A 57,671-nucleotide genomic window follows, 5' to 3' on the forward strand; every position below is an offset into this window, starting at 1 on the left:
TGTGCTGGCCTTCGCCGTGGTGTTGATCCACCGGGCCTATGAAGTCATCGGCGCCGATGACATGAACGAAATGAAGAGCACCGACTCGTGAATATAGCCGTTATCCTACCCATTTTTATTCCCATGCTGGCCGGTGCCCTGACGCTCACCTGTTGGCGCTGGCGACTGGTGCAGCGCTGGATTTCGGTGCTGTCCGGCACCGGCCTCTTGCTGGCCGCCCTCTATCTGTTCAGCCAGGTGCGCCAGCAAGGCATTCTGGTGGCCTACGTCGGTAACTGGTCGGCACCTTACGGCATCACCCTGGTTGCAGATTTGCTCAGCGCCATCATGGTGCTGGTCACCGGCATCATAGGCCTGGCGGTGGCGATTTATTCGCTGGCCACCATGAGCCGCAACCACGAGGCCTTCGGTTATTACCCCTTGCTGCACCTGATGCTGGCCGGGGTGGTGGGCGCCTTTCTGACCGGCGACATCTTCAACCTCTATGTCTGGTTCGAGATCATGCTGGTGGCCTCGTTCGGACTGATGATTCTGGGCGGCGAGCGGGCCCAGATGGAGGGGGCGCTCAAGTACGTGACCCTGAACCTGCTCTCGTCGGCGCTGTTTCTGACCGCCGTGGGCCTGCTGTACGGCTATGCCGGCACCCTGAACATGGCGGATCTGGCGCTGAAGCTGGGCAATGGCGAACAGCCAGGGCTGGTGACGGTGATCGCCATGCTGTTTCTGGTGGCCTTCGGCATCAAGGCGGCGGCCTTTCCGCTGTTCTTCTGGCTGCCGGCCTCCTATCACACGCCGCCGGTGGCAATTTCGGCGGTGTTCGCCGGTCTGCTGACCAAGGTCGGGGTCTATGCCCTGTATCGGGTGTTCAGCCTGATCTTCGTACAGGATGTGGAGCTGACTCACCATACGGTATTGATGGGCATGGGCATCTTCACCATGCTGACCGGGGTGCTGGGGGCGGCGGCCCAGTTCGAGGTGCGTCGCATCCTCTCTTTCCATATTGTCAGCCAGATTGGCTACATGCTGGTGGGGCTGGCGCTCTTTACCCCGCTGGCCATCGCCGGCGGCGTCTTCTACATCTTCCATCACATCATAGTGAAGACCAATCTGTTCCTGATCAGCGGCATCATGTACCGCTATCATGGCAGCTATGATCTGGCGCGACTGGGGGGCCTGTATCGCTCCGCTCCCTGGCTGGCGCTGCTGTTCCTGATCCCGGCCATGTCGCTGGCGGGGCTGCCGCCCTTGTCGGGCTTTTTCGCCAAATACACTGTGATCAAGGCCGGTATAGCAGCCGAGTCCTGGTTTATGGTGGCCATCGCCCTGATCGTGGGTCTGCTGACCCTGTATTCCATGGTCAAGATCTGGGCCGAGGCCTTCTGGAAGCCCTTGCCGGAAGAGGCCAAGCCTCTGCGCGGTGACACAGACCCGCACCTTTATGTCTTGTATCTGCCGGTGTTGATGCTGGCCCTGCTGACGCTGACCATCGGCTTCGGTGCCGAGTGGTTTGTGCAGCTGGCGCTGGAAACGGCGGATCAGCTGCTGACGCCGGCCGGTTATATCGAGGCGGTACTGGGAGTAAGCCGATGAAAGCCTTTGGTTGGAATATGTTGCTGGCCCTGTTCTGGGTCATTTTGTCCGGCAGCTACAGTATCAGCAACCTGGTGGCCGGCATGCTGCTGAGCTATCTGGTGCTGGCTTTTGTGGCGCGGGACAAGCCGATGTTTGCCAGTTACTTCGGCAAACTGCCGCAAATTTTCAGTTTCATCCTGTTTTTTATCTGGGATCTGATCAAGGCCAACGCCCGGGTGGCTTACGATGTGCTGACGCCCACTCACCTGATGCGACCCGGGGTGATCGCCATTCCGCTGGATCTCAAGGATGACGCCGGTATCACCCTGTATGCCAACCTGATCACCGTCACCCCGGGCTCGCTGGCGCTGGATGTGTCCAGCGATCGCAAGGTGCTTTATGTGCACATGATGTATCTGGATGACGAGTCCCGCCAGCTGGCGGAATTGAAGGCCCTGGAGGCCCGTGTACTGAACTTGTTGAGGTAAGCCGATGCTTGATATTGCGATTACGTTATCCTTTGTTTTTTTGAGTATCGGGCTGGTGCTGGCGGCAGCGCGGCTGCTGCGTGGCCCGACCCTGCCGGACCGGGTGGTGGCGCTGGAGGTGATCGCCTCGTTGACGGTGGGGTTTATTCTGCTCTACAGCGTTAGTTACAAGGTGCCCCAGTTTATCGATGTAGCCATAGTGCTGGCGCTGACCTCCTTCATGGCAGCCGTGGGTTTTGCCCGCTACCTGGAACGGGGAGGCGAGCGCCATGATGACTGAAATCATCACCAGCCTGTTGCTGCTGCTCGGCTCTTTTCTGATGCTGTTGTCCGGCATCGGTATCATGCGCATGCCGGATCTGCTGACCCGGATGCACGCCACCAGCAAGGCGGGTGCCCTGGGAATTGGTCTGATGGCCTGTGGTTTTGCGGTGTTTTACGGCGACGATACCAGCGTGGTGGTCCGGGCCCTGGCGATGGTGCTGTTTGTGATCGTCACGGCGCCGGTGGCGGCCCACGTGCTGGCTCGGGCCGGTTATTTTGTCGGTATCAAGCTGTGGGAAGGCACGGTCAAGGACGTGATCAAGGAACGTTACGACCTCAAGACCCACCGGCTGGGCAGCTCGGCGCGCAAGCGGGAAGAAGACTGAAGGGCACCGTTAAGCAGTCAGCCACAAGGTTGGAATTCGTACCTTACCCCCGTAACGGCCCATGTGATCGGCATCGACGATATTCCGGACTCGGGAGGCAGAACAATCGGGGCTATCCAGCAACGGTTTGATACGCTGTTCCAGTTTACCCGCCTGTTGCTCCAGTTCGATAAAACCAAAGGTGCCGGAGGATTCGGCCAGCCGATCGAGTAACTGATAAAGGGCCATCAGGTTGCCATGGGAGAAGGTCTCGTGCTGCCCGCCTTGTAGCTCCCTGAGCATGGTGTCCAGCTGACTGGCCGTTCTGTCGGCAAACCGGGTTTTCAGCAGGGTTAGTCGATGGTCAATAGCGGTCAAGTCAGACGATATCTGGTTCTCCATGTTAATCCTGAATTAAATCATCTCATGTGGGCGAAGATAGTCAGGCCAGTATATGCTGATGAGGAATCATATGAATCTTATTCTGGTGTGCAAGGACTTGCGACACCATATCTGCTGCTTCATGTCATCACAAGGAAGAGAACACTCATGCGGTTATCGCTGAAGGGACGCATCGCACTCATTATTCTGGCCGGGGCCTTGCTCACGGTCATGGCGGTGCTGGCCACCGCCTATCACTCTCTGGTAGATGATTTCGAGCAGCAGCTTAGCCAGCGTCAGACCGAGGAAACGGTCAGGGCGGCGGAACAGGTAGAGCAGGCGCTGACATTGCGCATGAACGCCCTGGAAAGCGTCAGCGCCCAGCTCTCTGACGGACTGACTCTGAATACCACGACCAGGCTTACCACGAAGATGGAACGGCAACGCAATCTGCGGCGATTTTTTCCGGACGGGCTGGTGGTGCTGGACAGCGACGGTACCGCCATCGCCGAAAGCATCTTGGTGCCGGGGCGGCTGGGCACCAATTATGCGGACAGAGCCCACTTCCGGCAGCTGTTTGAAACCAGACAGTCGGTGATCAGTCATCCCGTTATCGGCCGCACCACGGGGGCGCCGCTGATTTCCTTCCTGAGTCCGATTCTGTCGGATGACGGCGACTTGCTGGGTGTTCTGAGTGGGGTAATCAATCTGGCGCAAACCTCCATTCTGCCGGAGCAGCGGCTCGCCGAAGCGCTGCGCGACGGAGTTATCTTCAAGATTCTGGATACCGACAATCTGGTCTATGTCTACAACGGCGCCGACTTGTCTACCGAACTGCAACCTCTGCCTTCCCCCCGAGAAAACCCGCTGGTCGATGCGGCCCTGTCCGGCTTCGGTGCCGGTGTGACGGAACAGGGTGCCGGGCAACGGCTGGTGTTTGCCAGCACGCACCTGCAACAACTGGGCTGGATCTTTGTACGCGCCGTGCCTTATGAGCAGGCGATAGCGCCGGCCAAGGCTTTTTTTCTGCATTTTGCGGGCATCAGCGTGCTGATTGGTGGTGCTCTGGCGCTGGTGGCCTTCTGGCTGGCCTGGACGGCGATGCGACCACTCGAGTCCATGACCCGGCAAATTCGGGTCATGGCGACCCAGGCGCGAAACAATCAGCCGTTGCCGGAAACTGGAGTGAGCGAGGTGGCGCGACTGGCCCGGGCCTTCAATCGGCTGACGGCGGAGCGAAAGGCACTGAGCGAGATCAAGGATGACTTTGTCGCCGTGGTCAGTCACGAGCTGCGTACGCCGCTGACCTCCATCAATGGCGCCTTGAAATTGATACAGTCGGGGGCGACCGGGGCGTTGCCGGAAAAAACCGGCCAGCTGACGACGCTGGCATTACGTAACGGCGAGCGATTGCAGATCATCATCAACGACCTGCTGGACTTCAACAAACTGAGTACCGGCAAGATGGCGCTGACCCCGGTGCTCAGTAGTGTGGCCGAGCTGGTGGATGATGCTGTATCCGGCAACGAGCCCATGGCGGCTGCATATCGGGTGCAGCTGCGCCGGCAGGTAGCCTCTTCGCTGCGAGCCAGGGTCGACCCGCTGCGCCTGCGGCAAATACTGAATAATCTGATCAGCAATGCCATCAAGTATTCTCCCTCCGGTGGCTGGGTGACGGTCCGGGCCGACCGAGTCAAACAGGACAGGCTGCGGATTACCGTCAGCGATCAGGGACTGGGCATTCCCGGCGAGTTCAGGAACCGTCTGTTCGAACGTTTCGCGCAGGCCGAAAATGGCACCATGCGGGCGAGCCAGGGCACCGGCCTGGGGCTGACCATCTGCAAGGAGCTGGTGGATCTGATGCAGGGTCAAATTGGTTATTACAACAGTGACGGTGCCCATCTGTGGGTGGAATTACCGCTAATGGCACCCGGCGGCGCCCTGACCACACTGGCAAGATAATCCATTTTGCTGATCGGAAAGGATCCCATCGTCATGGGATCCTTTCCGGTTTTTATTACTTCACTTCAAAGCCGTAGGCGTAGGGATCTTCACTGTCTACCCAGATGGTATTGTGTCCGGTGACCCGGGCCCAGCCCTGAACACTGGGCATGATGGCGGGATAATCTCCGACACTGGCCTCGCTTTCCACCCGGCCGACGAACAGGCTGCCGATAATGCTCTCGTGTACAAACTCTTCACCAACCCCAAGCCGGCCTCTGGCTACCCATTGCGCCATGCGGGCGCTGGTGCCGGTACCGCAGGGAGAGCGGTCGATAGCGCGATCGCCATAGAACACCGCATTGCGGGCATGGGCACCCGGCTGAGTCGGCTGGCCGGTCCACATTACATGACTGGCTCCGCGTACCGTTGGATCCAGCGGGTGCACGCAATCTACCACCTTGTTTATCGCTTCCCGCACCTTGGGTGAGTAATGCAACACCTGATCGGCACTGAATGACTCTAACCCCGGAAAGTTGGCCTGGGGATCGACAATGGTGTAGTAATTTCCGCCATAAGAGACATCCACGGTCAGCTCTCCCAACCCTTCCACCTCTATGGTGACATCCTTGTGTGCCAGGTAGCTGGCCACGTTATAGATACGCACCTTTTCTACCTTGCTACCGCTCTGCTCATAGTCGATACGGATCTGCCCGGCAGGCACGTCCAGGATCAGTTTACCCGGTGTTTTCGGCCTGATCAGGCCATGCTCGATGGCGCTGGTGACGGTGCCTATGGTGCCGTGACCACACATGGGCAGGCAGCCGCTGGTCTCGATAAACAGGATGGAAGCATCGGCCTGGTCGCTGCACGGGGGGTAAAGAACAGAGCCGGACATCATTGAATGTCCACGAGGCTCGAACATCAGTGCCTGGCGAATCCAGTCGTGATGAGCCAGAAAATCCTGCCGCTTTTCGCTCATGTTGCTGCCTTGTAAAGCAGGATAACCTCCTGCTACCAACCTTACCGGGTTGCCGCATGTGTGGGCATCTATACAGAAAAAAGTTCCTTCACGCATCTAGTGTCTCTCCTGTTAATGATATCGACTTGTGAGATCTGGATCATGATTTTACAAATGTTTAACCAGTATCTCTGGCATCTAGGTATAAGTTGTATATTTTATACAATCAAGGAATTTGGTGAAGGGATACTCAGATGCAAGACCTGAATCACGATTTAGTGGTCATCGGTGGTGGAATTATCGGCGTTACCTGCGCCTGGCAGCTGACCCAGGCGGGTTACAAGGTATTGCTGCTGGAAAAGGATGAAGTCGGACAGGGAGCTTCATTCGGAAATGCCGGTCATATCGCCACAGAGCAGGTATTGCCGCTCGCCTCGCCTGCCGTGCTGAAGCAGTTGCCGCGCATGTTGCTGGATCCGCTGGGACCTCTGCGCCTGGACTGGCGTTATCTGCCCCGTATCGCCCCCTGGTTGCTGAAACTGGTGGCCAATATGCGCCCTCAGGCCCAGCGCAACAGCAGCGCCGGGTTGCGCCTGCTCAATGAGGCCAGTCTTCCGGCCTGGCAGCAATTGTTACAACAGGCGGGTCTAAGCCGGTTGCTGAAGGAAGATGGCTCTTTGCTGGTGTGTGAAAGCGAGTCTGCCTTCGCCGAGTTGCAGCGGCATTCGCAAGTGCTGGGCGAGTTGGGTGTGTCAAGTGACCCCTGGTCCGCACAGACATTACATCGGCAGGTTAACGGTTTGGCACCTGCGGTCAGTGGTGGTCTGTTTTTCCCCGCGACCGGCCATGTGACCGACCCTTATCAACTGGTGGCGCAGCTTTTTGCACAGGCGCAAGCCGCAGGTATGGAACGACAGCAGGCCGAAGTTTACGGCGGGCGCTGCCAGGACAACGGCATCGAGCTTAATACCAGCAAAGGCAAGCTGTTCGCCAAACGGGTGCTGGTTGCCGCCGGTGCCTGGTCCGCGCCTCTGGTCAGGGAGCTGGCCGGTATCAAGATCCCTATGGATACCGAGCGGGGCTATCACCTGATGCTACCGGCCGAACCCGCTCGCCTGCCGATGGCGGTCAGCTCCCTGGAGCGAAAATTCATCATGACGCCAATGACGGGCGGGCTGCGCCTGGCCGGCACGGTGGAATTTGCCGGCCTGCATAAGGCGCCGGATTACCGTCGGGCCGAGGGGCTGGTACGTCACGCGGATGCGCTGTTCGAGCGGCAGCTGGATACCCAGAGTGCGACCCCCTGGATGGGCTGCCGTCCTTCTTTACCCGATTCATTGCCGGTGATTGACCGGGTTGGCCCGCAGGGCCGCCTGCTGTTGGCCCTGGGTCATCATCATCTGGGCCTGACACAAGCCGCAGTCACCGCCCAACTCATTTTGAGCCTGTTGTCGGGAAAACCGTCCGGGCTCGATATAGCTCCTTTCCGCCTGGCGCGGTTTGGGCAACTACCACCCACGCATACCTTTAATAACAGTGTTTGTCTGCCCGGTTCAGAAGGCTGACCGGACTCGCGTCACAACAGGGAGAATGTATATGGATATCAATCAGTCAACTCCGGCGAATAGGATTCGCTTACCCAGCAGCTTTGAAGTGCTGGGCCTGCTGGCGGCCTTTGTCGGCGTCATGTATTTGTTTTTGAATGTGTGGGCCCTCCCCATACAACTGGCACTGTTCGTGTCCTGGTTTCTGGTGATCGTCTTGGGTGTTCGCTTGGGACTAGGGTATGAAACCATCCAGAAAGGTTTGCTGAACGGGATTAACAACGGTATGGAAGCCGTGCTGGTGCTGATCACCGTCGGTGCCCTGATCGGTACCTGGATTGCCGGCGGCATAGTGCCCAGCATCATCTATTACGGCCTGTCGGTGATGAGCCCCAGTATCTTCCTGTTTGCGGCCTTTATCATCTGTGCCCTGACATCGCTGGCGACCGGAACCTCGTTCGGTACCGCAGGCACCGCTGGTATCGCCATGATGGGGATCGGCCACAGCTTCGGCATCCCGATGCCGCTGGTGGCCGGGGCTGTTATTTCCGGTGCCTATGTGGGTGACAAGCTGTCACCTTTGTCCGACACCACCGTGATGACGGCTTCCCTTTGCCGGGTCGACCTGATCGATCATATCAAGTCCATGCTCTACGTCAGCGCGCCTTCCGCCCTGATTGCCGGCCTGTTATTCCTGGGAGTGGGGTATTTCTATGTTGACGGTGCCGCCGACACCAGTCGGGCTGATGCGGCCATGGTAGCCCTGGCCGAGCAGTTCAACATCAGCTGGTATCTGCTGCTGCCGACGCTGATGGTGATCATCCTGCTGGCCATGCGCAAGCCATCCATTCCGGTGATCAGCTTCGGCGCCGTAATGGGCATCGTTTGTGCCGTGTTGTTCCAGGACATGGCGGCGCTGGATGCGGTCAACACTGCCTACTTCGGTAACGCCATGAGTTCAGAGGTGGACTTCCTCAATACCCTGCTGAATCGGGGCGGTATCGAGTCCATGTTCGGCGTCATCGCCCTGGTGTTGTTCGCCCTCGGATTGGGTGGGCTGATGGACCGCATCGGCGTCCTGACGGTTATCTGTAATGGCTTCCTGTCTTGGGCAAACAACGCCGGTCGGTTGACCTTGTCGACCCTGTTGGGCGGTTTCTTCGGCAACTTCTTCGGTGGTGCGGCCTATGTGTCGTTGATCACCGCCAGCACCATCACCGAGAAAAACTACGACAAGCAGGGTATCGACCGTCGGGTGTTGTCCCGCAACGCCGAGGCCGGCGGTACCATCACCACGCCCATGGTGCCCTGGTCCGATGGTGGTGTCTTCATGGCCGCCACTCTGGGGGTCAGCACCCTCAGCTATCTGCCTTTCCTCTGGTTCCATTTTCTGGTGCTGATCATCTCGCTGATTTACGGCTACTGCAATATTGCTATCTGGCGCACCGGTACCGGCAGCACCCTGCCTGTCGACGAATCCGAAGATAGCCTGGCTCTGGCTAAGACTTCTTCATAACTCACTCTTATAACTTACTTTTCCGGGCCTGTGCTCAGGCCCTTTATCACGATAAGGATATACATAATGAAAATTCAAGGTGTAATGGTTCCGGTAGTCACCCCGTTTGCTCAAGACGGCCATATCGATTACCCGGCATTGGCGGCCCTGCTGGCCCATCAGCTGGAAGCGGGCGTAAGCGGCATCGTCGCTTGTGGTACCACAGGAGAGTATTACGCACTGAGCCAGACCGAGCGCCGCGAGCTGATGGCCTTTATTGCAAAGGAAGTGGGAGACAAGGCGTTACTGATAGCAGGTGTTAACGACACTCATTCTGCAGGGTCCATCGTCAAGGCGCTGGAGGCAAAGGAGTTGGGCTATCAGGCACTGATGCTGGCTCCACCCATCTATTGTTTGCCAGAGCAGGACGAAATTATCGCCCATTATCAGACCGTGAGTCGCGAAGCAGACATGCCGATCATCATGTACAACTTCCCGGCTCGCTCCGGGGTGGAGATCGGCATCGAGGTCATCAAGGTACTGGCCAGGGATCCCAACATCGTCGGCATCAAGGAAAGCAGCGGCGATTTTACCCGCGCCGTGACCCTGCTCAATCTGGGTCTGGAAGACTTTGAAGTGGTGTGTGGCTCCGATGATCAGGCCGCTGACTACTTGTTCTGGGGGGCTCGCTCCTGGATTGGCGGCGGCGCCAATTACCTGGCCGGCGATCACGTCAACATGATCGAAGCGGCCAAGGCCGACGACTGGCAGCAGGTCAGGAGCATCATGGCTCGTATTCTGCCGGTGCTGCAGAACATGGAGTCCGGTGGTTATAACCAGAAAGCCAAGCTGGGTTGCGGCCATATCGGTTATCCGGTGGGCCCGGTCAGAGCGCCTCTGTATCCGGTGAGCAAGCAGGATGAAGAAGACTTCCTGGCTCTGCTGACCCAGGCACTGAAATAAGGAGATTCGGCATGTCAGTACAAGTGGAAAATGTTTTTGCCAGGGCAAAGCAGGGTGAATTACGGGCCGATGCCATTATCGTCGGCTATACGCCTGGTAATCAGACACTGGAATCTCGAGATCCCTTTGATGAATCCGTTATCGGTCAGGTTGAAGCCTGTACCGAAGAACAAGTTAACCTGGCGGTGGCTGCCGCTCGTGAGAGCTTCGAGCAAGGCGAATGGCGCAAACTGGCCCCGGCCGAGCGCAAGCAACGCATGCAAGCCTGGGTTTCGCTGCTAGAACAAAACCGGGAAGAGCTGGCGGCGCTGGATTGTGTGGATGGCGGTAAGCCGATCACCGAGTGCCTGAACACCGATATTCCGGAAACCATCAACACCCTGGCCTGGTATGCGGAAGCGGTAGACAAGGTGTTTGGCAAGGTGGCGCCAACCGGGGATGACACTCTGGGCCTGGTCGTCAATGAGCCCATAGGTGTGGTTGCCGCCGTATTGCCCTGGAACTTTCCGGCGCAGATGTTTGCCTGGAAGGTGGGTCCGGCGCTGGTAACCGGTAACTCGGTGATTGTTAAGCCGGCCGAGCAAACCTCACTGAGCGCCTGGCGCATGGTGCAGCTGGCTCATCAGGCAGGGATCCCGGAGGGTGCTCTGCAGCTGGTAACGGGTCTGGGGGAGCAAACCGGTATGCCGCTGGGGCTACATTCTGATGTGGACATGGTGTCTTTCACCGGCTCGACCGAGGTCGGCCGTCTGTTCCTGCAGTATTCGGCTCAAAGTAATCTGAAAGAAATAGTGCTGGAATGTGGCGGCAAGAGTCCGCAGCTGGTATTCGATGATGTAGAAGACCTGGACTCTATCGTCGACGATGTGCTGGCGGCAGCATTCTGGAACATGGGTGAAAACTGCAGCTGTGGATCCCGTTTGCTGGTGCAGAAGGGCATCAAGGAACCGCTGCTGGACAAGCTGTGTTCCCGTCTGTCCGGCTGGAAGCTGGGAGACCCCAAGGAAGCGGCCACCATGATCGGCCCTATGGTGGAGCCGGCTCACTTCAATAAGGTAAAAGCTATGGTCGAACAGGCCAGGGAACAGGGTGCCCGGCTGCGTTATGGCGGCAATATGCCGGCCTTAGGCGCAGGCCTCTTTGTGGAGCCCACCATCTTCGATGACGTCAGTTCCGACATGACACTGTTCCGAGACGAGGTGTTTGGCCCGGTACTGGCTGTCACCGAGTTTTCCACTGAAGAAGAGGCGGTATCTCTGGCCAACCAGACTCAGTACGGCCTGGCCGCTTCCCTCTATACCAGCCATATGGGGCGAGCCCATCGTGTCTCCCGGGCATTGAAAGCGGGTACCGTTTCCATCAACTGTTTCAGCGAAGGAGATATCTCCACTCCCTTCGGTGGTTATGGTCAGTCCGGTTTTGGTGGCAGAGACAACGGCCTTGAAGCCATGGATCAATATCTGCAAAAGAAAACCATCTGGTATAACCAAGCCTGAGTAATGAGTTAATAGCATGGCGTCAGACAAATGGATGACGCCATTATTACAGCTTGTGTTCTTCTTTCCGCACCGGCTGTAGCGGCCAAGGAAGAGATCTGAAAGGTTCCAACTTCTGTGCCGGCTTTGATTTTATCAACAACGGCCCGTTTCGGTGGCGCTATCGTTGTATTGGAAACTTCGGCCTCGATGGCCATGGCGCTCATGGCAATGCCATTGCTTGATGGCCTGTTCATCGACCCAGAAGGTGAGCGAACCGCGATTAATCAGTGCTCGATTGCACTGCCGCCAGTTACTGATTTCGTGCTTTGCCTATCGCTCTGCTCCTGAGTCCGTTTGTCAGGAGATCGGATCACGGGAGAAGCAGATAGTTCCCTGATTTAGGAAACAACGCCGGTATTGCGGATAAAAATGGCGCCAACAGGCGCCATTTTTATGGGTTGATACTTATATACTGGCGACTTCTTCCGGTGTCAGATGTCGCCACTCGGCCGGAGCCAGACTGTCATCCAGCACTATGCCCCCTATTTGCAGCCGGTGCAGGCCCGAGACGTGGTTGCCGACGGCGGCAAACATCCGTTTCACCTGGTGGTATTTGCCTTCCTGTATGGTCAGCAGTACCCGGGTAGGGGTGATAACCTCCAGAGTGGCAGGCAGAGTAGCCTTGTCTTCACCGTGTAAGTCTATCCCTTGTGCGAAGCGCTCGGCGACATCTTCCGCCAGCGGTTCGGCCAGGTCGACCTGATAGACCTTGTTGCAGGCTTTTTTCGGGGAGCGCAGACGGTGCGACCACTTGCCGTCGTCAGTCAGTAACAGTAGGCCTGTGGTGTCCACATCCAGGCGACCGGCGCATTGCATGCTGCGGCGTAGCTCCGGTGGTAGCAGTTGCAGCACACAGGGGTGATCTTCATCCTGGGTGGAGCTGATATAACCGGCGGGCTTGTGCAGCAGCAGATAGCGCGGCCCCGGCGCAGCAAGCAGGCGACCTTCGAGGCGTACTTCCTGGCCATCGATCTGCTCATCGCTCTTTTTGACTACGATGCCGTCGACGGTGACGTCACCCCGATGCAGGGCTTTTTTGGCCACAGAGCGGGTCAGGCCGGTGCTTTCAGATAAAAAACGATCGAGGCGCATTAGGTTTCCAATATTGTCAGCAATCCTGTTGCTGCTGTTGATGTAGTAGGGCGACGATATCATCGGCCGCAACCAGAATATGGCGTCGCAGCAGATCACAGGCCGAAGTAATATCGCCGCGGCGGCACAGTTCCAACAGTTCTCCGTGTTCAGCCTCGGCTTTTTTGACCCCGGCGGCATGCAATAAGTGAATCCGGATATAACGGTCGGACTGGGTATTCAGCTGGGTGATCAACGCCATGGTTTCTGGTTTGTCGGCAGCCTCGTACAGAGCTCGGTGAAATGCGAAGTTATGATCGCTCCAGTGATCGATCTGGCTGGAGGTTTCCAGTAGATGATCCAGCTCTATGAGCAGGGCTTCGGCATCATCCAGCTTTTCTTTGGTCAACCTGGGGATAGCCGCTGCCAGGATGTGGCACTCCAGCAATACCCGCAGTTCGAACAGCTCCAGGATTTTGGGGGCCGACAGTTCGGTGGCGTAAGCGCCCTTGTGGGCTTCGAATTCCACCAGACCTTCTGCTTCCAGGATGAGTAGCGCCTCGCGCACCGGGATCCGGCTGACATTAAACTCTTTTGCCAAGGCGTCCTGGCGCAGGGCTGACCCACCTTTTATCTCACCTTTTAGAAGTTTGCTTCTGATGGCGTCGGCCACAAATTGAGTTCTAGTAATATGCATATTATCGCCTGAGAAAGGTGGGTAGGTTGAACAGATATTACTTTGCGTCTGCCGCCGGCTCATCATCCTGCAGCAACCATTCGCTCAGGATTTCCCTGGCTCTGTCCAGGCCCAGGCCCTTGAGTGAACTGAAAGACTCGACTCTGATGTCGCCACCGAAGACGGTAACGGCTTCGCGTACCCGCAGCACTTCGGACTTGCGCGGGCCCGGCTTGAGCTTGTCGCACTTGGTCAGCAGTGCCAGCACCGGCAGATTGCTTTCGCTGGCCCACTGCAGCAGTTGCTGATCGATGTCCTTGAGCGGATGACGGATATCCATCAGTACCACCAGCCCCTTGAGGCTTTCGCGCTGTTGCAGATAGACCGACAGCGCTTGCTGCCATTTCAGCTTCATTTCTTCCGGCACCTTGGCATAGCCGTAGCCGGGCAGATCGATCAGCCGCTTGCCTTCGCTCAGTTCGAACACGTTGATCAGCTGGGTACGGCCCGGAGTTTTACTGGTCCGTGCCAGGCTTTTCTGCTGAGTGATGGTGTTCAAAGCGGATGATTTACCGGCGTTTGAGCGCCCGGCAAAGGCTATCTCTATTCCGCTGTCTGCCGGCATCTGGTTGATATCGGGCGCGCTGGTAATAAAGCGGGCGGTGTTAAAATTTATCTGCTTGTTATTCAATATGAATTCCCCTGGGTTCTGGACCCGCTTTGCTTACTTTCTCGCAAAATCATTGTAGAATGGTGCCGTTTTTTGAATCGCATTGTAACATGCCCTCGCAGGTATGTGATCTGGAAGCTCTTATCAACGAGAACGCGGAACGTCATGAAAAAAATTATTTTCACGCTAGCCTTAATGCTCGGAGTGGTCGGTGTTGCCCAGGCCCAGGGCGACGTCGAAGCAGGTAAGGCCAAAGCCGCCACCTGCGTGGCCTGTCACGGTGCCGATGGTAACAGCCCGACCGATATGTATCCCAAACTGGCCGGTCAGCATGCCTCTTATCTGACCAAGCAGCTGGTCGAATTCAAGGCTGCTGCCACCGGTGGTGAAGGTCGTGCCAACGCCATCATGGGCGGCATGTCCATGGCCTTGTCCGAACAGGATATGGCCGATGTAGCTGCCTATTTCGCCAGCCAGGCGATTACGCCCATCGCCACCCCGGAAGAGGTGATCGAGCAGGGCGCAGCTCTGTATCAGGGCGGCGACATGGAGCGTGGCGTTACCGCCTGCATGGCCTGTCACGGTCCTCGAGGCGAGGGTCTGGAATCGGCCAAGTTCCCGAGCCTGTCCGGCCAGCATCCGGCCTATATTGCGGCTCAGTTGAAGATGTTCCGCAGTGGCGAACGTAACAATGATCAAAACGGCATGATGCGTGGCGTCGCGGCCAAGCTGACCGACAACGATATCGACGTACTGTCTCAGTACGTAGCTGGTCTGCGTTAATACTATCACTCCGGGGGCCTGGTGCCCCCTGCTTTATCTGGTTTCCCCCATGTCTGCCCTGTCGCACGACCTCAGTTGCCCCCTCTGTGATCATATCGAGACTCCCCTGTTCTGGCAGGATGAGCGGCGTCGCTACCATCGCTGTGACCGATGCCGGCTGATATTTGTCGATCCCGGATGTCGGCTGGATGCAACGGCGGAGAAGGCGGAATATGATCTGCATGAGAATCAGACAGACGATGAGGGTTATCGGCGTTTTCTGGCGCGGCTGGCGGACCCGCTGATGGCCCGCCTGCCCGCCGGTAGCCAGGGGCTGGATTTCGGCTGTGGGCCTGGCCCGGCGCTGGCGGCCATGCTGAACGAAGCAGGCTTTGCCACCACCACCTATGATCCTTACTATGCGCACTATCCGGCCCGGCTACAGCAGAAATACGACTTCGTCTGCTGCACCGAAGCGATAGAACATTTTTACCGGCCGGGCAGGGAATGGCAGCAGTTGCTGACCCTGCTCCGACCGGGAGGCTGGCTGGCCATCATGACCAAGCTGGCCCGAGACCAGGCGGCTTTTGCCAACTGGCATTACAAACAGGATCCCACCCATGTCAGCTTTTTCAGCCGGGAAACCTTTCTCTGGCTGGCGGCACGGGACGGGCTCGGCATCGAATTCATCGGTGCCGATGTGATACTTCTGCAAATACCGGAGTCTCTATGACACGCATAAAAAAGGCCCGTTCCCCGGGTCAAATCGGAACCCGCAAGGACAGTCGGGAAACTGCCGAGCAGAGCAAGGATCGCAAGCGCAAGGCTAAACGCAAGGGGCTGGCGCCCGGCTCCCGGCACAACACCGGTGAGTCAGGTCAGCACAATACCGGCGGCAAGGCACCTCAGGATCCGCGTCTGGGTTCGAAAAAGCCGATAGCTCTGGTGCCTGAAGCCGCCGCTCCCAAAACGGCCAAGCCAGCCAAGACGGCAAAACCGGCAAAACTGGCCAAGGCGGAGCCGGTGATAGCGGCCAATGTTCAGACGCTGACGCCGGAACAGGAGCTGGAACAGCTGGAAAACAACGAACGACTCAACACCCTGCTGGACAGAGTGGATGCGGACGAGAAGCTGGGCAAAGACGATGCCGCCTGGCTGGACAAGACCCTGGCTCGCCATCAGCAGCTGCTGGAAGAGCTTGGCCTGCTGGAAGAAGATGAAGAAGAGCCGGCAGAAGGCGACGATCTCTGGACCCGCTTTATGGACGCAGATCTTGATCCTGCGCAATACGAGGACAAGGAAGATAAGTCATGATCTCACCTTGGTTGATAGCCGTCCTTGTGGGCGGCGTCATCATAGTGGGGCTGGCGGTTTACGCGGGTAAATTGCTGGCCCGGCTGAAGCTGCAAACCCAGCGGCAACAACAGGCCGTTACCCGGCGTAACGAGCGTATTCTGGACAGCATTCGCACCATCGCCATGGCGATGCGCGAAGACCAGTGCAACCTGTCGGAAGGCGCCATTCGTCTGACCAACCTGCTCAACGCCCTGCAGTTTGCACAGCCGAAAGAATTTTCCGGCGAATATCCGGGCCTGTACGAGCTGTATGAACGGGTCAGGGAAATGCCGACCCACGATGCCCGCAAGCAATTCAAGCGCAACGAAATCATGCGTATGGATTTGCAACGAGCCGGTTTCGAACAGGAACTGGAAGCACAAATAAAAATTGAGGTAACGCGGCTGGCCAGCCTGGAACTGCCCGGTCGCTGACCGGGGAGAGGTAATGTCAGCACAGATTGAATGGGATCAGGCCCTGATCGAAAAGTACAACTATTCGGGGCCGCGTTATACGTCTTACCCCACGGCGCTGGAGTTTAATAACGGCTTTGGCATGGCGGAACTCGAAGCCGCCGCCGGCCGTTATCCCGGGCGACCGCTGTCGCTCTATGTCCATATCCCCTTCTGCCACAAGCTGTGCTACTACTGCGGCTGCAACAAGGTCATCACCCGTCATCAGGGCAAGGCCGACATTTATCTGGATTATCTGGAGCGGGAAATCGCGCGCCTGGCGCCGCTCTTCGCCGATAGAACCGTGACCCAGTTGCACTGGGGCGGCGGTACCCCCACCTTTTTGACCGACCCCCAAATCCGTCGACTGAACGGTCTGCTGCGCAGTCACTTCTGTTTTTCCGAACAGGGCGAGTTCAGCATCGAAATCGATCCGCGCAGAATCGAATTGAGTCTGCTGGACGTGCTGAAAGAAGAAGGCTTCAATCGCATCAGCCTGGGCGTACAGGACTTCAATAAAGACGTGCAACGGGTGGTCAACCGGGAGCAGGACAACGATTTCATCAAGGCGCTGGTCAGCCGGGCCGCCGAACTGGACTTTGGCTCCACCAACCTGGATCTTATCTACGGCCTGCCGTTGCAGACCCCGGAAAGCTTTCACCATACTCTGGAGCAAGTCGTTGCCATGGCGCCGGCCCGCTTATCGGTGTTCAACTATGCCCACCTGCCGAGCCGCTTTTCCGCCCAGCGCAAGCTGAACGAAGCCGATATGCCGGCACCGGCGAAGAAGCTGGCGATGCTGCAGAACAGCATCGCCTACCTTACCGGGCAGGGGTATCAGTTCATCGGCATGGATCACTTCGCGCTGCCGGACGACAGCCTGGCGGTGGCCCAGCGGGAAGGCGAACTGCACCGTAACTTTCAGGGCTATACCACCCAGGGCGACTGTGATCTGCTGGGCTTGGGCGTGTCGGCCATCAGCATGATTGGCGACGCCTATTCCCAGAATCACAAAGAGCTGAAGCGCTATTACGGCCAGCTGGACGAACTGGGTCATGCCCAGACCGTCGGCTATGCGCTGAACGAAGACGACTGTTTGCGCCGGGATCTGATCAAGACCCTGATATGCAACTTCGAGCTGCCCTTCGCACCGCTGGAGCGGCAATACGGTATCCGCTTCGCCGATTATTTCGCCGAAGATCTCAAGCTGCTGCAGACCTTCGTCGACGATGGTCTGGTGACCCTGACTGACGACGCCATCAAGGTTGCGCCCAAGGGCCAGCTGCTGATCCGTAACATTTGCATGTGCTTCGACGTGCACCTGCGCCGTCAGGCCCGGATGCAGCAATTTTCGCGGGTGATCTGATTAACTGCAGGGATTGGGGAATAGGGATTCGGGATTAATCATTCCCTATTCCCTATTCCCTATTCCCTATTCCCCATAATGGTCATTCCCGCTCGGCGCTGGCCAGCAGCAGGGCGGCCTTTTCCTCGGCGCTGATAAAGGCCATTTTCAGGGCGTTTTCCTGACACTGGCGGGTCTGAGCCTTTGTCAGGCCGGCGGCAAGGGAGGCATCGGTGTATTCATGGCGCAGCTCTATGCCTTCTACCGCCGGATCGTCGGTATTCAGGCACACAGGTATGCCGTGGGCCAAAAAGCGGTGAATGGGATGGCTGCTCAACTCGGCCACCGTGCTGGTTTGCAGGTTGGAGGTCAGGCAGGTTTCGATGCCGATGCGATGCTCGGCCAGATAGTCGAGCAGGGATTCGTCCTGCACCGCCTTGACCCCGTGGCCGATGCGCTCGGCGCCCAGCTCCCGAATGGCCTGCCAGATGCTGTCACTGCCTGCTGCTTCACCTGCATGTACCGTGATATGCAAACAGGCGTCGCGCACCCGCCTGAAATGCCCCTCGAACAAATCACCGGGAAAGCCCAGTTCGTCGCCGGCCAGATCCATGGCGATGAGGCGGTCTTTATGAGCCAGACAGGCGGCCAGTTCCCGTTCGCAGGCCTGCTGGCCGAAGGTGCGGCTCATGATGCCGATGAGTTTGGCCGGAATGCCGAAGTCTCGGCTGCCGGCGGCCACGCCATCGATGACCGCTTCCACTACACCCTCTGGTTCAAGCCGGTGGCTCATCGCCATATAACCCGGGCTGAAGCGCAGCTCGGCATAATCGATACCGGCGCGTTGCAGATCCTCGATGTTTTCATAGGCGACCCGGCGACAGGCGTCGTAACTGCCCAGTACCTTGACACCCCAGTCCAGCTTGGCGAGAAAAGACATCAGATCCGGGGCGTTATCCAGTACCTTTACATGAGGGAGCAGCCCCTCCAGGGTGGTGGCGGGCAGCGTCATGTTAAAAGACCGACCCAGCTCCAGTATGGTGGCGGGGCGAATATTGCCATCCAGATGACGGTGCAGGTCGAGTAGGGGCAGGCTGGGATCGATCATGGCGTTTTCCTCGTGATATTGAATCAGGATGGGGTGCACCCCGATACTGTGCATGAGCAGTATCGGGGCGCACCCTAGTCTTTATCCTCGGCCAGATGGTCTTCACCATGCAACTCTTTCAGCTTGCGGGTCAGGGTGTTGCGGCCCCAGCCGAGCAGTCGGGCCGCATCCTGCTTGTGACCCTGAGTATGGTCCAGGGCGCAGTCGAGCAGGATGCGCTCGAAGTCGGGCTGGGCATCGGCCAATAAATTCTGCTGGCCGCGGGCCAGTTCCTGCCGTGCCCAGTCTTGCAGCGCCTGGCGCCAGTCTTGCCCGATGCCGCTTTTTTCTTTCTCCCGTTCTTTCTGCATCAGCTCGGGAGGCAGGTCGGCGACCAGCACTTCCTGGCCCGAGGCCATCACCGTTAGCCAGCGGCAGACGTTTTCGAGCTGGCGTACGTTACCGGGCCAGGACAGAGACTGCAGATAGGTCTGGGCATCCGGGTGCAGACCCTTGGCATCCACGCTCAGCTCTCTGGCAGCCTTGGCCAGAAAGTGACGGGCCAGCTTGGGAATGTCTTCTCTTCGGTCTTTCAGCGACGGCATATGGATGCGAATGACGTTGAGCCGGTGGAACAGATCCTCACGAAAGTCGCCATCCTCTACCTTTAGCTCCAGATCCTGGTGGGTGGCGGCGATGATGCGCACATCCACTTTGATCGGCTGATGACCGCCCACCCGGTAAAACTGGCCGTCCGACAGCACCCGTAACAGCCGGGTCTGAATATCCAGCGGCATGTCGCCGATTTCGTCGAGGAAGAGGGTGCCGCCATTGGCCTGCTCGAAGCGACCCTGGCGAATGCTGTTGGCGCCGGTGAAGGCGCCCTTTTCATGGCCGAATAATTCGGATTCAATCAAATCTTTCGGGATGGCGGCCATGTTCAGGGCGATAAAGGGGCTCTTGGCGCGGGGGCTGTGCTTGTGCAGTGCATGGGCCACCAGCTCTTTGCCGGTGCCGCTCTGGCCGTTGATCAGTACCGAGATGGAAGAGCGGGCCAGGCGACCGATGGCGCGGAACACCTCCTGCATGGCCGGGGCTTCGCCGATGATCTCCGGGGCATTGATGCTCTCCTGCTCGGCGACCCGGCCTTTTGATTTGCTTTCCCGCAGGTGGGCCATGGCCCTTTGTACCAGGGCGACGGCGTCGTCGATATCGAAGGGCTTGGGCAGATATTCGAAGGCGCCGTGCTGATAGGCACTGACAGCGCTGTCCAGATCAGAATGGGCGGTCATGATGATCACGGGCAACTGGGGAACCTGTTCATGAATGGCACCCAGCAGGGTCAGGCCATCCATGCCACCCATGCGAATGTCGGACACCACCACGCTGGGCTGGCTTTGGGACAGTGCCGTCAGCACGCTTTCGCCGTCGGCGAAGCTCTTGCAGTCGAAGCCGGCCTGACCCAGGGCGCGTTCCAGTACCCAGCGAATCGAGCTGTCGTCATCGACTATCCATACCTGTTCGGTCATAAAGTTCTCCTATCGTCGTAACGGCAGATAGATAATAAATTCGGTGCGTCCGGGGCGGCTCTGGCTCTCGATACGGCCCTGATGCTGATGGATCAGATCCTGAGCGATAGACAGCCCCAGGCCGGTGCCGCCATCACGTCCGGTTACCATGGGGTAGAACAGGGTATCGCGCAGGGGCTCGGGAATACCGGGGCCGTCGTCGATAATGCGGATTTCGGCGGCCAGCCGGTAGCGGCGGCCCTGCAGCATCACCTGAAAGGCGGTACGGGTTTTTAGTTGAATATGGCCGTGTTCGCTCAGCGCCTCGACGGCGTTGCGTACTATGTTGAGCAGGGCCTGCTGCAGTTGCTCCGAATCCATCTCGAAATCGGGGATGCTGGGATCGTAGTCCCGCTCGAGGGTAATGCCGGGCGGAATTTCCATCGCCACCAGCCGGCGTACCTGCTCCAGTACCGAATGCAGGTTGGTGACCTTGCGTTGGCCGGGCCGCTGGGGACCCAGTAGCCGGTCCACCAGGTTACGCAGCCTGTCCGCCTGGGCGATGATCAGCTGGGTGAATTCCTTCAGCTCTTCCCGAGGCAGTTCCCGTTCCAGCAGCTGGGCCGCACCGCGCAGGCCACCTAGGGGGTTCTTGATTTCGTGGGCCAGGCCGCGCACCAGCTCCCGGGCCGCCTGCTGCTGAGTGCGTTGCTGCAGCTCCTGGCTGATCCTCTTCTGCTGATCGATAAGCCGAAGCTCTATCAGCGCCTGGGTCTGCCCCCGGCCAGAAGAGGGTAACGACAAGGGCAGGGGGGTGACGCTGACCTCGACCCAGCGCGGCACCCCGTCGATCATCAACTGCACCTCGCTGTCGGTAAAACTCTGCTCGTTGTCGATGCAGTGTCTGATACGGGCCAGATCCAGTGAAATATCTTCTTCCACCAGGTTGAGCGGCATCGCCTGCAGCCGGCGCTTGCTCAGGGGCAGCAACTGCTCGGCCGCGGTATTGGCAAACAGCACCTGCAGCTCGGCGTCTACCACCAGCACCGCCGTGAGCAGGTTATCGATAATCGCTTGTACGTCTGGTTGGGATCCCGACACCGTTTTGTCCTCTCGTCTGCATTTGCACCACCATGGTGCATGCATTCTAACCCGAATTCGGCGTCGTTGCCGCTCGGGGGCACTGTGGCTCTGGTATGCCCCGTACTGGTGCCGGTACTTGTATCGGAATGATGCAATAAACCTGCCGGTTTGCCAGAAAGCACAAAGGGTGTGAATGATGTCGTCAGGAATTTGAATAATATAGTTAGCAAGAGCATAATTAGCATGCTAACTAATTCGGAGGTGGCAATGAAAACCCTGGGAATGTCTCTGTCCTGTCTGGTTCGGCAATGGCGCTGGCTCAACGATGAACGACTCAAACCGCTGGGGCTGACCCAAAGCCGTTGGATAACCCTGACGCATCTGAAATACGAAGATGGCATTCAGCAGCATCAGCTGGCGCGCCGGGTCGGGGTGGAAAGCCCGTCACTGGTACGCACCCTGGACGGGCTGGAGCAGCTCGGCCTGGTGGAGCGTCGGCCCTGTATCAACGACAGGCGAGGCAAGACGGTTCACCTGACTGCACAAGTCAGTCCGCTGATGAACGAAATGGATACTATTCTGGAAAGTACACGTAATCAGGTGCTGGCCGGTCTGAGCGAGCAGGAAATCCGGGAATTCAGCCGCGTGGCAGAACACATCAATCAGAACCTGCACGGGCTCTGTGGACACAAAGAATAACCCCTTACCGAGGTAACAATGACGCCAGAACAGAGTTTTAGTCGCTGGATAAAAATAGCGCTGAGCGCCTTTTTTCTGTTTTTTGTCTATTTCGTGATTGCCGATAACTACATGCCGATGACTCCGGAAGCCCGTATCCAGCGCTATGTGGTGCCGGTCTCGGCCCGGGTGTCCGGCCAGGTCAGCCGGGTGCATGTCACCAACAATCAGTTGGTGGAGCCGGGGCAGCTGCTGTTTGAGCTGGACGACAGCGATTACCGTTTGGCGGTGCAGCGGGCCGAGCTGGCGCTGAGTCAGGCAAGAGTGGAACAACAAAGAGCGCAATCCGGTCTGGCGGAAGTGAAGGCCGAAGTCCACAAGGCCGAATTGCAGGTGAATGAACAGGAGCGGGAGGCGGCGCGGATAGCCCGCTTGCATCGACAGGGTCATATGTCACAGCAACAGCTGGAGCAGGCCAACACCAGCACCAGCCTGGCGCGTGATGCGCTCACCGTGGCCAACGCCCGACAGCAGGAAGTCGGTCAGGCGGTGACGGCGGCGGGTATCGCCGTCGAACAGGCCGAGGTGGCCTTGCGCCAGGCCCGACTCGAGCTGGCCCGCACCCGGGTTCAGGCGGAAAGTCGTGGCCGCATCGGCAATCTGCAGTTGCGCCAGGGTCAGCATGCCACCGCCGGCCAGCCCCTGCTGGCGCTGATTTCGGATCAGGCTTGGGTGAGTGCGGACCTGCGCGAGAAAAGTCTGCGCCATGTGCAATCCGGCACCCCGGTAGAGATCATCTTCGATGCCCTGCCGGGACAGGTTTTTGCCGGCCACGTCACCAGCATCGACAGCGGGGTAAGGGAAGGCCAGCAGGCGGCCGACGGGCTGCTGGCCCAGCCGGTCAATTCCGATCGCTGGGTACGTGACGCCCAGCGCCTGCGTACTCATATTACGCTGGATGAAGCGTGGCCGCCGTTGGCCACCGGTGCCAAGGCCACGGTGCAGCTGTATCCGGTGGACAACCCTGTGCTCCATGGCCTGGCTGCCATGCAGGCCCGAGTGGTCAGCCTGCTGCGTTACCTGTACTGAGGAATAAACCATGGAACTGACTCCGGATCGGCTGCGAGTCTGCCTGCGTATCGCCTTCGGCAGCGCCGCCGGCATGCTGATTGCCAAGATGATGAACTGGAACTTCGGGGTATTCTTCACCGTCTACCCCATGTTGTTGCTGGGTATGGTGCCGGTGCTGAACCGCTTCGTCAGCCTTCAGTTTATCGGCTCGTCGCTGCTGACTTCGCTCGAGATCATGGTGCTGCCCGGCCTGCTCAATCATTGGCCCCCCGCCTTTACTGTGGTGGTATTTTGCTTGTTTTTGTGGCGCTTCCTGCTGATGGCCAGGGGGCCGCTGCTGCTGTTTGGTGCCTCGGGTTGCGTCAGCCTCAGCATCATGCTGCATTTTTCCAGCTACGCGCATTTCGACCTGGCCGACATGGCGATGAGCAATATCACCGCCTCGGTGTTATCGGTGGCGATGGCCTATATCGCCTATTGGGTATTTCCTGCTCGTGAGCCGCCGGTGGTAAGGGCGCTGCCGGCCAAGAGCGACAATCTTGTTCGCCATCAGGTGTTGCTGGGGGCCATAGTGGCTACGTTCAGTTTTGTGGTGTTTCAGACGGTCGATCTGGTGGACTCGCTTTCGGCCCAAGTGGCGACGGTGTTGGTGTTGTTCCCCATGAGTTTTGTCGGGGCGGTACAATCGGGCCGCCAGCGTTGCATGGGAACCCTGCTCGGTTGCGCCCTGGGCTTGCTGAGCCAGCTGTTTCTATATAGCCACTATCACAACCTGTTGCTGCTGATGCTGTCATTCTGGGTGTGTGTCATGGTATTTGCGCGCTGGCACGTCAAGGAGGGCATGCCGGGAGTGGGTTTTGCCGGCCTGACCACGGTCGGCATACTGTTCGGCCAGTATGTGTCACCGGAGCACGATCTGGTGTACAGCGCCCTGTACCGGATGAGCTCGATGACGGTGGCCATACTGCTGACCCTGTGCTGTGTGTACCTGGTGCACAAGGTGCTCAACCTGTTTCCCTCCACCCGGCACGAGATTCTGGGGTAATTCTGTGTGAGGGGGGAGGCGTGAGCCATAGTCCAGAGGCAACCTTGTTGCCTCTGGACTATGGCTCCAAAATGCGACCAGATAACAAACAAAAAAGGCCCGGTTTCCCGGGCCTTTTCACTTTTCAGCCTATAGCTGTCCGCCTGACTTAAACCAAGATGCTTGCGTCTGTATTTAGACGGAAGCGCCTGTGGCTGTCCTTATACGGAGTAGTACAGGTCGTATTCCAGCGGGTGCGTCGCCATGTTGATGGTTTCGGTTTCAACACGCTTGTACTTGATGTAGGCGTCGATGAACTCGTCGCTGAACACGCCACCACGGGTCAGGAACTCGCGATCTTCATTCAGGCAATCCAACGCATTATCGAGAGACACGGCCACGGTCGGGATACCGGCGGCTTCTTCGGCTGGCAGATCGTACAAGTCCTTGTCCATGGCATCGCCCGGGTGGATCTTGTTCTGAATACCGTCCAGACCGGCCATCAGCAGTGCGGCGAAGCACAGGTAAGGGTTGGCAGCCGGATCCGGGAAGCGAGTCTCGATACGGCGGGCCTTGGGCGAGCTGACCAGAGGGATACGGATGGACGCGGAACGGTTACGGGCAGAGTAGGCCAGCATTACCGGGGCTTCGAAGCCGGGCACCAGACGCTTGTAGGAGTTGGTGGCCGGGTTGGTGATGGCGTTCAGGGCGCGGGCGTGCTTGATGATACCGCCGATGTAGAACAGTGCTATTTCGGACAGGCCACCGTACAGGTCGCCGGCGAACAGGTTTTCGCCGTTCTTGGCCAGAGACTGGTGCACATGCATGCCGGAACCGTTATCACCTACCAGCGGCTTGGGCATGAAGGTGGCGGTTTTGTTGAAGGCGTGGGCGACGTTGTGAACTACATACTTGTAGATCTGGATTTCGTCGGCCTTCAGGGTCAGGGTGTTGAACTTGCAGGCGATTTCGTTCTGGCCCGCGGTCGCCACTTCGTGGTGATGGGCTTCAACCACCAGGCCCATCTCTTCCATGATCAGACACATGGCGGAGCGGATGTCCTGAGAGGAGTCGATAGGGGCAACCGGGAAGTAGCCGCCCTTCACGCCCGGACGGTGGCCCTTGTTACCTTCGGCATATTCGCTGCCGGAGTTCCACTTGGCTTCTTGATCATCAATCTTGAAGAAGCTGCCGGCCATGTCGGTGTGGAAACGCACGTCGTCGAACATGAAGAATTCGGGCTCGGGGCCGATCAGCACGGTGTCGGCGATGCCGGTAGACACCAGGTATTCTTCTGCGCGGCGCGCGATGGAGCGCGGATCACGGTCGTAGCCCTGCATGGTGGCTGGCTCGAGCACGTCACAGCGAATATTCATGGTGGCGTCTTCGGTGAAGGGGTCCATCACCGCGGAGGCCGGGTCGGGCATCAGTACCATGTCGGACTCATGAATGGTCTTCCAGGCGGTCATGGAAGAGCCATCGAACATCTTGCCTTCTTCGAAGAAGTCGTCGTTTATCTGATTGACCGGAATGCTGATATGCTGCTCTTTACCCTTGATATCGGTAAAACGCAGATCGATGAATTTGACATCGTGTTCCTTGATCATGTCCATTACGTTTTCTACTGACATGGATTTCGACCTCCAAAAATAATCATCCTAGGGTTTGATGAACAAATTCATCATATACAACGAAGTATAAAGCGAAAACTGTGCCACATTGCCAAATGCTTGTCATACTAGTGTTTTACCCTGATGTTCGGGAACCAGTAACGACTACGCCGCACTGATTTGCACTACATTGGTGCATTGGTGGATCTTTTTGGTGCATTTGGATCTGGCGCAGATCATCATGGTGCATTCGATGCCACTTGGGAAGTTGTCGAGCAGTAATTTTCAATTATGCTAGGCAGATCCGTGGTGGCCGAGTAAAATGACCGACGATTTTTTATCCACCCCCGGTATTTTGAGGCAGGAATGTTAGAAAACTTACGTAATATCGCTATCATCGCTCACGTTGACCATGGCAAGACCACCCTGGTGGACAAGCTGCTGCAACAGTCCGGCACCCTGGAAAGCCGTGGCGAAGCGGAAGAGCGGGTCATGGACTCCAACGATATAGAGCGGGAGCGCGGCATTACCATTCTTGCCAAGAACACCGCTCTTCGCTGGAAGGCTCCCGACGCACAAGAATACCGCATCAACATCGTAGACACCCCAGGACACGCCGATTTCGGTGGTGAAGTGGAACGTGTTATGTCTATGGTTGACTCAGTGTTGCTGCTGGTTGATGCCCAGGAAGGCCCTATGCCGCAGACTCGCTTTGTAACACAGAAAGCGTTTGCCCAAGGCCTTAAGCCTATCGTTGTCATCAACAAGGTCGACAAGCCAGGCGCGCGCCCTGACTGGGTATTGGACCAGATTTTTGACTTGTTCGATAACCTGGGTGCTACCGACGACCAGCTCGATTTCCAGGTCATTTATGCTTCTGGCATCAACGGTTGGGCATCCTTGGATGTGGATGCGCCAGAGCCAGACATGACAGCACTGTTCCAGACCATAGTCGATCAAGTACCGGTACCTGATGCGAACCAGGATGGTCCGTTACAGATGCAGATTTCTCAGATAGATTACTCCTCTTATGTAGGTGTAATCGGCATTGGTCGTATCAAGCGCGGTACCGTTAGAACTAACCAGCAGGTCACCATAGTGGGTGCCGATGGTAAGACTCGTAACGGTAAAGTTGGCATGGTAATGGGCTACCTGGGCTTGCAGCGTACCGAAGCGAGCGAAGGTAACGCCGGTGACATCGTGGCCATTACCGGCCTGGGCGAACTGAAAATCTCTGACACCGTGTGTGCCCAGGGCGAAGTAGAAGCACTGCCGCCGTTGTCTGTAGACGAACCGACCGTGACCATGACCTTCCAGGTTAACAACTCACCGTTTGCCGGCAAAGACGGCAAGTATGTTACCTCGCGTAACATCATGGAGCGTCTGACGTCTGAGCTGGTGCACAACGTAGCATTGCGTGTTGAGCAAGGCGCGGATCCGGATAAATTCCGCGTATCTGGTCGTGGTGAACTGCACCTGGGCATCCTGATCGAAAACATGCGTCGTGAAGGCTACGAACTGGCGGTATCTCGCCCGGAAGTTATCTTGAAAACAGAAGACGGCGTCAAGCTGGAACCTTTCGAGAACCTGACCGTAGACGTGGAAGAAGAGCACCAGGGCTCCATCATGGAGAAGCTGGGTGAGCGTAAAGGCGAAATGACCGATATGGTGCCAGATGGTAAAGGCCGTGTACGTATCGACTTTATTATCCCGGCCCGTGGTTTGATCGGTTTCCAGACCGAATTTATGACGCTGACGTCAGGCTCTGGTCTGATGAACCACAGCTTCGACCATTACGGTCCTCATAAAGGCGGCACTATCGGTGCTCGTACCAACGGCGTACTGATTTCCAACGGCAAGGGCAAGGCTTCTGCCTATTCGCTGTTTAACATACAGGAACGTGGCCGTCTGTTTATCGATCACGCCACCGAAGTGTACGAAGGCATGGTAATTGGTATTCATAGCCGTGCTAACGACCTGACTGTTAACTGCATTAAAGGTAAGCAGCTGACCAACGTTCGTGCTTCAGGTACCGATGAAGCGCTGACTCTGGTAACGCCTATCAAGATGACGCTGGAGCAGTCACTGGAGTTTATCGGTGACGATGAGCTGGTTGAAGTGACGCCAAACCACCTGCGTATTCGTAAGCGTGGTTTGACTGAAAACGAACGTAAGCGTTCTGGTCGCGATTAATCCCGACTAGCTAAGCTAACGATAAAGGGCGCCTTAAGGCGCCCTTTTTATTATGCGCTGGCGGGTGATTTCGGGAAGGGAGTCCCCGGTATGAGGATATCCGACTGGCACTGTGCCTGATTAATTTGCCACAATGGAAACCTCTTAGTAGCGAAACGAGGTCCTTATGAGTCAAGCTGTCGCGCAAGTCAGACATCGACTGCAATTCATACGTGAACATGGCGCGGATTTCGGCGGCTTCATGCTGAAACGGATACAAAAGGATCGGCTGAAGATTACCGCCGGTTACCTGGCCTATATCACCCTGCTGTCGCTGGTACCCATGCTGGCGGTGGTGTTTGCCATGATGTCGGCCTTCCCCATGTTCGCCGAGCTGCGGGATACCATTCAGACGTTCGTATTCAGCAATTTCGTGCCTGCCGCCGGGGAGGTGGTGCAGGAGAGCATTCAAGGCTTTATCAATAATGCGTCCAAAACGACGGCGATTGGGGTAGCGGCGCTGGCGGTAACCGCCATGATGCTGATCTCCGCCATCGACGAGAACTTCAACCATATCTGGCGGGTCACCCAGAAGCGGCGTTGGTCGGTGGCCTTTGCCACCTACTGGATGATACTGACTCTGGGCCCGATACTGGTCGGGGCCAGCCTGGCGCTGACTTCCTACGTTACCTCGCTGCGCGTGTTCCAGGCCGATACCGTGCTGGGGATAGGGACTCTGCTGCTGGGGTTTCTGCCCTTCCTGCTGTCGACCCTGATGTTCGTGGTGTTCTATATGGTGGTACCCAACGTGCGGGTGCGCTTCAGCCATGCCATCTGCGGGGCTCTGGTGGCGGCATTATTGTTTGAGATGGCCAAACGCGCCTTCGCCTTCTACATCACCCAGTTTCCGTCCTATGAGGCGATTTACGGCGCCCTGGCCACCATTCCTATTCTCTTTGTCTGGGTCTATCTGAGCTGGATGATTGCCTTACTGGGGGCCGAATTGACCGCCAGCCTCGGTGACTACGAGCGACGACAGGGGCTAAGCTTTGAAGACGAGAATCCCGATTCTGCCGAGGACATTGATTGATGAGAACTCTGTATCCGAGTATTGGTGCCCATCGCCAGCAGTGGTTATCGGTGTCGCCGCGACATCGACTCTATGTGGAAGAAAGCGGTAACCCGCTCGGCATTCCGGTCGTGCTGGTGCACGGCGGGCCTGGTGCCGGCACCAGCGGCGAGCATAGGCGCTTTTTCGACCCCGAGTGCTACCGCATCATACTGTTTGATCAGCGAGGGGCCGGTCAGTCAGAGCCCCATGCGGAGTTGGCCGATAATCACACTCAGGCACTGATCGCCGATATGGAGCAGATCCGCGAGGCGCTGAATATTGACTCCTGGCTGGTATTTGGTGGCTCCTGGGGCTCGACCCTGGCCCTGTGTTATGCCATCGATCATCCCGAGCGAGTAAAAGGCCTGGTGCTGCGCGGTCTCTTTCTGGGCCGGCAGCAGGATCTGCACTGGCTCTATCAACCCGATGGCGGTGCAGCCCAGCTTTTTCCCGATTATTATCGGGATTTTCTGGTCCCGCTGGAGGGGGATGCCCGCCACCTGTTGAGCCGTTATTATCGCCTGCTGACCAGCAGTAACGAACTGGCCCGGCTCAATGCGGCCCGGGCCTGGGCCATCTGGGAGGGGCGTATCGCGACCCTGTTGCCGAGAACAGACGCAGAGGCCTACTATGGCGAGGCGCATGCCGCCCTGGCGCTGGCACGCATCGAATGTCACTACTTTATAAATAACTGTTTTATAGAAGAAAACTATATCATCAGGCATCTTGAAAAAGTGCGCAATATACCCGCCGTACTGGTCCACGGCCGTTATGATGCCATCTGCAAGCTGGGCGGTGCCGTCAGTCTGACGGAGCACTGGCCGGAATTAATGCTGCAAATCGTACCGGGAGCCGGACACTCCGCCTTCGAACCGGGTATTATAGACGCCTTGGTGAAAGCCACCGATCAGATGGCGAAGGAGTTGGTGCAGTCATGATAGCTCTGATCCAGAGAGTGAGTTCGGCGTCGGTCGGTATCTCCGGTAACACTGTGGGCACCATAGGCCCCGGCCTGCTGGTGCTGCTGGGCGTGGAACGCGATGATGACAAGGGTCGCTCCGACAAGCTGCTTAACAAAGTGCTCGGCTATCGGGTATTCGGTGACGATGCGGGCAAGATGAACCTGAACCTGCGCCAGGCAGGTGGCAGCCTGCTGGTGGTGTCGCAATTCACTCTGGCCGCCGATACCCACAGCGGCCTGCGGCCCGGCTTTTCCCGCGGGGCGGCGCCGGCAGACGCCGAACGCTGGTATGACTATTTCGTGATGGCGGCGCGGGATCAGGGCATCAAGACCGAGTCGGGGCGCTTCGGCGCCGATATGCAGGTCAGCCTGACCAACGACGGCCCCGTCACCTTCTGGCTGCAGGTTTGAAGCCGCTACTCTGAAGTAACCACAAATTGTACACTGCCGCATCTCACGGCAATATATCCCCAGATAACCCTTACAGGAGCAGACCATGTATCGTGTGGTCACCCCGCAATCGGAAGCGGAACTTGAAGCCTATTACCAGCTGCGCTGGTTGTTGCTGCGCAAGCCCTGGCAACAGCCCCGAGGCTCGGAGCGAGACGAGTTCGACGAATATGCCCACCATCGCATGATGGTGGATAACAACGATAATCTGGTGGCCGTGGGTCGCCTTTATGTCAGTGGTGACGAGGCCCAGATCCGCTTTATGGCGGTGGTGCCCGATTGCCGCGACCATGGCATGGGTACCCGTATGGTACAGGCGCTGGAGCAGGTGGCCCGACAGCAGGGAGTGCGTCGGCTGGTGATGAATGCCCGGGAGGAAGCGGTGGCGTTCTACAGTCGCTGCGGCTTTACCGTGGTGGGCGAAGGCCCCATCAGTTTCGGCAAGATCCCTCACCGGCAGATGATCAAGGCGCTGACCTCGATTCATCAGATCCGGCACCGTCCCGAGCTCTGTGACGAGCTGCAACGCCAGTGGCACAGACGCATTCCCATCAGTGAGAAGATGGGCGTCAAGATCATTCAGTACACCGGCAGCAGATTAAAGACCAAGGCCAATCTGACCGCCAACCTCAATATGCACGAGTCGATGTTTGCCGGCAGTATTTACAGCCAGTGCGTGCTGACCGGCTGGGGCCTTATCTGGCTGCAGATGCAGGAGTTCGGACTCAGCGGCGACATAGTGCAGGGCCACGGCGACATCAAATACATGACTCCGGTATGGGACGAACCCATAGCCGAGGTACAGGGCCGGCTGCGGGAGCAGCTGATGCCGTTGCAGGTCGGTGAACGGGTACGAATAGAGCTTAACGTGACTCTGTACAGCGGCGAACACAAGTCCGCCAGCTTCACCGGCCGCTACGTGATCCTGCCGCACTAATCCCCAGTCCCCAGTCCCTAATCCCCGCTCTTGAGCTTGCGTACCGCCTCTAAGAGTCCTCCGGGCAGACCGGCGGCGGGATAGGGCACAGGGCCTTTGTACCAAGGCTGACAGGGTGTGGTCAGCGATGGTTGATGTAGTCGTAATCGGGGTGCCTGCCAGTGTTCACTCAGCCGCATGGCCAGCTCTCGACAGCCTTTATCATTGACCGCGCCCAACTCCAGCTGCCAGCTTCCGGCGAAGTTTAGCGCCCCGCGAACCGCCAGCAGGTGGCGTACGCTTTGCACCGCACTGCCGTCCAGTTGCCAGTTGCCTTGTTTTACCGGACCTTTCAAATCGGCGCGATAGATAAAGCCGTCGCTTTGCTCCAGATCCAGCGCCGCCAGTATCGGGTCGACCCGGGTCGGGCGACGATAGTCTTCGCCCAGCCGGTGTTTCAGCCACTCATCCAGCCCCAGTTTTTCGATGAAGATATCGCGGCCATCCAGCGCCAGGGAGCCTTCCCAGCTGACGGGCTGGCGAATCGCCCCGGCGAGGTCGGCATTGATATCCAGTTGGCCGGAAAAGTCGCGTTCGGCCTGTAGCCAGTGGCTTAACCGCCGCAATTCCAGCTCTTTCCCTTCCAGCCGGAGCTTGCCCTGATGAGGCGAGTAGAGCCCTATGCTGCCATCGAGGTTGATACGGCCGTCGAGGGCGTCTGTGCTCAGCTTGTCCAGCAACAGCCGGGTATCATCGAGCCGGGCGTTGAAATGGCCATGACGGGCGATCAGGCTGTCGAAGGCAATTTCGCTCCAGCTGCCTTCCAGACGGGCCAGCTCGCTGAGCGGACGCCACTGGGCGGCAGACCAGGCCAGATCGGCGATAAACAGCTCTCCACCCAGCAACGACAGCGGCAGCTTTGGATCCAGCGACAACAGCTCGCCCTGGTTCAGGTTGAGCTTGTGAATGCGGACATCCGGCACCGGCCAGTACAGATCCGGCTGCCAGTTCAGCTTGTTGTCCTGCAACTGCAGGTTATCGATATCCAGTCTGCCCTGCTGCGGATACCAGCGCAGCTCGGTGTCGAAGGTGCCCTGATAGGCCTTGCCCCTGAGGGTCAGTCCCAGTTGTTCCCGGCTGCTCAACAGCTGTCCCTGATGGTTATCCAGCCGCAGCCAGTCCAGAACCGCCTCGCTGGCCTGCCAGGTGCCTCTGGCCTCGGGCAGGGCACCACCCTGCCATTCGAGATAGCGAATGTCACCGATGATGCCGTTGGCGGTCAGTGCCGGGCTGGTGATGCTGACGTCTTTGATTTGGCCGCGGTTGAGCAGCACAGTCCAGTCTTTATCGAGCCGGGGAAGTCGTTCGAATTGCAGCTTATTATGGCTGAATTGCGGTTCGTTCAGGGTCAGCTCCCGGGCCGGTAGATTCAGTATTACGGCCGAATCGAACAGGCCGTCGAACAAGCGGCTCTGCACCCGATCCAGCATCAGTTGCTGCTGGCTGATACGACCAGCCAGGTTGATCTGAGCCATGTTCAGCGAGGGGTGAGACAGCTGACGCAGTTGGCCGTCAACCTCGAGATCCGACCACCATTGCCATGTTCCCTCACGCCTGGGCTGCCACTGATTCAGGGTGAGGTCGGCGCCTCTGGCCTCCCAGCCATTCCAGGTCAGGCTCAGGTTTTTGGTGTTCAGTTCGTCGATGGTGATGTTGGCCAGGTTGTCCGGCAACGCCAGCTCGGTGGCGTTATCCAACTGTAGCTTGCCGTCGATCACGTCCAGGGTGGCGATGCGGGTCTGGCCCGACAGCGGCGACAGTGTCGCCAGTTGCAGATACAGTTGGCGGGCGCTGAACCAGTCGCCCAGGCGTACGTCTTCCGCCAGCAGGGTATAGGGATGCAGCGGATTGAATTCCAGGCGGCCGACGGTGAGATCCAGCGCTGTGTGTTCGTTCAGCCAGCCCAGCACCGGCTTTTTCAGCTGATTGGCATCAAAAACACTCAGCAGCAGCCAGCCGGCCAGCAGCAGTACCAGCACTAGCACCAGCAGATATTTGGCCAGCTTCTTCATGGTGTATCCCTTTAAAATCCGATACTTGTATCATACATAGCTTGAACTGGGGCGGAAATAGCCCGCCATGCATAGCCAGTCTTTTCATCGCTAAAGAGTCGCCTGCTGGTGGCTCCATCAAGCGATATCGGCGTTTCAGGAGGCCAAAGGGATCTGCTCCGCCGACCATGACATGCCATGGATGGCATGTCTGAGCTTACATGGATGTACTCGTAGCGAGTCGGCGGAGCGGGCCCTTTGGCCGCGGCATGCACGATTGGTGACCCAAAGCAGCCCTAGACCTTGCCGTAGTGATCCCGTTGTCCCAGCCAGCGATGGATTAGCGGTTCTACTACCGCCGGGTGGCGATCGGCCAGGTAGCGGGCCAGTTGCTGTACCTCGGGCAACAGGGCCTGATCGCGCACCAGATCGGCAATTTTAAGATCTGCCAGACCGGTCTGGCGGGTACCGAGCAGCTCACCCGGGCCGCGAATTTCCAGATCCTTCTGGGCGATGATGAAACCGTCGTTGGTGTCACGCAGCACCCCCAGTCGCTGACCGGCAGTCTTGGTCAGGGGGGCGTGATAGAGCAGCACGCAGTGGGAGGCCACGGCGCCGCGACCGACCCGACCGCGCAGCTGATGCAGCTGGGCCAGGCCGAGACGTTCCGGGTTTTCGATGATCATCAGCGAGGCATTGGGTACGTCCACCCCTACTTCTATCACTGTGGTGGCGACCAGCAGGTCCAGCCTGCCATCCTTGAAGTCGGCCATCACCGCCTGTTTTTCTGCCGCCTTCATGCGGCCATGTACCAGGCCGACCTTCAGCTCCGGCAACTGAGCCGTCAGTTCGGCGGCGGCATCTTCCGCTGCCTGGCACTCCAGCACCTCGGATTCATCGATCAGGGTGCAGACCCAGTAGGCCTGGCGACCCTGCTCCCGACAGACTTCCCGCACCCGGGCGACGATGTCGTCGCGGCGGGTATCGGGCATGGCGACTGTGGTCACCGGGGTGCGCCCCGGCGGCAGTTCGTCGATGATGGAAGTGTCCAGATCCGCGTAGGCGGTCATCGCCAGGGTGCGGGGAATGGGGGTGGCGGTCATGATCAGCTGATGCGGGTAAAATTCGCCCTGACTGCCCTTTTCGCGCAGGGCCAGCCGCTGGTGCACACCGAAGCGGTGCTGTTCGTCGATGATCACCAGCTCCAGGGCGTTGAACTGTACCTGCTCCTGAAACAGTGCATGGGTGCCGACTATCATCCCCAGCTCGCCATTGGCCAGCCGTTCCAGCTGTTCGGCCCGAGCCTTGCCCTTGACCTTGCCCGCCAGCCAGCCGACCTGAATACCGAGCGGGGCTAGCCAGGCGGCGAAGTTGTTGGCATGCTGCTCGGCCAGCAGTTCGGTGGGCGCCATCAGCGCCACCTGCCCCTGATTGCCGATCACCTGCAGTGCCGCCAGCGCCGCCACCAGGGTTTTTCCTGAGCCGACGTCGCCCTGTACCAGCCGCATCATGGGCACGTCTTTCTGCAGATCTTCGCCTATTTCTGCGACAACCCGCTGCTGGGCGCCGGTGGGAGAAAAAGGCAGCCGGGCCAGAAAGTCGTCAATCAACGGGCGGGGATAAGACAGGCCCCGGGCCCGATGGGACTGACTCTGCTCGCGTACCTTGAGTACCGACAGGTTATGGGCCAGCAGTTCTTCCATCACCAGCCGTTGCTGGGCCGGGTGTTTTCCTTGCTCCAGCTCGAATAGGGCCACGTTTGCGGGCGGTCGGTGCAGCAGGCGTACGGCGTCGTTCAGGCCAAGCTGGCGGTCGTATAGTCCATCGGGCAGCCATTCCTGCAGCGGTTGCTCCTCCAGCAGCGCCAGCGCCTGATCGGTGAGCTGACGCAGGCTTATCTGGCGCAGTCCTTCGGTGGTGCCGTACACCGGGGTCAGGTTGGCTTCGGCGGCCACCGGCTGGTCGTCCTGCTGCAGACTGTATTCCGGGTGGATGATTTCCAGGCCGTGATGGCCGGGTCTGATTTCGCCGAAGGCCCGCAGCCGGGTACCGGCGGTGAGATTGTTTTTCTGGGCGGCGGCGAAGTTGAAGAAACGCAGGGTCAGGGTGCCGCTGTGGTCCCGCATGCGGCAGACAAGCATGCGCTTGCGGCCATAGCTGATGTTGTTGTCGACGATTTCGCCGATCACGGAAACATGCATGCCGGGCATGAGCCCGGCGATGGGACAGACCCGAGTGCGGTCTTCGTAGCGCAACGGCAGGTGAAACAGCAGATCCTGCACCGTATCCAGACCCAGCCGGTGCAGTTTTTCCAACATCTTGTCGCCCACGCCCTTGAGCAGACTGAGGGACATCTTGTCCAGATTCATAACGGCCCCACCCTGTAAATATATACAGAGGATAGCAAAGCCGGGATTAAAATGGGACTGGGGACTGGGGACTGGCCAGTCCCCAGTCCCCAGTCCCCAGTCCCCAGTCCCTAATCCCTAATCCCTAATCCCTAATCCCTAATCCCTAATTTTACAGCAGCCGCTTGAGCAGCACGTTGGCGCGGGTGCGCTGTACCCGTTTGAGCAGTTTTTGCACCGGGGCAGGGTAATCACAGAGCTCTTCGATTTCGGAGAAGTGCCCCAGGCGTTGGCAATGTTCGAGGATATTGGCTTTTTCTGCCTCGAACTCGTCCTGCAGCAGCCGATCCGGATCCTGCAGCAGCAGGCCGTTTTCCAGATCCAGGCCCCAGGCGCGGGGGTTGAGGTTGTTGCCGGTAATCAACGCCAGATCATCATCCACGAACAGCCCCTTGAGATGGTAGGAGTTGCGGTCGTGATGCCACAGCATGATGTTGAGCTTGCCCTGATAGATATCGGTCTGATGGGCGCGAGCAAAGCGGCGCAGGTTGGTTTCGTACAGATAAGGCAGGCCGCCGATGGTACGAAATGGCTGTTCCGGTGGAATATAAAAGTCGTTGGCGGTCTTGTCGCCGATCACCAGGGTGACTTCGATCCCTTTTTTCAGCAGGCCACGAATATCCTTGGCCAGGGGCTTGGGCAGATTGAAGTAGGGCGTGCAGATAAACAGCTTTTCTCGCGGGCTACGCAGCAGGTTACGAATGGCGCGGTTGAGCCGGTTGCCGAGTTTGCCCAGCCCAGCCAGGGGGGTGACCGCCACCTGACCCGCCCGGCGTGGCATGGCCTCGAACTCGTAGCGGTTACGCTTCATATGCTGTTTGAACGGGCGAATAACATGGCGCAGCTGACGGGCACTGGGGATGGAGTCTGCCGTCAGCAAGGGCACCGCCGGGTTATCGGTAAAGAGCCGGTCCATGTAGTCGATCATGGTGTCCGCCAGCCTGGCGTCGGTAAACTGGTGATAGCGATCGAAGCGATAGCGATCCTGTTGATGCAGGTAGATATCGTTGAGGCTGGCGCCGGAATAAAGCAGGGTATCGTCGAACACGAAGCCTTTGAGGTGCAACACGCCCAATACCTCACGTCCCTTGACCGGAACACCGTAAATGGCGATAGGCTGCGGATAACGGGCGGCAAATTCCTGATACATCTGGTGGTTTCCACCCTGGCCCTGATGGCCAATCAGGCCACGCTGGGCCCGGTGAAAGTCGACGAACAGACAGATATCCAGGCCGGGGCGGGCCTGTTTGGCCTCATAGAGGGCGGTCAGAATTTCACGGCCGGCATCATCGTCTTGCAGGTAAAGCGCCGCCAGATAGATGCGGGTATGCGCGGTGGCGATCAGTTCCAGCAACCGTTGCTTGAAGCTGCGGGCTGAGTGCAGCACCTGCACCTGATCGGCATTCACCGCCAGTGTGGGCAGTCGTTCCAGCAAGGCGCGGTAGTCATTGGCTAGTGGCATAGATAGACCCGGTTAATAAGACTGCCGTGCAAGACCATACTCGCACGACAAGATTCGGAGCAGTTTACCGAATTTTGGGGAGGGGCAGCAAATTAGTGCGGGGATTAGAGATTGGGGATTAGGGAAGCGTCCCCAATCCCAAGTCCCAAGTCCCCGCCGTTCACCCTACAACGGTCGGGTGGCTTGCTCCAGCCAGGTCAGATCATCGCCGCTCAGCTGCGGGCTGATCCGCTCCCATACCGTCTTGTGGTAGTGATTCAGCCACTGGACATGTTTGGGTTCGAGCCAGTCGACATCAACCAGCCTGGTATCGAAGGGCACCAAGGTCAGGGTCTCGAACTCGAATACCGGAAGCTCTCCGTCGGTGTCGGCGGGCTGTACCACCTGCAGGTTTTCGCAGCGAATGCCGAAACCATCTTCGCGGTAATAACCGGGCTCGTTGGAGACGATCATGCCGGTGGTCAGCGGCACCATGCTGCCCTTGGGCGAAATGCGCTGCGGCCCTTCGTGCACGCTGAGGTAATGACCCACGCCGTGGCCGGTGCCGTGGTCGAAGTTGTAACCCTGTTGCCACAGGGGCATGCGGGCCAGGGCGTCCAGCTGCAGGCCGCCGGTACCGGAGGGGAAGCGGGCGCAGGCCAGGTCGATATGGCCGCGTAGCACCAGGGTGAACAGTTTGCGCATCTCGTCGTCCGGCTGGTCGACGGCGATGGTGCGGGTAATGTCGGTGGTGCCGTCCAGATACTGTCCGCCGGAGTCCACCAGATAGATGGCGTCCTGACCCAAGGCGCGCGGGGTGCCGTTGTCGTGGTGGTAATGACACATGGCGGCATTGGGCCCCAGCGCCGATATGGTGTTGAAGCTGGGCTCCACAAATTCCGGGTTTTGCTGGCGGAAGGCCGCCAGTCGGTCGGCCAGGGTGCCTTCGTCTTCCTGCTCGGGATTCGGCTCGGTTACCCGGCGATCCAGCCAGGCCAGAAAACGGCACACGGCGGCGCCATCGCGCAGATGAGCTGCGCGGCTGCCGTTCACTTCCACCGGGTTCTTGCAGGCCTTGGGCAGCATGCAGGGATCTTCGGCAAACACCAGCTTGGCCCCGGACTGGCTCAGCATCAGGGTGCTCCAGGCGTTGGCGGTGTGCGGGTCCAGTTGTACCCGGGCACCTTGTTCACCCAGGGTCTGCAGGGCGGCTTCCAGCTTGCCGACGGGCGCCAGAGTCACATTCTGGCCGCAGTGAAGCTGCAGGTCGAGGCCTTCGAATTTGGCCGGATCTGCAAACAGCTGCACGGCGCCATTCTGGTGCAACAGGGCGAAGCTCAGTACCACCGGCAGGCAGTCGATATCCCGGCCGCGAATGTTCAGCAGCCAGTTGATGGGCTCGGCCTGAGTCAGCAGCTGGGCATTGATCTTGCCGGCGGCCAGGGTATCGGCAATGCGGCTGCGCTTGGCCTCGCTGTGCTGGCCGCTGTATTCCTGGTCGAGCAGCAAGGCGGGGTGGCAGCCCGGTACCGGACGGTCGTGCCAGTGCAGATCAATCAGGTTTTCCGTCACCGGCACCAGAGTAATGCTGTTGGCGGCCAGCCGGGTCTCGGCATTTTTGTGCCAGTGATGGCTGTGCAACCGGGGATCGAAGCCTACCCGGCTGCCGGGCGCCAGCTCGGCGAGCAGCCAGTCCAGATAAGGTTCGGCAATCAGGTGGTGATATTCAAACAGCGCGGGATCACACTGATGACGCACCTGAACCGTGTAGCGCCCATCCACGAACACGGCAGCCTTGTCGGCCAGCACCACGGCGGCGCCGGCAGAGCCGTTGAAGCCGCTGATCCAGTCCAGCCGCTCGGCATAGGGGGGAATGTATTCGCCCAGGTGTTCGTCGTCGTGGGGCACGATAAAAGCGTTCAGACCCTGTTGTGCCATGCTGTTGCGCACGGCAGAGAGGCGAGAGGCATGCGTCATGGTGTCTCCTTAGCGAGAAGTAAGCAGTTAGTTGCTTGATGGACTGGCCCGCCGATTCGATATGCTGTTTCAACAGGGCGGCGGCTTCAAATTTGCGCCGTTACCGGCACAGTGTCAGCAGTCGGGTGTGTTCCCGCTCGGCGGTAATGATGCCCTGGCGGGAATGAAGCAGCTCCAGCTGTATATAGCGGTCACAGCTCAGGTTGATCTGATCCACCAGCGCCAGGGTGTCCTGACGCTGGGGGGCTCCGGCGCCGAATTCGCCTTTGAGGATGAGGGCGCGAAGCGTTTCGACCACCGACTGGGTCAGGGTTTTGTAAGGCGTTCGGCTCATCTGAAATCGTATACGGTTTGCGATGGAGTCACTCTACTCTGCCTTGATACGGTTGGCAAACGGGGCCATTGAGACCCGGGTCAGGATGTTCCCGACCCCTGCTCATGGGGCCTTTTGGCCCCTACTTTCAGCTGCTGGATCAACAGCGCCGCCACTATCATCGACAGCCCGACCAGGGTGGCGGGGTAGATTTCTTCGCCCACCAGAAAACGCAGCAGCAACAGCGAGGCGAAGGGCGAAATGAAAATCAGGTTGGAGATGCGGGCGGTGTTTTCCGCATAGCGCATGGCCAGCAGCCACATCACGAAGGCGAAGCCCATCTCGAACATGCCTACATAGATGGCGCCGACCCAGCCCTGCCAGGCGGTGAGTTCAAAGTCGGACCACAGCGCCGTGGCCAGCACCACCAGCGGCAGCGCCAGCAGAAAACTCAGGGTCAGCGCCACCAGCGGATCGTCCTGGTTGCGTGCACTCAAAATCCAGTAACCGGCCCAGAGCAGGGTGGAAAACAGGGCCAGCGCGACCCCCAGCGGATCCTCGAAGTCCAGGCTGAGCAGGTCGCCTTTGGTGGCGATCACCATGGCGCCGAGGTAGCCGAGCACTATGGCTATCCAGTCCTGTTTGCGGATTTTCTGACCGAGAAAGGGTACCGCCAGCAGAGTCAGGGTGATGGCCCAGGTGTAGTTGAGCGTTTGCGCCTGCTGGGCCGGCAACCGGTCGTAGGCCTGAAACAGCACCAGATAATAGAGGGTCGGATTGATCAGCCCCAGCAGCAGATAATAGCCGGGGCGGGCGTGAAAATAGCGCGCCAGATAGGTCAGCTTACCCTGCCATGCCAGCATGCCGAGCAGCAGCAGCAACGAACTGATGGTGGCCACCAGCAACAGTTGGGCCGGAGAAAAGTAACCGAGCGACAGCTTGAAGGCGGTGGCCACGGTAGACCAGCAGGCCACGGCCCCCAGTCCAAACAGGTAGGCTTTTTTCTGATCTTTCATATTGTTATCAACTGTTTGTTATTAAAGGTTATCAACCCGTGCGAGAGGGGGGGTAGTGTAGAAAGCCGGGGGGCGATGGGCAAGGGGCCGGCGTCACGGTTATTCCAATTCCTCGAAGGGACGACTCTTTTCTTTTTCCAGCAGCAGTTTTTCCAGGGTGTTGACTCGTTCGCACAGCCGCCGGTTTTCCGCTTCCAGTTCCTGCACTCGGTCATCGATCTCGCCTTGAGTCCGGCCCTGATGCACCAGCAGCAATACCAGGCCGATGGCCAGCCCCAGCAACAGTATCCACAGCAACATAACGGTTCCCTCCGGTGTGAAAAGGTCAGTCTATACCAATTGGATTAAGATCAGGGCCAATTACCAATAACCTCGTCCAGCGTTGCATATCGGCCAAAGGGCCCGCTCCGACGACTCGCTTCGAGCACATTCTTGTGACGCCGCCTTCGGGTCACCCGGAGTTCAGAAAGAGGTAACAGAGATGGCCTCTCATGACCGTGACATGGATGTACTCGTAGCGTGTCGTGGGAGGCGGCTGTGTTGCCTCTGGGGTGCAGGCCAAAATCCTGACCAGATATTTAGTTGGGTGAGCATAAATAAAGAAAGGGCTGCACGATGCAGCCCTTCGATTCACTTCATTACCCCGAGACGGGATTAATGACTTTCCAGCGTCTTGGGTGCCTGGTCTTCATCAAACACCGGCAGCGGCTTGTGCCGTGAAGCCAGGAAGGTGTAGATCACCGGCAGCACGAACAAGGTAAACAAGGTACCTATGCTCAGGCCCGAGACGATGACGATACCCATGCCGAAGCGGGAGACGGCACCGGCACCCACGGCGAACAGCAGCGGAATCAGACCGGCCACCATGGCCGCCGTGGTCATCAGAATGGCGCGCAGACGAATGCGCGCGGCCACCCGGATGGCATCGGTACGGTTCAGCCCGCGGTGCAGCTGCTCCTCCTTGGCCACCTCACACATCAGAATACCGTGCTTGGTAATGATGCCCACCAGGGTGATCAATCCCACCTGGGTGTAGATGTTCATGGTCGCCAGCCCCCAGGCCAGAGCAATCAGGGCGCCGGAAATGGCCAGCGGCACCGAGACCATGATCACCAGGGGGTCTCGCACACTCTCGAACTGGGACGCCAGCACCAGGAAGATGATGAACAGCGCCAGCAGGAAGGTCATGTACAGGGCATTGCCCTCGGTCACAAACTGACGAGCGGCACCCAGGTAGTCATGGTTGTAGCCGTTGGGCAGCTGGGCGGTGACGTCCTGCTCCAGGAAGTTGATGGCATCGCCCATCGACACGCCCGGTGTCAGTACGGCACCTATGGTGGCCGAGTTCAGCTGGTTAAAATGGGGCAGGGAGCGGGGCTGAGCTTCCATGGTGATGGACACCAGGTTGGCCAGCGGCACCATGTCACCGTTGTGGGCGCGCACATAGTAATCCTTGATGGAGTCCGGGTTGAGTCGGTCCTTGCGGAACACCTGGGGGATCACCTCGTAACTGCGGCCGTCCAGATCCACCCGGTTGACATAGCCGTCACTCATCATGGTCGACAGGGTAATGGCGATGTCCTGCATGGTCACGCCATAGGCGCCGGCCTTGTCCCGGTTGACCTTGATTTTCATGGTGCCCGAGTCGAACGCCAGGTCCAGCTCGCTGTACACGAACAGCGGGCTTTGGCTTACCTTGCCCAGCACCTCGGCCGCTACTGAATAGAGGCTCTCGAAGCTGCTGGGGGTGGTCAGCACGTACTGTACCGGCAGACCGCTGGAAGCACCGGGCAACTCGGGAAACCCGAAGGCGCTGATGGCTACGGCGGGAATGGCCTGCAGCGGCGGCGTTACACGCTCGATCACCGTCTTCTGGCTGTCGCGCTGACTCCAGGGCTTGAGCACGGCCACGGCCAGACCCTGGTTGGCATTGGGCACACCGGCAATGGTCAGGGAGGTGGCGAGGCCCTCTTCCTTGTTGAGTACCTCCACCGCCTTGCGCATGTTGTTTTCGATATAGTCGAGGTTGGCGGAGTTGGGGGCCTTGGCCATCATCAGGAAGGCGCCCTTGTCTTCACTCGGTGCCAGCTCGCTGGGAATAAAGCCGAACAGCACCGGCATGGAGCCGAACACCAGCACCGCGAAGGCGATCACCACGGGGCGCCTGGCCAGCACCGAATCCAGCATGCGGGCATAGCTGTCGGTAATTTTGTCCAGGGTGTTTTCCACACCGCGCTCGAAGCGGTTGGGATTATCGTGCGGCTTGAGTAGCTTGGAGCACATCATCGGCGACAGGGTCAGAGCCACTATGCCTGAGATGAACACGGCCCCGGCCAGGGTCAGGGCAAACTCCTTGAACAGGGAGCCGGTAATACCGCTCATCAGCGCGATGGGCGCATACACAGCTGCCAGTGTGATGGTCATGGTAATGACCGGCACGGCGATTTCCCGGGTGCCGATAATGGCGGCCCGGTAAGGTGACTCGCCGGCCTTGATGTGCCGGTCGACGTTTTCCACTACTACTATGGCGTCATCCACCACCAGGCCGATGGCCAGTACCATGGCCAGCAGCGTCATCAGGTTGATACTGAAGCCGAAAAAGCTCATCAGAATCGCCACCCCAACCAGCGACAGCGGTATGGTGACGATGGGGATCAGCACGGCGCGCAGCGAGCCCAGGAACAGGGTGATGACGATGATAACGATCAGCGAGGCTTCGAGGATAGTCTTGATTACCTCACTGATGGACTCGTTGATGGCGTCGGTGGCGTCGTACAGCAGTTTCATCTTGATGGTGTCGGGCATGTTGCGTTCGAGGCTGGGCAGCATCTCACGCACATTGTCCGCCACGGTCAGCGGGTTGGCGGACGGGGTCGGATCCACACCTATGATGACCGCCGACTCGCCGTCGGCAAGGGCGCGCACCACATCGTGGCTTTTTTCCAGCGAGACCTGAGCGATATCGCGCAGCCGCACTACGGCATCGTCACGGGTGGCAACCACCAGCGATTCCAGCTGCTCTGCGTTTTCTATCTGGGTATTGATGTCGCTGTTATACAGCATGAAATAGCCGGTCGCCTGACCGGATGCTGCCTGATAGTTATTGGTCTGCAGTACCGACAACACCTCGGGCGCAGTCAGCTGATGGGCGGCCATGCGCAGCGGATCCAGCCAGATACGCAGCGCGAACTTGGCACCACCGAACAGGTTGATCTTGGCCACCCCGTCCACGGAGTAGAACTGGGGCCGTATCACTCGCTCCAGATAATCGTTGATCTGGGGGGCGTTCAACTCCTCACTGCTGAAGGCGATGTACATGATGGAGGTGGAGGCCCCCGTGGTCATCTCCAGGCTGGGGTCTTCCGACTCACGCGGCAGCTGGGAACGCACCGAGTTGACCCGCGCCAGAATATCCGACAGCGCGGCGTTGGAGTCGGTGTTCAGCTTCATCTGTACGGTAATGCTGGAACGACCGTTGCTGCTGCTGGAGCTCATGAAGTCGATGTTGTCGGCCTGGGCGATGGCCTGCTCCAGCGGTTGGGTAATAAAGCCCTGGATCAGCTCGGCGCTGGCGCCAAAATAACCGGTACTGACGGTGATGACGGTGTTGGTCATTTCGGGGTATTCACGTACCTGCATTTTCTGCAGGGCTTGCAGCCCCAGCAGCACGATCAGCAGGCTGATCGAGATGGCCAGTACCGGCCGTTTGATAAAGATATCGGTAAAACGCATCGAATTCTCCGCTTACAGCTGGGGGGCTGATTCAGGCGTGGCCAGCGCGTCGTCTTCCACCGGCTTCACATGGCTGCCGTTAGACAGGCGTACCTGACCCGAGGTCACTATGGTTTCGCCCGGCTTCAGGCCCTTGACCACTCGGGCAAACTCGTCCTCCCGTTCGGCGACTTCCACCACTCGTTGTCTGGCGACCAGCACGGTTTTCCCCTCTTCCTTTCCTTCTGCCTGCTCTTCTTCCACTACATATACGGTCTGGCCGTAGAGGGTGAAGTTGATGGCGTGCTGAGGCACCAGTATCTGCCCGGTTTGGGTCGGCAGTTGCACATCCAGCTTGGCGAACATGCCGGAGCGTAGTGTGCCTTGTTTATTCGGGATGCTGGCCTGTACCTGCACCACGCCAGACTCCGGATTAACCTGAGGTTCGATGGCAGTGATCTCGCCCTCAAACGGGGTTTCCGGGTAGGCATCGACGAAGATGTTCAGTGCCTGACCGACCTTGATATCGGCAATGCGGGTCTGGGGAATGGTAAAGCGAATGCGGAACTGGCTGATGTCTTCCAGTCGGGCAATATCGGTACCGGCATTCAGGTACTGACCGAGAAAGGCGTTGCGGATACCCATGACACCGTCGAAAGGTGCGCGAATGGTGCGTCGCGCTATGGTGGCCTTGAGCGAGTCAACCTGCCCCAGAAGCTCCTGATAGCTGGCCTGGGCTTCATCCAGCTGGCCCTTGGAGACGGAGCCGCGGGCAAACAGCTGGCGCATCCGTTCCAGGTTGGCCTTTACTGCAGGCAAGCGACCCTCGGTGCTGCGCAGGTTGGCTTTTTCCACATCCGCGTCCAGTTCCAGCAGAATATCGCCGGTGGTGACCTGCTGGCCCGACTCGAAGTGAATCACGCGTACTATGCCGGCCGCCTCGTTACTGACGTTGATGCCCTGAATAGGCTCGATAAAACCGATGGCGGCAATGCGTGGCGTCCAGTCGGTGGGGGTGACTTCTTCCACAGTCACCGGAAAACTGGGTACCGGCATGTTGGCAAAATATTGCGCCATCATTTTCTGTTTGAACAGATTGAAGCCTATGACGCTGCCGAAGATGACGACCACCAGCAACAACATGGACAGAGTCCATTTTTTCATCAGATTACTCCCGCAACTTTTATTAAGAATTAACGTTTAAGAATGGCGTTCCAGCTGGCATCGAGCAGCTGCTGATAAAGGTGTTCATCGAGCTCGATACAGCCCTTGGTGCATTTCTGCGACAGCAGCATCAGGTTTTCGAGCGCCAGAAAGCCAAGCAGCTCAGCCGGCATGTCTCGAAATAACCCGGCTTCGCGACCATGTTCAAAGAATTCGAAAACCGGTTTGAAGTAACGTTCGTCCCTCTGTCGCTCTTCTTCCCGGTCAAACAAGGGAGAAGCCTCATACTGCACCCGGTAACAGAGACTGTCCGGATTGGCCTGCAGATAGTGCATGGTGTTAAGCCATAACTTTTGAAACTGTTCGTAGCTCGGCTCTTTAGTATTGACGTTCTGCAGTATCGCCGCCGACACCTCGATCAGTCGTTCTTCATGCACGCAGCGCAGCAGGGTTTCTTTGTCGGCAAAATATCGATAGATGGTGCCGGTAGCGACGTTGGCGTGTTTGGCCACCAGCTGCATCGATATGCCATGAAAACCACCATGCGCAATCAGGGTTTCTGCTGCAGCTAAAATACGTTCACGTTTATCTGGCATGAGGTGACCGGCCTTTCAGTATGAGATGACTAATGAATGAACGTTCATTCATTTCGTGAATTTTAAGTCTTTTCATCTATAAGTCAATCGCCCGCCGGGGCGCCTAAGGCCAGTCTAGCCAAAAAAAACAGCGCTTTGTCGACAAAACAACCACTTGGTGGTTTATTGTGAAAAAATGCTGGACAAGAAAGGGGTCGGGTCTTAGTATTCGCGGCGTCCCAATGTAGAGCGCCCGTAGCTCAGCTGGATAGAGCGCTGCCCTCCGGAGGCAGAGGTCACAGGTTCGAATCCTGTCGGGCGCGCCATCTGGTATTGGACGATGAATTGAAAATGGTGACCGTAGCTCAGTTGGTAGAGTCCTGGATTGTGATTCCAGTTGTCGCGGGTTCGAGCCCCGTCGGTCACCCCAGTTTCAGGCCAAGGTCTGGAAGCAGTAGAAAAATGCGAGGGTGGCGGAATTGGTAGACGCGCTAGCTTCAGGTGTTAGTGTCCTATGGATGTGGGGGTTCAAGTCCCCCCCTTCGCACCACTGCTTCAATAGGTTGTAATTGTTCTTAAAATAAGTACAATGCACAGAGTTAAAAGTAAGACATCGGCGTTTAGCGCAGCTTGGTAGCGCATCTGGTTTGGGACCAGAGGGTCGCAGGTTCGAATCCTGCAACGCCGACCAATTTAAAAAGCCAGCTCTCGTAGCTGGCTTTTTTTCGTCTGCAATTCACCAAAACAGCGCCAAGCATCTCCCCTCACCATTCACGCCTCACTGCTTTCAAACACAAGCAGGACTTAGAGGCCGAATAACCATACAATGACAGCCAAGTCTCGCAGATCATGGTTTATTCATGGCCGAAGAAATAAAACATAAAAAACCGAAAACCACCAAATCGGGCAGTGCCACTCAGGTGCAGTCTCTTTCTCGTGCCCTGCTGCTGCTGGAGCGATTGGCGGCGTCCGATATGGGCATGTCGCTGACCGAAGTGGCCGGCAGCCTGGGGTTGGCACCTTCTACAGCGCACCGCCTGCTCAACAGCCTGCGCAGCCACGACTTTGTGGATGTGGATGAAAGCCAGGGCCTGTGGAGCATCGGCGTCAATGCCTTTTCGATCGGCAACGCCTACCTCAAGAAGCGCGATGTGATTGCCCAGTCCCGGCCCTTCATGAAGCGGCTGGTGGCAGAAACGGGAGAAACCTCCAACCTGGCGATACTGGAGCAGGACAGGGTCGTCTATGTGGGGCAGGTGGAATCACCCCAGACCATGCGCATGGTGGTGTCGTTGGGCAGCAGCTCGCCGCTGCACGCCTCCGGCGTGGGCAAGGCCTTGCTGTCGGTGATACCGCCGAAAGAAGCGATGGGGCTGATCAGGCAAACCGAGCTGACCGCCTTTACCGAGCATACCATCACCAGTTACGAGCAGTTTGAGCAGGAACTGGGCAAGATCCATCGGCAGGGTTATTCGCTGGATGATGAAGAGCAGTTCGAGGGTTTGCGTTGCATCGCCGCCAATATCTATAACGAATACGGTGAAGCGGTCGCCGCCATTTCCATTTCCGGCCCGGCGGTACGGGTGAAGCGGGAACAGCTATCCCAGCTCAGCACTCTGGTGATGGACGCCGCCCGGGAAGTAACCCACGCTATCGGCGGCAAGGCACCCTGAACAGCAGCGGTAAGCCATAAGTGAAACCGTCATGAGCGCAGGCCTGCGTTCTGCCGGGTAATTTCTCTTTGTTTGCAGATTGTGGTGTAGCCCAAAGCTACACCCCACCCCGCCTCCCCCTGGCGACAATCCGCAGTGATTCTGTGTTCCCGCTGCCAAGGGGGAGGGGCCGTTCAGGCGATGACTCTAGATCCTGCGTCATTCTCCAACCTGTTCCCTCCCCTTTATTCGGGTTTGCAGAATAACGCCGAAGTGCAACGCAAGGGGAGGGCTAGGGAGGGGTTGCTGTGTTGGTGTGTTTTTCGCTTACGGCTTACCGCTTTTTCCTGTCCGATCAAAAAAGGCCAGTCCGGTGGACTGGCCTTTTTTATTATCGGGCTCTGGAGCTTAGAAGCTCAGGGCGCGATCGCCTTGCTCGTCCTTGATACGGGTCGGCAGGCCCATTTCGTTGAGCAGGTTGATGAACGGCTTGGGCGGCAGCTGTTCCACGTTGGCCATGTGCTTCACATCCCACTCGCCGGTGGCGATCAAGATGGCGGCGGCCACCGGCGGAACACCGGCGGTGTAGGAAATGCCCTGACTACCCACTTCGGAATAGGCGTCGGCATGGTCGGCCACGTTATAGATAAAGACTTCTTTATCCTTGCCGTCTTTCTTGCCCTTGACCAGATCACCGATGCAGGTCTTGCCGCTGTAGTCGGGAGCCAGAGAAGAGGGGTCGGGCAGCACGGCCTTGACTACCTTGAGCGGCACCACTTCCAGGCCCTCGGCGGTTTTCACCGGCTGTTCGGACAGCAAACCCAGATTCTTCAGCACGGTGAACACGTTGATGTAGTGCTCGCCAAAGCCCATCCAGAAACGCACGTTGGGTACATTCAGGTTCTGAGACAGGGAATGCACTTCGTCGTGACCGGTCATGTAGCTGGTCTGGCTGCCTACTACCGGCAGATCGTCGGTGCGCTTCACTTCGAACATCTGGTTCTGCACCCACTCGCTGTTCTGCCAGGACCAGACCCGACCGGTGAACTCGCGGAAGTTGATTTCCGGATCGAAGTTGGTGGCAAAGTAGCGGCCGTGGCTGCCGGCATTGATGTCGATGATGTCGATGGAATCAACGCTGTCGAAGTACTCGTTTGCCGCTACTGCGGCATAGGAGTTGACCACACCCGGATCGAAGCCGGCACCGAGAATGGCGGTAATGCCGTTGTCGGCACACAGTTGCTTGCGCTTCCACTCGTAGTTGGCGTACCAGGGCGGCGTTTCGCAGATCTTGGTCGGGTCTTCGTGAATGGCGGTATCCAGATAGGCGGCGCCGGTCTCGATACAGGCCTGCAGCACCGACATATTGATGAAAGCCGATCCGACATTGATCACCATCTGCGACTGTGTTTTGTCAATCAACGCCTTGGTGGCTTCGATATCGAGCGCATCCAGGGCATGGGCTTGCAATTCACCGGCAACCTTGAGGCTGCCCTTTTCCCGCACGCTGTCGACGATTTGCTGACATTTCTCGACAGTACGCGAGGCGATATGGATGTTACCCAGAACATCGTTATGTTGAGCGCACTTGTGTGCGACAACCTGGGATACACCACCGGCACCAATAATCAGAACGTTTTTCTTCATTTTTTTCCTCTGGAGCCTCCTTGGAAAGGCTTTGTTGGGGTTACTCCATGCCTCAGGAGAGGCTGCTTACAAAGTCGTCGAACGTGAACTCCTTGACCAGCGTCACGCTGCCATCGAGCTCACGTACGGCAATGGCGGGCATCTTGACGCCATTGAACCAGTTTTTCTTGACCATGGTATAGCCGGCGGCGTCGATAAAGGACAGTCGGTCACCGACCTTGAGCTCGCGCTCGAACCTGAATTCACCGAAGATATCGCCGGCCAGGCAAGACTTGCCGCATACCATGTATTCTAGCTCACCCTCGTTGGGCGCCATTTTGGCGGACTCGCGATAGATCAGCAGATCGAGCATGTGGGCCTCGATGGAGCTGTCCACTATCGCCAGCTGCTTGCCGTTATAGAGGGTGTCGAGCACCGTCACCTCGAGCGAGGTGCTCATGGTGATGGAGGCCTCGCCGGGCTCGAGGAAGACCTGCACGCCGTAGCGCTCGGAGAATGCCTTGAGCCGGTCGCAGAACTGATCCAGCGGATAGTCGTCGCCGGTAAAGTGAATGCCGCCGCCGAGGCTGACCCAGCTGATCTGGGGATGTTCCAGCAGGCTGCCGAATTTGTCTTCTATTTCGCCCAGCATCTGGTCGAACAGGGCAAAGTCGCTGTTCTCGCAGTTGTTGTGGATCATGAAGCCGGAGATCCGGTCGATGACGGTGGCCACATTGTCCGCGTCCCACTCACCCAGACGGCTGAAGGGGCGGGAGGGGTCGGCAATCAGAAATTCGGAGCTGGATACGCCGGGGTTCAGGCGCAGGCCACGGACATGGCTGGCGGAGGCGTCGGCGAAGCGTTCGAGCTGGCCAACAGAGTTGAAAATAATCTTGTCGGAGTGAGCCAGCACTTCCGCTATTTCGTCGTCGGCATAGGCCACACTGTAGGCGTGGGTTTCACCGCCAAACTTGAGTTTGCCGAGTTTGACCTCGTTGAGGGAGGACGAAGTGGTGCCGTCCATGTATTGGCTCATCAGATCGAAAACCGACCAGGTGGCAAAACATTTCAGAGCGAGCAGCGCCTTGGCGCCGGAGTGTTCGCGCACATAGGCGATCTTCTCCATGTTGCGCAGCAGCTTGCTTTTGTCGATGAGATAGTACGGCGTCTTAATCACCTGAGTCATACCCTCTTACTCGGTTTAACCGCCCGGCCAAAGCTCGGGAAATTTAAAGCGCGTGATTATAGTGGAAAGGGGGGGATGCTTCGAGCAAAAAAGTGCCATGGTTGCAATTTCAATTTGCTTGTAGTGTGGTCCGGTATGGCATAGAGGCAGGCGGCAAACCGGGCCGGAGCACTGTTTGCCGTCTTTAGTCTTGTTCACATTGGCGATGGCTTACGCCATTACAGTCGGCTGCAGGTTCGAATAGATCCTGCCAAGCCCTTTATTGACTCCAAAATACTGGCGAAAACCTGATCCAGCTGTTTGACTTACTGTGCACTCAGGGAGGAGGTCAGACAATGAAGATAACAAAATACTATCCGGGGTTGGGTGGAATAACACTGGCGGCGAGCCTGCTGCTTACACTTCCCCTGCTGGATTCGGTTACCGGCCTTGATACGGGCGGCACTGTCTATGCGAAAGCGGGGGGAGATAATGGCAACGGCAATAATAGCGGCAGCGGAAATCACGGCGGCCATGGTACCGATGCCGGACATGGTCATGACAATTCCGGGCGGCAGCACCAGTCCGAACATTCAGCCAGAGGCAAGTCTTTCGGCCATCATCACGGCTCCTTGGCCAGTGCAATGGGTGGCCTGAATGCCGGCCATGCCTCCGCCAATGCCCGCGCTAAGGCCAACCCGCACTCCAGGGTTGGCTTGATTGCCCGCTATGAGCAGGCGGTGTTGGAAGGCCGTGAGCTCAGTGGCGAACTGGCCGCTATCGACGCGGAAATGGCCGAGCTGAACTACCATCGAGACCGATTGCAGGAAGTGGATCCCGAGAAGGTCGAGCAGCGAATTATCGAACTGCAAACCGAGCTAGCGGCCTTGGATCCGAATTTACCCGCTTATCAGCAGGATCTTGATGCCCTCAACCGGGAGCTGTACGAGCAACTGGATGCGGCACTTTATACCAAGACCGATCTCGAGACGCTTGAGGGGCAGATTGCCGGGCTCGAAGCCCGACATGTGGAGGTAGAGCAATCGCTGGAATATGCCGAGCAGACCGAAGCCGAAGCTCTGGACGCCGCCGCCAATAAGCCGGTGACGGCTAAGGTGGTGGATGGACTGAAGGCGTTGCTGGGGTTGGATTAGTTGGCGTCAGTGCAAACCGATCATGGCCGACGACGTCAGCCATATGTTGAAAACAATAAAAGCACCTAGAAGGTGCTTTTATTGTTTATCGGTGAGGATTAATGGCTTAGCCGCCCCTGAAGTCGGCGGTCATTATTTGGACTAATCTGAATTACTTTGGCAGCACCAGAATGGCCCGGAAGTCGTTGACGTTGGTACGGGTCGGGCCGGTTTCTACCAGGGCGTTCAGCTGATAGAAGAAAGAGTAGCTGTCGTTGTTGGCCAGATATTCTTCTGCTTTCAGTCCGGCCTGTTCGGCCTGGGCGTACAGCTCGGGGCCTATGATGGCACCGGCGTTGTCTTCCACGCCGTCGATGCCGTCGGTGTCGGCGGCCAGGGCGTAGACGCCGGGCTGACCCTTGAGCTCGTTAAACAGGCTCAGCATGAATTCGCTGTTGCGTCCGCCACGGCCGTTACCCTTGATGGTCACCGTGGTTTCACCGCCGGACAAAATCACGCAGGGCGCCGGAATAGGCTGGCCACACTTGATAATCTGCTTAGCGATGGCGGCATGTACCTTGGCCACTTCGCGGGATTCACCTTCGATGCAGTCACCCAGCACCAGCGGGGTGATGTTGAGCTCGCGAGCTTTGGCGGCTGCCGCGTCCAATGCATCTTGCGGGGTGGCAATCATGTGGAACTCGGCCTTACTCAGGCGTACGTCGCCGGGCTTGACGGTTTCGGACTCCGGGTTCTGCAGCCAGCTGCGCACGTGCTCGCCCACTTCGATGCCGTAGCTGTCGAGAATAGCCTGAGCCTGAGCAGAGGTGGTTGGGTCTGCCACTGTGGGGCCTGAGGCGATCACGGTCGGCTCGTCGCCGGGTACGTCGGAGATGCCGAGGGCAATCAGACGGGCCGGATAGGTGGCGGCGGCCAGGCGGCCACCCTTGATGCCGGACAGGTGCTTGCGCACACAGTTCATTTCATCGATGGCGGCACCGGACTTGAGCAGCGCCTTGTTGATGGATTGCTTGTCGGACAGGGTCAGACCCGGTGCAGGCAGGCTCAGCAATGAAGAACCGCCGCCAGATAGCAGGCAGATCACCAGATCGTCTTCGCCGAGGGCGGACACCAGTTCCAGCATGCGACGACCCACGCGCTCACCGGCATCATCCGGTACCGGATGGGCGGCTTCGATGATTTCGATGCGCTCACAGGGCGCGCCGTGATCGTAGCGGGTCACCACCAGACCGGACAATTCGCCTTCCCAGATGGCGTCCAGTTCGGCGGCCATGGATGCGGCGGCTTTGCCGGCACCGATGACAACGGCTTTTTGACGAGTATTCTTGGGCAGGTATTCGGCCAGGTTACCCTTGGGCAGGGCGGCGGCAACGGCGCTGTCGAATAACTGCTGTAACAACTCCTTGGGGTGGATATCCATTGCAAATACTCCTGAAAAAACGGCTGTCTTTATTTAAGGCTTATGAATAGGTGGGGCAGCACACCGGCAATCAAGATCTGACACAAAGCCCCCTGAGTGAAAGTCTGCGCTTGCCGATGCCTGCCCCGATTCAGACCGGTCCGCGACTGAAGCCTGAAAGTCGCGAACCGGTAAAGGCTTATTCGCCCCGGATGTTGTGGTTGGCCAGGTGCTCCAGCGCTTTAACCATGCCGGAGTGATCCCAACCAGCACCGCCCAGAGCGTTACAGGTGTTGAACAGTTCCTGAGCACCGGCGGTGTTGGGCAGAGAAATACCCAGTTCACGGGCGCCAGTCAGGGCCAGGTTCAGATCTTTCTGATGCAGTGCAATACGGAAGCCCGGGTTGAAGGTACCCTTGACCATACGCTCGCCGTGCACTTCCAGGATCTTGGAAGAAGCGAAACCGCCCATCAGTGCTTCACGCACCTTGGCAGGATCGGCACCGGCTTTAGAAGCAAATACCAGCGCTTCGGCAACGGCTTCGATGTTCAGGGCAACAATGATTTGGTTAGCTACTTTAGTAGTCTGACCGTCACCGTTACCGCCCACCAGGGTGATGTTCTTGCCCATCAGGTCGAACAGCGGCTTGACCTTGTCGAATACGGACTGCTCGCCACCGACCATGATGGTCAGGGCTGCGTTGATCGCACCCACTTCGCCGCCGGATACCGGAGCGTCCAGGTAGTCTGCGCCAGTTTCGTTAACGCGCTTGGCGATAACTTTGGTGGCGATCGGAGAGATGGAAGACATGTCGACGACGATCTTGCCGGCAGACAGGCCTTCGGCTACGCCGTTTTCACCGAACAGCACTTCTTCAACCTGAGGGGTATCGGGCACCATGGTGATGATGATCTCGGCGGCCGTAGCCACGGCGGCAGGGTTTGCCAGAGCAATGCCGTTGTCACCCAGCAAGTCGGCCGGAGCCTTGTTGTAATGCTCGGAGAAATACAGGGTGTGACCCGCTTTTTGCAGGTTCTGCGCCATGGGCTTGCCCATGATACCGGTACCGATGAAACCTATTTTCATGTTCTTTTCCTCTTGTCTTGCGGCGCCGGCAGTACCGACGCCAGGAGAAATCAGATGTTAGAGACTCATACTACGCCGTGCGTCTTCAACCAGCCCAGACCTTCTTCGGTGGTGGTGGCCGGCTTGTATTCGGCGCCTACCCAACCCTGGTACCCGATCTTGTCCAGGAACGCGAAGATGTTGTGGTAGTTCAGTTCGCCAGTGCCCGGCTCGTGACGACCCGGGTTATCGGCCAGCTGAATGTGATTGATGATGCCGAGGTTCTTCTCGATGGTCGGGATGATGTCCCCTTCCATGATCTGCATGTGGTAGATATCGTACTGGAAGGCCAGGTTGTCTGAACCGACTTTCTCGATGATATCCAGCGCCTGCCGGGTGTTGTTCAGGAAGAAGCCCGGAATATCACGGGTGTTGATCGCTTCGGCAATCAGCTTGATACCGGCTGCTTCCAGCTTTTCGGCGGCAAACTTCAGGTTGGCCACAAAGGTCGCTTCGGCTTCGTCATAAGACACGCCGGCAGGCTGAATACCGGCCAGACAGTTCACCTGGTTGTTACCCAGAACCTGGGCGTATTCGATAGCCTTATCAACACCGGCTTGAAACTCTTCAACACGGTCAGGATGGCAAGCAATGCCGCGCTCGCCGCCGTCCCAGTTACCGGCTGGCAGGTTAAACAGCACCTGAGTAAGGCCATTGGCATCCAGTTTGGCTTTAATGTCTTGTGCAGTTTCAGCATAAGGGAACAGATATTCTACACCCTTAAAGCCAGCCTTGGCGGCGGCTGCAAAGCGGTCCATAAAGGCCACTTCGGTAAACAGCATCGACAAGTTGGCAGCTAATTTAGGCATAACAATGTCCTTCATTAATTGGGGCACAAACAAGCCCAGCCTGGTGGCTGGGCTTTAGCGTATTAATTAATCGAGCATTGAAATAGCAGTAGGGGCGTCAACGCCTTTCTCTGCCAGTTCTTCAAACTCGTTAACTGCGTCAATTTCAACGCCCATAGAGACGTTGGTTACACGCTCGAGAATCACTTCAACTACTACTGGTACAGAGAATTCAGCCATCAGTTTCTTGGCTTGTTCCAGTGCAGGAGCGATTTCTTCCGGCTTGTAAACGCGGATGGCTTTACAACCCAGGCCTTCAACAACTTTCACGTGGTCAACGCCGTACTCGCCCAGCTCGGGAGAGTTGATGTTTTCGAACGACAACTGAACACAGAAGTCCATGTCGAAGCCACGCTGTGCCTGACGGATCAGACCCAGATAAGAGTTGTTTACCAGTACGTGGATGTACGGCAGTTTAAACTGTGCGCCAACGGCCAATTCTTCAATCATGAACTGGAAGTCGTAGTCGCCAGAAATAGCAACAACGTTGCGAGACTTGTCTGCAGCAACCACACCCAGAGCAGCAGGAATAGTCCAACCCAGAGGGCCAGCCTGACCACAGTTGATCCAGTTACGTGCGCTATACACGTGCAGGAACTGGGCAGCAGCAATTTGTGACAAACCAATGGTAGATACATAAGTAGTATCGCGGCCAAAGACCTTGTTCATTTCCTGGTAAACGCGCTGTGGTTTAACAGGCACGTTGTCGAAGTTGGTCTTGCGCTGCATGGTGCGCTTGCGTTCTTGACACTCGGCAACCCAAGCAGAGCGGTCTTTCAGCTTGCCTGCGGCTTTCCATTCCTTGGCAACTTCCAGGAACAGATCCAGAGCGGCGCCGGCGTCAGATACGATACCCAGGTCCGGGCAGAATACGCGACCAATCTGAGTAGGTTCGATGTCTACGTGGACGAACTTACGGCCCTTGGTGTAAACATCAACAGAACCGGTGTGACGGTTAGCGAAACGGTTACCCAGACCCAACACGAAGTCAGATGCCAGCATGTTGGCGTTACCGTAACGGTGTGAAGTCTGCAGACCACACATACCCGCCATCAGCGCGTGGTCGTCAGGGATAGTACCCCAGCCCATCAGCGTAGGAATAACGGGTACGTTTACCAGTTCGGCAAACTCGGTCAGTTGCTTGTCTGCGTTGGCGTTGATAACACCACCACCAGATACCAACAGCGGCTTGTCTGACTCGTTCAGCATGGTCAGCGCTTTTTCGATTTGAATGCGATTAGCAGCTGGCTTGTACGCAGTCATTGGCTGGTAAGCTTCGGCGTCAAATTCAATCTCAGCCATCTGTACGTCGAACGGCATGTCGATCAGTACAGGACCAGGACGGCCAGAACGCATGATGTGGAAAGCCTGCTGGAAAGTACCGATCAGCTGAGCCGGCTCCATTACACAGATAGCCCACTTGGTTACTGGCTTGGCGATAGCTTCGATGTCTACAGCCTGGAAGTCTTCTTTGTGCATGCGAGCACGCGGCGCCTGGCCTGTGATGCACAAAATTGGAATCGAGTCAGCCATGGCTGAGTACAAACCGGTGATCATATCGGTACCGGCAGGGCCAGAAGTACCAATACACAGGCCGATGTTGCCTGGGTTTGCACGGGTGTAGCCTTCGGCCATGTGTGACGCGCCTTCAACGTGGCGAGCCAGCACGTGTTCGATAGTACCCAGGCCACGCAGTGCTGCGTAGAAAGGGTTGATAGCGGCGCCGGGAACGCCAAAGGCTTTAGTTACACCTTCCAGCTCAAGGATTTTGGCGACTGCCTCGATTGCTTTCATTTTAGCCATAATCGGTATCCATTCATCTGAGGTGCTCTCGGCACCGTTGTTGGTTGTCCATGATATTCGGTACGCAGTTCCGCTTGGTGAGGCGGTTAACAACCACGTAACGCTTAGCTTGATGATACAAAAAAAACTGTGACGATCAACATGTTTTTGGAAATCATTTTTACAATGCGGAAATTGTTGAAACGGATTTTCCTGTTATCGCCCCTGGTTACTCGGTAGTTATTTTTTGTTTTTAAAGGAGTTTATTGCTGCGCTACTGGCGTGGGACACAATGGAGCCCGTGTTCCATTTGTGGCCTAATGAGCACAGAAGCCGGGAGTGAAGGTGCCACCGGCGCACGGGTGGTAACAATACTATTACCAAATAAACATTTGGTACAGTTTTGATTACAACTGTGTGAACAATTAACTCATTATTTTATATAAACAGGGTCATACCAATCTTGTGCAATGCCACAAGTAATCGTGATCCGAGCTTTTTTAGTCTAGTCCGCTTTTGGCGGCTTGCACGCGCCAAAAGCCGGCAATCAGTGCCAGCTGGCAGCCATGCTGCAACTTAATCGAATGGATGGGTTAGTCCGGGTGACCCAGCCTGTTGAAACCCCTGTCATGCGGCGGTCATCCGTTACTGTAATACTCGGGTGTAGGTAATGGAGTCGGCGGTGGATTTGACAGGGTACTTGCGTGAGTTGTGCGCTGCACAAAAAAAGATCTTGTAAAACGTTTTTGTGCGGTGCAATATTGGTGGT

General features: G+C 57.7%; 48 protein-coding genes, 4 tRNA genes and 2 pseudogenes. 28 read left to right on the top strand and 26 right to left on the bottom strand.

Features of this window, described 5'->3' with window-relative positions; genetic code table 11:
- Window positions 1-87: 87 nt before the first annotated feature.
- Genes UN63_RS09010 through mnhG form a run of 4 tightly spaced genes read left to right on the top strand, consistent with a single transcriptional unit; the run spans window position 88 to window position 2,710 of the window.
- The gene (locus tag UN63_RS09010; protein WP_181068217.1) at window positions 88-1,590 is read left to right on the top strand and encodes a Na+/H+ antiporter subunit D; all 1,503 of its coding nucleotides are present in this window, start codon (window positions 88-90) and stop codon (window positions 1,588-1,590) included.
- A complete protein-coding gene (locus UN63_RS09015; RefSeq protein ID WP_104486437.1) occupies window positions 1,587-2,060 on the top strand; it encodes a Na+/H+ antiporter subunit E in 474 nt (157 codons plus the stop codon). Before UN63_RS09010 ends, UN63_RS09015 begins: the two co-directional genes overlap by 4 nt.
- Window positions 2,061-2,064: 4 nt before the next feature.
- On the top strand, window positions 2,065-2,340 hold the full coding sequence (locus tag UN63_RS09020; protein WP_104486438.1) for an MrpF/PhaF family protein: 276 nt from the start codon (window positions 2,065-2,067) through the stop codon (window positions 2,338-2,340).
- The gene (mnhG, locus tag UN63_RS09025) at window positions 2,330-2,710 is read left to right on the top strand and encodes a monovalent cation/H(+) antiporter subunit G (protein ID WP_219821107.1); all 381 of its coding nucleotides are present in this window, start codon (window positions 2,330-2,332) and stop codon (window positions 2,708-2,710) included. The genes UN63_RS09020 and mnhG overlap by 11 nt, the downstream gene beginning before the upstream one ends.
- 9 nt (window positions 2,711-2,719) lie before the next feature.
- Here the strand turns inward: mnhG and UN63_RS09030 are convergent, their stop codons facing one another.
- Window positions 2,720-3,091, bottom strand: a complete 372-nt coding sequence (locus tag UN63_RS09030) for an Hpt domain-containing protein (RefSeq protein ID WP_104486439.1) — start codon at window positions 3,089-3,091, stop codon at window positions 2,720-2,722.
- A gap of 147 nt (window positions 3,092-3,238) precedes the next feature.
- Between UN63_RS09030 and UN63_RS09035 the strand changes: the two genes are divergently transcribed.
- Window positions 3,239-5,032, top strand: a complete 1,794-nt coding sequence (locus UN63_RS09035) for a sensor histidine kinase (RefSeq protein WP_104486440.1) — start codon at window positions 3,239-3,241, stop codon at window positions 5,030-5,032.
- 55 nt (window positions 5,033-5,087) lie between these two features.
- Here UN63_RS09035 and UN63_RS09040 read toward each other — a convergent pair whose 3' ends face one another.
- The gene (locus UN63_RS09040; RefSeq protein WP_104486441.1) at window positions 5,088-6,089 is read right to left on the bottom strand and encodes a 4-hydroxyproline epimerase; all 1,002 of its coding nucleotides are present in this window, start codon (window positions 6,087-6,089) and stop codon (window positions 5,088-5,090) included.
- A 137-nt stretch (window positions 6,090-6,226) separates the two neighbouring features.
- Between UN63_RS09040 and UN63_RS09045 the strand changes: the two genes are divergently transcribed.
- The 4 genes from UN63_RS09045 (at window position 6,227) to UN63_RS09060 (ending at window position 11,470) form a co-directional block, all read left to right on the top strand.
- Window positions 6,227-7,537: an NAD(P)/FAD-dependent oxidoreductase gene (locus tag UN63_RS09045; RefSeq protein WP_104486442.1), complete on the top strand. Its 1,311-nt coding sequence runs from the start codon at window positions 6,227-6,229 to the stop codon at window positions 7,535-7,537.
- Window positions 7,538-7,568: 31 nt separating this feature from the next.
- Complete coding sequence (gene nhaC / locus UN63_RS09050; protein ID WP_104486443.1) at window positions 7,569-9,032, top strand: Na+/H+ antiporter NhaC; 1,464 nt, start codon at window positions 7,569-7,571, stop codon at window positions 9,030-9,032.
- A 66-nt stretch (window positions 9,033-9,098) separates the two neighbouring features.
- On the top strand, window positions 9,099-9,974 hold the full coding sequence (locus UN63_RS09055) for a dihydrodipicolinate synthase family protein (protein ID WP_104486444.1): 876 nt from the start codon (window positions 9,099-9,101) through the stop codon (window positions 9,972-9,974).
- A gap of 11 nt (window positions 9,975-9,985) precedes the next feature.
- Window positions 9,986-11,470, top strand: a complete 1,485-nt coding sequence (locus tag UN63_RS09060; protein ID WP_104486445.1) for an aldehyde dehydrogenase — start codon at window positions 9,986-9,988, stop codon at window positions 11,468-11,470.
- A gap of 147 nt (window positions 11,471-11,617) precedes the next feature.
- Here the strand turns inward: UN63_RS09060 and UN63_RS09065 are convergent.
- The 4 genes and pseudogenes from UN63_RS09065 to yihA all read right to left on the bottom strand — a co-directional run.
- A pseudogene (locus UN63_RS09065) lies at window positions 11,618-11,770 on the bottom strand (transposase); the annotation flags it as partial.
- A 147-nt stretch (window positions 11,771-11,917) separates the two neighbouring features.
- Window positions 11,918-12,604 carry a 16S rRNA pseudouridine(516) synthase RsuA gene (rsuA, locus tag UN63_RS09070; protein ID WP_104486446.1) on the bottom strand — a complete coding sequence of 229 codons (687 nt, stop codon included), beginning with the start codon at window positions 12,602-12,604 and terminating at the stop codon, window positions 11,918-11,920.
- 16 nt (window positions 12,605-12,620) lie between these two features.
- Window positions 12,621-13,280, bottom strand: coding sequence for a GntR family transcriptional regulator (locus tag UN63_RS09075; protein WP_104486447.1), 660 nt, complete (start codon window positions 13,278-13,280; stop codon window positions 12,621-12,623).
- 37 nt (window positions 13,281-13,317) lie between these two features.
- Window positions 13,318-13,950 (bottom strand): ribosome biogenesis GTP-binding protein YihA/YsxC, encoded by a 633-nt coding sequence (yihA, locus tag UN63_RS09080; RefSeq protein ID WP_104486448.1) that lies wholly within the window; start codon window positions 13,948-13,950, stop codon window positions 13,318-13,320.
- A gap of 144 nt (window positions 13,951-14,094) precedes the next feature.
- Between yihA and UN63_RS09085 the strand changes: the two genes are divergently transcribed.
- The 5 genes from UN63_RS09085 to hemN are packed head-to-tail and all read left to right on the top strand — an operon-like array spanning window position 14,095 to window position 17,844.
- Complete coding sequence (locus UN63_RS09085) at window positions 14,095-14,712, top strand: c-type cytochrome (RefSeq protein WP_104486449.1); 618 nt, start codon at window positions 14,095-14,097, stop codon at window positions 14,710-14,712.
- Window positions 14,713-14,761: 49 nt separating this feature from the next.
- Entirely contained in the window at window positions 14,762-15,424 is a 663-nt protein-coding gene (locus UN63_RS09090; protein ID WP_104486450.1) for a class I SAM-dependent methyltransferase, read from the top strand.
- On the top strand, window positions 15,421-16,005 hold the full coding sequence (gene yihI / locus UN63_RS09095; protein WP_104486451.1) for a Der GTPase-activating protein YihI: 585 nt from the start codon (window positions 15,421-15,423) through the stop codon (window positions 16,003-16,005). The genes UN63_RS09090 and yihI overlap by 4 nt, the downstream gene beginning before the upstream one ends.
- 11 nt (window positions 16,006-16,016) lie before the next feature.
- On the top strand, window positions 16,017-16,460 hold the full coding sequence (locus tag UN63_RS09100; protein WP_181068218.1) for a DUF2489 domain-containing protein: 444 nt from the start codon (window positions 16,017-16,019) through the stop codon (window positions 16,458-16,460).
- 13 nt (window positions 16,461-16,473) lie between these two features.
- Window positions 16,474-17,844: an oxygen-independent coproporphyrinogen III oxidase gene (hemN, locus tag UN63_RS09105; RefSeq protein WP_104486453.1), complete on the top strand. Its 1,371-nt coding sequence runs from the start codon at window positions 16,474-16,476 to the stop codon at window positions 17,842-17,844.
- An 82-nt stretch (window positions 17,845-17,926) separates the two neighbouring features.
- On the opposite strand, the gene add is transcribed toward hemN, so the two are convergent.
- The 3 genes from add to glnL form a co-directional block, all read right to left on the bottom strand.
- A complete protein-coding gene (gene add / locus UN63_RS09110) occupies window positions 17,927-18,931 on the bottom strand; it encodes an adenosine deaminase (RefSeq protein ID WP_104486496.1) in 1,005 nt (334 codons plus the stop codon).
- A 74-nt stretch (window positions 18,932-19,005) separates the two neighbouring features.
- Window positions 19,006-20,439, bottom strand: a complete 1,434-nt coding sequence (glnG, locus tag UN63_RS09115; protein ID WP_104486454.1) for a nitrogen regulation protein NR(I) — start codon at window positions 20,437-20,439, stop codon at window positions 19,006-19,008.
- 9 nt (window positions 20,440-20,448) lie between these two features.
- Entirely contained in the window at window positions 20,449-21,519 is a 1,071-nt protein-coding gene (glnL, locus tag UN63_RS09120; protein ID WP_229793483.1) for a nitrogen regulation protein NR(II), read from the bottom strand.
- 249 nt (window positions 21,520-21,768) lie between these two features.
- Here glnL and slyA point away from each other — a divergent pair, with 249 nt between their 5' ends.
- Genes slyA through UN63_RS09135 form a run of 3 tightly spaced genes read left to right on the top strand, consistent with a single transcriptional unit; the run spans window position 21,769 to window position 24,295 of the window.
- The gene (slyA, locus tag UN63_RS09125) at window positions 21,769-22,200 is read left to right on the top strand and encodes a transcriptional regulator SlyA (RefSeq protein WP_104486456.1); all 432 of its coding nucleotides are present in this window, start codon (window positions 21,769-21,771) and stop codon (window positions 22,198-22,200) included.
- Window positions 22,201-22,218: 18 nt separating this feature from the next.
- Complete coding sequence (locus UN63_RS09130) at window positions 22,219-23,268, top strand: HlyD family secretion protein (protein WP_104486457.1); 1,050 nt, start codon at window positions 22,219-22,221, stop codon at window positions 23,266-23,268.
- A 10-nt stretch (window positions 23,269-23,278) separates the two neighbouring features.
- The gene (locus UN63_RS09135) at window positions 23,279-24,295 is read left to right on the top strand and encodes a DUF2955 domain-containing protein (RefSeq protein ID WP_104486458.1); all 1,017 of its coding nucleotides are present in this window, start codon (window positions 23,279-23,281) and stop codon (window positions 24,293-24,295) included.
- 200 nt (window positions 24,296-24,495) lie between these two features.
- Here UN63_RS09135 and glnA read toward each other — a convergent pair whose 3' ends face one another.
- Window positions 24,496-25,905, bottom strand: a complete 1,410-nt coding sequence (gene glnA / locus UN63_RS09140) for a glutamate--ammonia ligase (RefSeq protein WP_104486459.1) — start codon at window positions 25,903-25,905, stop codon at window positions 24,496-24,498.
- A 345-nt stretch (window positions 25,906-26,250) separates the two neighbouring features.
- Between glnA and typA the strand changes: the two genes are divergently transcribed.
- The 5 genes from typA to UN63_RS09165 all read left to right on the top strand — a co-directional run bounded on the left by typA (window position 26,251) and on the right by UN63_RS09165 (window position 31,515).
- A complete protein-coding gene (typA, locus tag UN63_RS09145) occupies window positions 26,251-28,077 on the top strand; it encodes a translational GTPase TypA (protein WP_104486460.1) in 1,827 nt (608 codons plus the stop codon).
- A gap of 166 nt (window positions 28,078-28,243) precedes the next feature.
- Complete coding sequence (locus UN63_RS09150; protein ID WP_104486461.1) at window positions 28,244-29,146, top strand: virulence factor BrkB family protein; 903 nt, start codon at window positions 28,244-28,246, stop codon at window positions 29,144-29,146.
- Complete coding sequence (gene pip / locus UN63_RS09155; protein ID WP_104486462.1) at window positions 29,146-30,105, top strand: prolyl aminopeptidase; 960 nt, start codon at window positions 29,146-29,148, stop codon at window positions 30,103-30,105. The genes UN63_RS09150 and pip overlap by 1 nt, the downstream gene beginning before the upstream one ends.
- Window positions 30,102-30,539, top strand: a complete 438-nt coding sequence (gene dtd, locus UN63_RS09160) for a D-aminoacyl-tRNA deacylase (RefSeq protein ID WP_104486463.1) — start codon at window positions 30,102-30,104, stop codon at window positions 30,537-30,539. The genes pip and dtd overlap by 4 nt, the downstream gene beginning before the upstream one ends.
- Before the next feature lie 85 nt (window positions 30,540-30,624).
- Entirely contained in the window at window positions 30,625-31,515 is an 891-nt protein-coding gene (locus tag UN63_RS09165) for a bifunctional GNAT family N-acetyltransferase/hotdog fold thioesterase (protein WP_104486464.1), read from the top strand.
- A 17-nt stretch (window positions 31,516-31,532) separates the two neighbouring features.
- Here UN63_RS09165 and UN63_RS09170 read toward each other — a convergent pair whose 3' ends face one another.
- The 10 genes and pseudogenes from UN63_RS09170 to UN63_RS09215 all read right to left on the bottom strand — a co-directional run bounded on the left by UN63_RS09170 (window position 31,533) and on the right by UN63_RS09215 (window position 46,171).
- Window positions 31,533-33,566: an AsmA family protein gene (locus UN63_RS09170; RefSeq protein ID WP_104486465.1), complete on the bottom strand. Its 2,034-nt coding sequence runs from the start codon at window positions 33,564-33,566 to the stop codon at window positions 31,533-31,535.
- A 275-nt stretch (window positions 33,567-33,841) separates the two neighbouring features.
- Window positions 33,842-35,914: an ATP-dependent DNA helicase RecG gene (recG, locus tag UN63_RS09175; protein ID WP_104486466.1), complete on the bottom strand. Its 2,073-nt coding sequence runs from the start codon at window positions 35,912-35,914 to the stop codon at window positions 33,842-33,844.
- A 151-nt stretch (window positions 35,915-36,065) separates the two neighbouring features.
- Window positions 36,066-37,415 carry a CDP-diacylglycerol--serine O-phosphatidyltransferase gene (gene pssA, locus UN63_RS09180; RefSeq protein ID WP_104486467.1) on the bottom strand — a complete coding sequence of 450 codons (1,350 nt, stop codon included), beginning with the start codon at window positions 37,413-37,415 and terminating at the stop codon, window positions 36,066-36,068.
- A 165-nt stretch (window positions 37,416-37,580) separates the two neighbouring features.
- On the bottom strand, window positions 37,581-39,371 hold the full coding sequence (locus UN63_RS09185; RefSeq protein ID WP_104486468.1) for an aminopeptidase P family protein: 1,791 nt from the start codon (window positions 39,369-39,371) through the stop codon (window positions 37,581-37,583).
- 28 nt (window positions 39,372-39,399) lie between these two features.
- Window positions 39,400-39,624: pseudogene (locus UN63_RS17305) on the bottom strand (GntR family transcriptional regulator); the annotation flags it as partial.
- A 161-nt stretch (window positions 39,625-39,785) separates the two neighbouring features.
- Window positions 39,786-40,700, bottom strand: coding sequence for a DMT family transporter (locus UN63_RS09195; RefSeq protein ID WP_104486469.1), 915 nt, complete (start codon window positions 40,698-40,700; stop codon window positions 39,786-39,788).
- A gap of 99 nt (window positions 40,701-40,799) precedes the next feature.
- A complete protein-coding gene (locus tag UN63_RS09200; protein WP_104486470.1) occupies window positions 40,800-41,000 on the bottom strand; it encodes a hypothetical protein in 201 nt (66 codons plus the stop codon).
- 354 nt (window positions 41,001-41,354) lie between these two features.
- Complete coding sequence (locus UN63_RS09205; RefSeq protein WP_104486471.1) at window positions 41,355-44,432, bottom strand: multidrug efflux RND transporter permease subunit; 3,078 nt, start codon at window positions 44,430-44,432, stop codon at window positions 41,355-41,357.
- A gap of 12 nt (window positions 44,433-44,444) precedes the next feature.
- Window positions 44,445-45,575, bottom strand: coding sequence for an efflux RND transporter periplasmic adaptor subunit (locus UN63_RS09210; protein ID WP_104486472.1), 1,131 nt, complete (start codon window positions 45,573-45,575; stop codon window positions 44,445-44,447).
- 29 nt (window positions 45,576-45,604) lie between these two features.
- Entirely contained in the window at window positions 45,605-46,171 is a 567-nt protein-coding gene (locus UN63_RS09215; protein ID WP_104486473.1) for a TetR/AcrR family transcriptional regulator, read from the bottom strand.
- 228 nt (window positions 46,172-46,399) lie between these two features.
- Here UN63_RS09215 and UN63_RS09220 point away from each other — a divergent pair.
- The 5 genes from UN63_RS09220 (at window position 46,400) to UN63_RS09240 (ending at window position 47,823) form a co-directional block, all read left to right on the top strand.
- Window positions 46,400-46,476, top strand: a tRNA-Arg gene (locus tag UN63_RS09220).
- 28 nt (window positions 46,477-46,504) lie between these two features.
- Window positions 46,505-46,580: transfer RNA gene (locus UN63_RS09225), tRNA-His, on the top strand.
- Window positions 46,581-46,614: 34 nt separating this feature from the next.
- Window positions 46,615-46,700, top strand: a tRNA-Leu gene (locus UN63_RS09230).
- A 64-nt stretch (window positions 46,701-46,764) separates the two neighbouring features.
- A tRNA-Pro gene (locus tag UN63_RS09235) sits at window positions 46,765-46,841 on the top strand.
- A 169-nt stretch (window positions 46,842-47,010) separates the two neighbouring features.
- The gene (locus UN63_RS09240; RefSeq protein ID WP_104486474.1) at window positions 47,011-47,823 is read left to right on the top strand and encodes an IclR family transcriptional regulator; all 813 of its coding nucleotides are present in this window, start codon (window positions 47,011-47,013) and stop codon (window positions 47,821-47,823) included.
- Window positions 47,824-48,210: 387 nt separating this feature from the next.
- Here the strand turns inward: UN63_RS09240 and UN63_RS09245 are convergent, their stop codons facing one another.
- Complete coding sequence (locus UN63_RS09245) at window positions 48,211-49,449, bottom strand: saccharopine dehydrogenase family protein (protein WP_104486475.1); 1,239 nt, start codon at window positions 49,447-49,449, stop codon at window positions 48,211-48,213.
- Window positions 49,450-49,501: 52 nt separating this feature from the next.
- Entirely contained in the window at window positions 49,502-50,614 is a 1,113-nt protein-coding gene (locus UN63_RS09250; protein ID WP_229793482.1) for a carboxynorspermidine decarboxylase, read from the bottom strand.
- 335 nt (window positions 50,615-50,949) lie between these two features.
- On the opposite strand from UN63_RS09250, the gene UN63_RS16955 reads away from it, so the two are divergent.
- Window positions 50,950-51,747, top strand: a complete 798-nt coding sequence (locus tag UN63_RS16955; RefSeq protein WP_146084731.1) for a hypothetical protein — start codon at window positions 50,950-50,952, stop codon at window positions 51,745-51,747.
- Between the two features lie 151 nt (window positions 51,748-51,898).
- On the opposite strand, the gene UN63_RS09265 is transcribed toward UN63_RS16955, so the two are convergent.
- From UN63_RS09265 to gcl, 4 genes are all read right to left on the bottom strand, one after another.
- Window positions 51,899-53,167: a glycerate kinase type-2 family protein gene (locus UN63_RS09265; RefSeq protein WP_104486478.1), complete on the bottom strand. Its 1,269-nt coding sequence runs from the start codon at window positions 53,165-53,167 to the stop codon at window positions 51,899-51,901.
- Between the two features lie 178 nt (window positions 53,168-53,345).
- Window positions 53,346-54,233, bottom strand: a complete 888-nt coding sequence (gene glxR, locus UN63_RS09270; RefSeq protein ID WP_104486479.1) for a 2-hydroxy-3-oxopropionate reductase — start codon at window positions 54,231-54,233, stop codon at window positions 53,346-53,348.
- Between the two features lie 65 nt (window positions 54,234-54,298).
- The gene (gene hyi / locus UN63_RS09275) at window positions 54,299-55,081 is read right to left on the bottom strand and encodes a hydroxypyruvate isomerase (RefSeq protein ID WP_104486480.1); all 783 of its coding nucleotides are present in this window, start codon (window positions 55,079-55,081) and stop codon (window positions 54,299-54,301) included.
- A gap of 66 nt (window positions 55,082-55,147) precedes the next feature.
- Window positions 55,148-56,923, bottom strand: coding sequence for a glyoxylate carboligase (gcl, locus tag UN63_RS09280; protein ID WP_104486481.1), 1,776 nt, complete (start codon window positions 56,921-56,923; stop codon window positions 55,148-55,150).
- Window positions 56,924-57,671: the final 748 nt, after the last annotated feature.

The sequence above is a fragment of the Oceanisphaera arctica genome (genome assembly GCF_002936955.1).
Taxonomy (GTDB): Bacteria; Pseudomonadota; Gammaproteobacteria; order Enterobacterales; family Aeromonadaceae; genus Oceanimonas; species Oceanimonas arctica.

Coding starts and splice junctions, on each gene's coding strand:
- UN63_RS09015 (WP_104486437.1), top strand. CDS start 1,587: ATGAAAGCCTTTGGTTGGAATATGTTGCTGGCCCTGTTCTGGGTCATT.
- UN63_RS09020 (WP_104486438.1), top strand. CDS start 2,065: ATGCTTGATATTGCGATTACGTTATCCTTTGTTTTTTTGAGTATCGGG.
- mnhG (WP_219821107.1), top strand. CDS start 2,330: ATGATGACTGAAATCATCACCAGCCTGTTGCTGCTGCTCGGCTCTTTT.
- UN63_RS09030 (WP_104486439.1), bottom strand. CDS start 3,091: ATGGAGAACCAGATATCGTCTGACTTGACCGCTATTGACCATCGACTA.
- UN63_RS09035 (WP_104486440.1), top strand. CDS start 3,239: ATGCGGTTATCGCTGAAGGGACGCATCGCACTCATTATTCTGGCCGGG.
- UN63_RS09040 (WP_104486441.1), bottom strand. CDS start 6,089: ATGCGTGAAGGAACTTTTTTCTGTATAGATGCCCACACATGCGGCAAC.
- UN63_RS09045 (WP_104486442.1), top strand. CDS start 6,227: ATGCAAGACCTGAATCACGATTTAGTGGTCATCGGTGGTGGAATTATC.
- nhaC (WP_104486443.1), top strand. CDS start 7,569: ATGGATATCAATCAGTCAACTCCGGCGAATAGGATTCGCTTACCCAGC.
- UN63_RS09055 (WP_104486444.1), top strand. CDS start 9,099: ATGAAAATTCAAGGTGTAATGGTTCCGGTAGTCACCCCGTTTGCTCAA.
- UN63_RS09060 (WP_104486445.1), top strand. CDS start 9,986: ATGTCAGTACAAGTGGAAAATGTTTTTGCCAGGGCAAAGCAGGGTGAA.
- rsuA (WP_104486446.1), bottom strand. CDS start 12,604: ATGCGCCTCGATCGTTTTTTATCTGAAAGCACCGGCCTGACCCGCTCT.
- UN63_RS09075 (WP_104486447.1), bottom strand. CDS start 13,280: ATGCATATTACTAGAACTCAATTTGTGGCCGACGCCATCAGAAGCAAA.
- UN63_RS09085 (WP_104486449.1), top strand. CDS start 14,095: ATGAAAAAAATTATTTTCACGCTAGCCTTAATGCTCGGAGTGGTCGGT.
- UN63_RS09090 (WP_104486450.1), top strand. CDS start 14,762: ATGTCTGCCCTGTCGCACGACCTCAGTTGCCCCCTCTGTGATCATATC.
- yihI (WP_104486451.1), top strand. CDS start 15,421: ATGACACGCATAAAAAAGGCCCGTTCCCCGGGTCAAATCGGAACCCGC.
- hemN (WP_104486453.1), top strand. CDS start 16,474: ATGTCAGCACAGATTGAATGGGATCAGGCCCTGATCGAAAAGTACAAC.
- add (WP_104486496.1), bottom strand. CDS start 18,931: ATGATCGATCCCAGCCTGCCCCTACTCGACCTGCACCGTCATCTGGAT.
- glnG (WP_104486454.1), bottom strand. CDS start 20,439: ATGACCGAACAGGTATGGATAGTCGATGACGACAGCTCGATTCGCTGG.
- slyA (WP_104486456.1), top strand. CDS start 21,769: ATGAAAACCCTGGGAATGTCTCTGTCCTGTCTGGTTCGGCAATGGCGC.
- UN63_RS09130 (WP_104486457.1), top strand. CDS start 22,219: ATGACGCCAGAACAGAGTTTTAGTCGCTGGATAAAAATAGCGCTGAGC.
- UN63_RS09135 (WP_104486458.1), top strand. CDS start 23,279: ATGGAACTGACTCCGGATCGGCTGCGAGTCTGCCTGCGTATCGCCTTC.
- glnA (WP_104486459.1), bottom strand. CDS start 25,905: ATGTCAGTAGAAAACGTAATGGACATGATCAAGGAACACGATGTCAAA.
- typA (WP_104486460.1), top strand. CDS start 26,251: ATGTTAGAAAACTTACGTAATATCGCTATCATCGCTCACGTTGACCAT.
- UN63_RS09150 (WP_104486461.1), top strand. CDS start 28,244: ATGAGTCAAGCTGTCGCGCAAGTCAGACATCGACTGCAATTCATACGT.
- pip (WP_104486462.1), top strand. CDS start 29,146: ATGAGAACTCTGTATCCGAGTATTGGTGCCCATCGCCAGCAGTGGTTA.
- dtd (WP_104486463.1), top strand. CDS start 30,102: ATGATAGCTCTGATCCAGAGAGTGAGTTCGGCGTCGGTCGGTATCTCC.
- UN63_RS09165 (WP_104486464.1), top strand. CDS start 30,625: ATGTATCGTGTGGTCACCCCGCAATCGGAAGCGGAACTTGAAGCCTAT.
- UN63_RS09170 (WP_104486465.1), bottom strand. CDS start 33,566: ATGAAGAAGCTGGCCAAATATCTGCTGGTGCTAGTGCTGGTACTGCTG.
- recG (WP_104486466.1), bottom strand. CDS start 35,914: ATGAATCTGGACAAGATGTCCCTCAGTCTGCTCAAGGGCGTGGGCGAC.
- pssA (WP_104486467.1), bottom strand. CDS start 37,415: ATGCCACTAGCCAATGACTACCGCGCCTTGCTGGAACGACTGCCCACA.
- UN63_RS09185 (WP_104486468.1), bottom strand. CDS start 39,371: ATGACGCATGCCTCTCGCCTCTCTGCCGTGCGCAACAGCATGGCACAA.
- UN63_RS09195 (WP_104486469.1), bottom strand. CDS start 40,700: ATGAAAGATCAGAAAAAAGCCTACCTGTTTGGACTGGGGGCCGTGGCC.
- UN63_RS09200 (WP_104486470.1), bottom strand. CDS start 41,000: ATGTTGCTGTGGATACTGTTGCTGGGGCTGGCCATCGGCCTGGTATTG.
- UN63_RS09205 (WP_104486471.1), bottom strand. CDS start 44,432: ATGCGTTTTACCGATATCTTTATCAAACGGCCGGTACTGGCCATCTCG.
- UN63_RS09210 (WP_104486472.1), bottom strand. CDS start 45,575: ATGAAAAAATGGACTCTGTCCATGTTGTTGCTGGTGGTCGTCATCTTC.
- UN63_RS09215 (WP_104486473.1), bottom strand. CDS start 46,171: ATGCCAGATAAACGTGAACGTATTTTAGCTGCAGCAGAAACCCTGATT.
- UN63_RS09240 (WP_104486474.1), top strand. CDS start 47,011: ATGGCCGAAGAAATAAAACATAAAAAACCGAAAACCACCAAATCGGGC.
- UN63_RS09245 (WP_104486475.1), bottom strand. CDS start 49,449: ATGAAGAAAAACGTTCTGATTATTGGTGCCGGTGGTGTATCCCAGGTT.
- UN63_RS09250 (WP_229793482.1), bottom strand. CDS start 50,614: ATGACTCAGGTGATTAAGACGCCGTACTATCTCATCGACAAAAGCAAG.
- UN63_RS16955 (WP_146084731.1), top strand. CDS start 50,950: ATGAAGATAACAAAATACTATCCGGGGTTGGGTGGAATAACACTGGCG.
- UN63_RS09265 (WP_104486478.1), bottom strand. CDS start 53,167: ATGGATATCCACCCCAAGGAGTTGTTACAGCAGTTATTCGACAGCGCC.
- glxR (WP_104486479.1), bottom strand. CDS start 54,233: ATGAAAATAGGTTTCATCGGTACCGGTATCATGGGCAAGCCCATGGCG.
- hyi (WP_104486480.1), bottom strand. CDS start 55,081: ATGCCTAAATTAGCTGCCAACTTGTCGATGCTGTTTACCGAAGTGGCC.
- gcl (WP_104486481.1), bottom strand. CDS start 56,923: ATGGCTAAAATGAAAGCAATCGAGGCAGTCGCCAAAATCCTTGAGCTG.